54 protein-coding genes, 1 tRNA gene, 1 pseudogene and 1 riboswitch are annotated in these 56,101 nt (G+C 65.1%); of the genes and pseudogenes, 22 read left to right on the forward strand and 34 right to left on the reverse strand.

Annotation, left to right across the window (positions count from 1 at the left end):
• The 4 genes and pseudogenes from E4P29_RS24190 to E4P29_RS24205 all read right to left on the reverse strand — a co-directional run.
• Window positions 1-416, reverse strand: a pseudogene (locus E4P29_RS24190) (AIM24 family protein); the annotation flags it as partial.
• A 9-nt stretch (window positions 417-425) separates the two neighbouring features.
• Complete coding sequence (locus E4P29_RS24195) at window positions 426-1,103, reverse strand: AIM24 family protein (RefSeq protein ID WP_135047575.1); 678 nt, start codon at window positions 1,101-1,103, stop codon at window positions 426-428.
• A gap of 1 nt (window position 1,104) precedes the next feature.
• On the reverse strand, window positions 1,105-1,713 hold the full coding sequence (locus E4P29_RS24200) for an AIM24 family protein (protein WP_027495163.1): 609 nt from the start codon (window positions 1,711-1,713) through the stop codon (window positions 1,105-1,107).
• 65 nt (window positions 1,714-1,778) lie between these two features.
• On the reverse strand, window positions 1,779-2,756 hold the full coding sequence (locus E4P29_RS24205; RefSeq protein ID WP_209205503.1) for an LLM class F420-dependent oxidoreductase: 978 nt from the start codon (window positions 2,754-2,756) through the stop codon (window positions 1,779-1,781).
• 59 nt (window positions 2,757-2,815) lie between these two features.
• Here E4P29_RS24205 and E4P29_RS24210 point away from each other — a divergent pair, with 59 nt between their 5' ends.
• Window positions 2,816-3,193, forward strand: coding sequence for a VOC family protein (locus E4P29_RS24210; protein ID WP_135047576.1), 378 nt, complete (start codon window positions 2,816-2,818; stop codon window positions 3,191-3,193).
• A 10-nt stretch (window positions 3,194-3,203) separates the two neighbouring features.
• On the opposite strand, the gene E4P29_RS24215 is transcribed toward E4P29_RS24210, so the two are convergent.
• Both E4P29_RS24215 and E4P29_RS24220 read right to left on the reverse strand, forming a co-directional pair.
• Entirely contained in the window at window positions 3,204-4,313 is a 1,110-nt protein-coding gene (locus tag E4P29_RS24215; RefSeq protein WP_135047578.1) for a trypsin-like peptidase domain-containing protein, read from the reverse strand.
• A 38-nt stretch (window positions 4,314-4,351) separates the two neighbouring features.
• On the reverse strand, window positions 4,352-5,896 hold the full coding sequence (locus E4P29_RS24220; RefSeq protein WP_135047580.1) for a metallophosphoesterase: 1,545 nt from the start codon (window positions 5,894-5,896) through the stop codon (window positions 4,352-4,354).
• A 69-nt stretch (window positions 5,897-5,965) separates the two neighbouring features.
• Between E4P29_RS24220 and E4P29_RS24225 the strand changes: the two genes are divergently transcribed.
• Window positions 5,966-6,799, forward strand: a complete 834-nt coding sequence (locus tag E4P29_RS24225) for a DUF72 domain-containing protein (RefSeq protein WP_135047581.1) — start codon at window positions 5,966-5,968, stop codon at window positions 6,797-6,799.
• Between the two features lie 48 nt (window positions 6,800-6,847).
• On the opposite strand, the gene E4P29_RS24230 is transcribed toward E4P29_RS24225, so the two are convergent.
• A complete protein-coding gene (locus E4P29_RS24230) occupies window positions 6,848-7,648 on the reverse strand; it encodes an IclR family transcriptional regulator (protein WP_135047583.1) in 801 nt (266 codons plus the stop codon).
• Window positions 7,649-7,797: 149 nt separating this feature from the next.
• Here E4P29_RS24230 and E4P29_RS24235 point away from each other — a divergent pair, with 149 nt between their 5' ends.
• The 4 genes from E4P29_RS24235 to E4P29_RS24250 are packed head-to-tail and all read left to right on the forward strand — an operon-like array spanning window position 7,798 to window position 11,784.
• Window positions 7,798-8,658: an isocitrate lyase/PEP mutase family protein gene (locus tag E4P29_RS24235; RefSeq protein ID WP_027495170.1), complete on the forward strand. Its 861-nt coding sequence runs from the start codon at window positions 7,798-7,800 to the stop codon at window positions 8,656-8,658.
• Window positions 8,659-8,675: 17 nt separating this feature from the next.
• Window positions 8,676-9,920 (forward strand): aconitase family protein, encoded by a 1,245-nt coding sequence (locus E4P29_RS24240; RefSeq protein ID WP_135047690.1) that lies wholly within the window; start codon window positions 8,676-8,678, stop codon window positions 9,918-9,920.
• Complete coding sequence (locus E4P29_RS24245) at window positions 9,917-10,468, forward strand: 3-isopropylmalate dehydratase (protein ID WP_135047585.1); 552 nt, start codon at window positions 9,917-9,919, stop codon at window positions 10,466-10,468. Before E4P29_RS24240 ends, E4P29_RS24245 begins: the two co-directional genes overlap by 4 nt.
• Entirely contained in the window at window positions 10,465-11,784 is a 1,320-nt protein-coding gene (locus tag E4P29_RS24250) for an MFS transporter (RefSeq protein ID WP_135047587.1), read from the forward strand. The genes E4P29_RS24245 and E4P29_RS24250 overlap by 4 nt, the downstream gene beginning before the upstream one ends.
• 262 nt (window positions 11,785-12,046) lie before the next feature.
• Here the strand turns inward: E4P29_RS24250 and E4P29_RS24255 are convergent, their stop codons facing one another.
• On the reverse strand, window positions 12,047-12,613 hold the full coding sequence (locus E4P29_RS24255) for a TetR family transcriptional regulator (RefSeq protein ID WP_167735600.1): 567 nt from the start codon (window positions 12,611-12,613) through the stop codon (window positions 12,047-12,049).
• Between the two features lie 117 nt (window positions 12,614-12,730).
• On the opposite strand from E4P29_RS24255, the gene E4P29_RS24260 reads away from it, so the two are divergent.
• A complete protein-coding gene (locus E4P29_RS24260; RefSeq protein ID WP_135047691.1) occupies window positions 12,731-14,314 on the forward strand; it encodes an MFS transporter in 1,584 nt (527 codons plus the stop codon).
• A 70-nt stretch (window positions 14,315-14,384) separates the two neighbouring features.
• On the opposite strand, the gene E4P29_RS24265 is transcribed toward E4P29_RS24260, so the two are convergent.
• The 4 genes from E4P29_RS24265 to E4P29_RS24275 form a co-directional block, all read right to left on the reverse strand.
• Window positions 14,385-15,131 (reverse strand): GTP pyrophosphokinase family protein, encoded by a 747-nt coding sequence (locus E4P29_RS24265; RefSeq protein ID WP_135047591.1) that lies wholly within the window; start codon window positions 15,129-15,131, stop codon window positions 14,385-14,387.
• Window positions 15,118-15,423, reverse strand: a complete 306-nt coding sequence (locus E4P29_RS24270; RefSeq protein ID WP_135047593.1) for a hypothetical protein — start codon at window positions 15,421-15,423, stop codon at window positions 15,118-15,120. Before E4P29_RS24270 ends, E4P29_RS24265 begins: the two co-directional genes overlap by 14 nt.
• Window positions 15,424-15,553: 130 nt before the next feature.
• Window positions 15,554-15,709: a DUF6131 family protein gene (locus E4P29_RS26160; RefSeq protein ID WP_094611554.1), complete on the reverse strand. Its 156-nt coding sequence runs from the start codon at window positions 15,707-15,709 to the stop codon at window positions 15,554-15,556.
• Window positions 15,710-15,800: 91 nt separating this feature from the next.
• The gene (locus tag E4P29_RS24275) at window positions 15,801-17,750 is read right to left on the reverse strand and encodes a DEAD/DEAH box helicase (protein WP_245154466.1); all 1,950 of its coding nucleotides are present in this window, start codon (window positions 17,748-17,750) and stop codon (window positions 15,801-15,803) included.
• A gap of 48 nt (window positions 17,751-17,798) precedes the next feature.
• On the opposite strand from E4P29_RS24275, the gene E4P29_RS24280 reads away from it, so the two are divergent.
• From E4P29_RS24280 to E4P29_RS24290, 3 genes are read left to right on the forward strand one after another with little or no spacing between them, the layout of a single operon-like run.
• Entirely contained in the window at window positions 17,799-18,512 is a 714-nt protein-coding gene (locus E4P29_RS24280) for a type 1 glutamine amidotransferase (protein ID WP_135047594.1), read from the forward strand.
• A gap of 9 nt (window positions 18,513-18,521) precedes the next feature.
• Window positions 18,522-19,700 (forward strand): alpha-hydroxy-acid oxidizing protein, encoded by a 1,179-nt coding sequence (locus tag E4P29_RS24285; RefSeq protein ID WP_135047596.1) that lies wholly within the window; start codon window positions 18,522-18,524, stop codon window positions 19,698-19,700.
• A complete protein-coding gene (locus E4P29_RS24290; protein ID WP_135047598.1) occupies window positions 19,700-20,995 on the forward strand; it encodes an alpha-amylase family glycosyl hydrolase in 1,296 nt (431 codons plus the stop codon). The genes E4P29_RS24285 and E4P29_RS24290 overlap by 1 nt, the downstream gene beginning before the upstream one ends.
• Here the strand turns inward: E4P29_RS24290 and E4P29_RS24295 are convergent.
• Window positions 20,988-21,299 carry a hypothetical protein gene (locus E4P29_RS24295; protein WP_135047600.1) on the reverse strand — a complete coding sequence of 104 codons (312 nt, stop codon included), beginning with the start codon at window positions 21,297-21,299 and terminating at the stop codon, window positions 20,988-20,990. The genes E4P29_RS24290 and E4P29_RS24295 overlap by 8 nt on opposite strands.
• Window positions 21,300-21,404: 105 nt before the next feature.
• A riboswitch (TPP riboswitch) is annotated at window positions 21,405-21,497 on the forward strand.
• Between the two features lie 48 nt (window positions 21,498-21,545).
• Between E4P29_RS24295 and E4P29_RS24300 the strand changes: the two genes are divergently transcribed.
• Window positions 21,546-22,307, forward strand: a complete 762-nt coding sequence (locus E4P29_RS24300; protein ID WP_135047602.1) for a 3-oxoacyl-ACP reductase — start codon at window positions 21,546-21,548, stop codon at window positions 22,305-22,307.
• A gap of 1 nt (window position 22,308) precedes the next feature.
• On the forward strand, window positions 22,309-23,577 hold the full coding sequence (locus E4P29_RS24305; protein ID WP_135047604.1) for an LLM class flavin-dependent oxidoreductase: 1,269 nt from the start codon (window positions 22,309-22,311) through the stop codon (window positions 23,575-23,577).
• On the opposite strand, the gene E4P29_RS24310 is transcribed toward E4P29_RS24305, so the two are convergent.
• On the reverse strand, window positions 23,571-24,158 hold the full coding sequence (locus E4P29_RS24310; RefSeq protein ID WP_135047605.1) for a TetR/AcrR family transcriptional regulator: 588 nt from the start codon (window positions 24,156-24,158) through the stop codon (window positions 23,571-23,573). The two genes, E4P29_RS24305 and E4P29_RS24310, sit on opposite strands and share 7 nt — an antisense overlap.
• Before the next feature lie 88 nt (window positions 24,159-24,246).
• On the opposite strand from E4P29_RS24310, the gene E4P29_RS24315 reads away from it, so the two are divergent.
• On the forward strand, window positions 24,247-25,182 hold the full coding sequence (locus E4P29_RS24315; protein ID WP_135047607.1) for a zinc-binding dehydrogenase: 936 nt from the start codon (window positions 24,247-24,249) through the stop codon (window positions 25,180-25,182).
• A 12-nt stretch (window positions 25,183-25,194) separates the two neighbouring features.
• On the opposite strand, the gene E4P29_RS24320 is transcribed toward E4P29_RS24315, so the two are convergent.
• The 3 genes from E4P29_RS24320 to E4P29_RS24330 all read right to left on the reverse strand — a co-directional run bounded on the left by E4P29_RS24320 (window position 25,195) and on the right by E4P29_RS24330 (window position 28,100).
• Entirely contained in the window at window positions 25,195-26,085 is an 891-nt protein-coding gene (locus E4P29_RS24320) for an alpha/beta fold hydrolase (protein ID WP_135047609.1), read from the reverse strand.
• A gap of 12 nt (window positions 26,086-26,097) precedes the next feature.
• Complete coding sequence (locus E4P29_RS24325) at window positions 26,098-27,117, reverse strand: PDR/VanB family oxidoreductase (RefSeq protein ID WP_245154472.1); 1,020 nt, start codon at window positions 27,115-27,117, stop codon at window positions 26,098-26,100.
• A gap of 83 nt (window positions 27,118-27,200) precedes the next feature.
• Complete coding sequence (locus tag E4P29_RS24330) at window positions 27,201-28,100, reverse strand: metal-dependent hydrolase (RefSeq protein WP_135047613.1); 900 nt, start codon at window positions 28,098-28,100, stop codon at window positions 27,201-27,203.
• 114 nt (window positions 28,101-28,214) lie between these two features.
• Between E4P29_RS24330 and E4P29_RS24335 the strand changes: the two genes are divergently transcribed.
• Window positions 28,215-28,730 carry a hypothetical protein gene (locus E4P29_RS24335; RefSeq protein WP_135047614.1) on the forward strand — a complete coding sequence of 172 codons (516 nt, stop codon included), beginning with the start codon at window positions 28,215-28,217 and terminating at the stop codon, window positions 28,728-28,730.
• Window positions 28,731-28,865: 135 nt separating this feature from the next.
• On the opposite strand, the gene E4P29_RS24340 is transcribed toward E4P29_RS24335, so the two are convergent.
• The gene (locus E4P29_RS24340; RefSeq protein ID WP_135047616.1) at window positions 28,866-29,333 is read right to left on the reverse strand and encodes a 2-isopropylmalate synthase; all 468 of its coding nucleotides are present in this window, start codon (window positions 29,331-29,333) and stop codon (window positions 28,866-28,868) included.
• A 229-nt stretch (window positions 29,334-29,562) separates the two neighbouring features.
• Between E4P29_RS24340 and E4P29_RS24345 the strand changes: the two genes are divergently transcribed.
• A complete protein-coding gene (locus E4P29_RS24345; RefSeq protein WP_135047618.1) occupies window positions 29,563-30,765 on the forward strand; it encodes an ATP-binding protein in 1,203 nt (400 codons plus the stop codon).
• Window positions 30,766-30,775: 10 nt separating this feature from the next.
• Here the strand turns inward: E4P29_RS24345 and E4P29_RS24350 are convergent, their stop codons facing one another.
• Window positions 30,776-31,957 carry an alkane 1-monooxygenase gene (locus tag E4P29_RS24350; RefSeq protein WP_135047620.1) on the reverse strand — a complete coding sequence of 394 codons (1,182 nt, stop codon included), beginning with the start codon at window positions 31,955-31,957 and terminating at the stop codon, window positions 30,776-30,778.
• Window positions 31,958-32,124: 167 nt separating this feature from the next.
• Between E4P29_RS24350 and E4P29_RS24355 the strand changes: the two genes are divergently transcribed.
• Both E4P29_RS24355 and E4P29_RS24360 read left to right on the forward strand, forming a co-directional pair.
• A complete protein-coding gene (locus E4P29_RS24355; protein WP_135047622.1) occupies window positions 32,125-32,991 on the forward strand; it encodes an alpha/beta hydrolase in 867 nt (288 codons plus the stop codon).
• 30 nt (window positions 32,992-33,021) lie between these two features.
• The gene (locus E4P29_RS24360; protein ID WP_135047624.1) at window positions 33,022-33,870 is read left to right on the forward strand and encodes a patatin-like phospholipase family protein; all 849 of its coding nucleotides are present in this window, start codon (window positions 33,022-33,024) and stop codon (window positions 33,868-33,870) included.
• A gap of 14 nt (window positions 33,871-33,884) precedes the next feature.
• On the opposite strand, the gene E4P29_RS24365 is transcribed toward E4P29_RS24360, so the two are convergent.
• Both E4P29_RS24365 and E4P29_RS24370 read right to left on the reverse strand, forming a co-directional pair.
• The gene (locus E4P29_RS24365) at window positions 33,885-34,793 is read right to left on the reverse strand and encodes an amidohydrolase family protein (RefSeq protein WP_135047626.1); all 909 of its coding nucleotides are present in this window, start codon (window positions 34,791-34,793) and stop codon (window positions 33,885-33,887) included.
• Window positions 34,780-35,466 carry a dienelactone hydrolase family protein gene (locus tag E4P29_RS24370; protein WP_245154467.1) on the reverse strand — a complete coding sequence of 229 codons (687 nt, stop codon included), beginning with the start codon at window positions 35,464-35,466 and terminating at the stop codon, window positions 34,780-34,782. The genes E4P29_RS24365 and E4P29_RS24370 overlap by 14 nt, the downstream gene beginning before the upstream one ends.
• Window positions 35,467-35,571: 105 nt before the next feature.
• Here E4P29_RS24370 and E4P29_RS24375 point away from each other — a divergent pair, with 105 nt between their 5' ends.
• Window positions 35,572-36,549: an NADPH:quinone oxidoreductase family protein gene (locus E4P29_RS24375; protein ID WP_027495194.1), complete on the forward strand. Its 978-nt coding sequence runs from the start codon at window positions 35,572-35,574 to the stop codon at window positions 36,547-36,549.
• A 21-nt stretch (window positions 36,550-36,570) separates the two neighbouring features.
• Here E4P29_RS24375 and E4P29_RS24380 read toward each other — a convergent pair whose 3' ends face one another.
• On the reverse strand, window positions 36,571-37,926 hold the full coding sequence (locus E4P29_RS24380) for an AarF/UbiB family protein (RefSeq protein ID WP_135047630.1): 1,356 nt from the start codon (window positions 37,924-37,926) through the stop codon (window positions 36,571-36,573).
• On the reverse strand, window positions 37,923-38,486 hold the full coding sequence (locus E4P29_RS24385) for a TetR/AcrR family transcriptional regulator (RefSeq protein ID WP_209205504.1): 564 nt from the start codon (window positions 38,484-38,486) through the stop codon (window positions 37,923-37,925). The genes E4P29_RS24380 and E4P29_RS24385 overlap by 4 nt, the downstream gene beginning before the upstream one ends.
• 161 nt (window positions 38,487-38,647) lie before the next feature.
• Between E4P29_RS24385 and E4P29_RS24390 the strand changes: the two genes are divergently transcribed.
• Window positions 38,648-39,310: a DUF998 domain-containing protein gene (locus E4P29_RS24390; RefSeq protein ID WP_135047632.1), complete on the forward strand. Its 663-nt coding sequence runs from the start codon at window positions 38,648-38,650 to the stop codon at window positions 39,308-39,310.
• Here E4P29_RS24390 and E4P29_RS24395 read toward each other — a convergent pair.
• Window positions 39,293-40,072 carry an enoyl-CoA hydratase-related protein gene (locus E4P29_RS24395; protein WP_135047634.1) on the reverse strand — a complete coding sequence of 260 codons (780 nt, stop codon included), beginning with the start codon at window positions 40,070-40,072 and terminating at the stop codon, window positions 39,293-39,295. The two genes, E4P29_RS24390 and E4P29_RS24395, sit on opposite strands and share 18 nt — an antisense overlap.
• Window positions 40,073-40,144: 72 nt before the next feature.
• Here E4P29_RS24395 and E4P29_RS24400 point away from each other — a divergent pair.
• A tRNA-Met gene (locus tag E4P29_RS24400) sits at window positions 40,145-40,218 on the forward strand.
• A gap of 73 nt (window positions 40,219-40,291) precedes the next feature.
• On the opposite strand, the gene E4P29_RS24405 is transcribed toward E4P29_RS24400, so the two are convergent.
• The 5 genes from E4P29_RS24405 to E4P29_RS24425 form a co-directional block, all read right to left on the reverse strand.
• Window positions 40,292-40,930, reverse strand: coding sequence for an LON peptidase substrate-binding domain-containing protein (locus E4P29_RS24405; protein ID WP_135047636.1), 639 nt, complete (start codon window positions 40,928-40,930; stop codon window positions 40,292-40,294).
• The gene (locus tag E4P29_RS24410) at window positions 40,927-41,856 is read right to left on the reverse strand and encodes an alpha/beta fold hydrolase (RefSeq protein ID WP_135047638.1); all 930 of its coding nucleotides are present in this window, start codon (window positions 41,854-41,856) and stop codon (window positions 40,927-40,929) included. Before E4P29_RS24410 ends, E4P29_RS24405 begins: the two co-directional genes overlap by 4 nt.
• A gap of 111 nt (window positions 41,857-41,967) precedes the next feature.
• Window positions 41,968-44,538 (reverse strand): alpha/beta fold hydrolase, encoded by a 2,571-nt coding sequence (locus E4P29_RS24415; RefSeq protein WP_135047640.1) that lies wholly within the window; start codon window positions 44,536-44,538, stop codon window positions 41,968-41,970.
• 182 nt (window positions 44,539-44,720) lie between these two features.
• On the reverse strand, window positions 44,721-47,243 hold the full coding sequence (locus tag E4P29_RS24420) for an FtsX-like permease family protein (RefSeq protein WP_135047696.1): 2,523 nt from the start codon (window positions 47,241-47,243) through the stop codon (window positions 44,721-44,723).
• Between the two features lie 68 nt (window positions 47,244-47,311).
• The gene (locus E4P29_RS24425; protein WP_135047642.1) at window positions 47,312-48,046 is read right to left on the reverse strand and encodes an ABC transporter ATP-binding protein; all 735 of its coding nucleotides are present in this window, start codon (window positions 48,044-48,046) and stop codon (window positions 47,312-47,314) included.
• Between the two features lie 75 nt (window positions 48,047-48,121).
• Between E4P29_RS24425 and E4P29_RS24430 the strand changes: the two genes are divergently transcribed.
• Window positions 48,122-48,886, forward strand: a complete 765-nt coding sequence (locus E4P29_RS24430; protein ID WP_135047644.1) for a deoxyribonuclease IV — start codon at window positions 48,122-48,124, stop codon at window positions 48,884-48,886.
• Window positions 48,887-48,898: 12 nt separating this feature from the next.
• On the opposite strand, the gene E4P29_RS24435 is transcribed toward E4P29_RS24430, so the two are convergent.
• From E4P29_RS24435 to E4P29_RS24455, 5 genes are all read right to left on the reverse strand, one after another.
• Entirely contained in the window at window positions 48,899-49,585 is a 687-nt protein-coding gene (locus E4P29_RS24435; RefSeq protein WP_135047646.1) for a hypothetical protein, read from the reverse strand.
• Window positions 49,586-49,641: 56 nt separating this feature from the next.
• Window positions 49,642-50,166, reverse strand: a complete 525-nt coding sequence (locus E4P29_RS24440; protein WP_135047648.1) for a DUF309 domain-containing protein — start codon at window positions 50,164-50,166, stop codon at window positions 49,642-49,644.
• Window positions 50,167-50,220: 54 nt separating this feature from the next.
• Entirely contained in the window at window positions 50,221-51,384 is a 1,164-nt protein-coding gene (locus E4P29_RS24445; RefSeq protein WP_245154468.1) for a multidrug effflux MFS transporter, read from the reverse strand.
• Between the two features lie 168 nt (window positions 51,385-51,552).
• The gene (locus E4P29_RS24450; protein WP_094651276.1) at window positions 51,553-52,497 is read right to left on the reverse strand and encodes an aldo/keto reductase; all 945 of its coding nucleotides are present in this window, start codon (window positions 52,495-52,497) and stop codon (window positions 51,553-51,555) included.
• A gap of 50 nt (window positions 52,498-52,547) precedes the next feature.
• A complete protein-coding gene (locus E4P29_RS24455; protein WP_245154469.1) occupies window positions 52,548-53,492 on the reverse strand; it encodes a DNA-3-methyladenine glycosylase 2 family protein in 945 nt (314 codons plus the stop codon).
• 107 nt (window positions 53,493-53,599) lie between these two features.
• On the opposite strand from E4P29_RS24455, the gene E4P29_RS24460 reads away from it, so the two are divergent.
• Window positions 53,600-56,071: a LuxR C-terminal-related transcriptional regulator gene (locus E4P29_RS24460; protein WP_135047652.1), complete on the forward strand. Its 2,472-nt coding sequence runs from the start codon at window positions 53,600-53,602 to the stop codon at window positions 56,069-56,071.
• Window positions 56,072-56,101 lie beyond the last annotated feature (30 nt).

The raw sequence follows: 56,101 nt of genomic DNA on the forward strand, positions 1-56,101 counted from the left end.
GACGAGGCCAAGAACTTTCCGGTACCGAGCAGGGTCAGGAAGCCGGGCACGATCGACTGCTTGAGATCCAGAGTCGGCTCGAAGGCGAGCAGGTTGGCCGCTCGGATGGTGAGGTTGCCGTCGTCGAGGTCGTAGCTGTTGATGTTGAAGCCGCGGTCGCCGAGGATCAACTTGCCCTGTCCCTGCGCCAGCACCCAGTCGTTGGAGTACAGGGGAGACGAGAATCGCGCCGCCACGATGGCAGGCATCGACGTCTGGCCGAGCGGCTCGAATCGAATGTTGCCGTAGTACGCGATCATCGCGCCCTTCGACGTGAACCACGGCTGGCCTGCGAGTTCGACGCAGAACGCGTAGTCGTTGCCGGGCACGTTGTCGTTGACCGGCAGGGTGTACGGGGTGTGAATCTCCAAACTCATTGCCGCTCCCTAGAACTTCTGCTCGGACGCCTGTACCCACACGGTGCCCATGCCGGTCATCTTCAGTTGGATCGCCTCGCCGCTGCCTTTGCCGACGGCGTCGCGCCACCCGACGTTCGCCGAGATGTCGACATTGATGTTGCCGATGTGGCAGACGTACGCCTGCGGATCGACCACGACCATAGGGTTGTTGCGCCCGACCTGCAGCGGTGTCGCGCCGCCGTGCGACAGGACCGCGACGCTGCCCTGCCCGGTGAGTTGCGTCGTGAACAGACCTTGCCCGGTCATCGCGCCGCGCACTGCTCCGCGGACGCCGCCCTGCGAGGTGAGCGCAACGATGGAACTCTGCAGGTAGCCGTCGTGCACCAGCAGGCGATCGGCTTCGACGGTGAGCATGGACGAGCCGTCGAGATGAATCACTTCGATGTACAGCCCGGCGTGGCCGTAGAAGACTTCGCCCTGACCCTCGGCGGCCATCATCGCCACGTGCTCGCCTGCCATCATGCGGCCGGCCATCCCTGCGACACCGCTCATACCGGGCATGGCACCTGCGCCGCCGCCCATGGAATGCGGGACGAACCGGACGTCGCCGGTGTAGTAGAGCATCGATCCGCGCCGAGCCAGCACACTCTGATTCGGTGCCAGAACGGATTTGACGACTTTGCTGTTGACCAGTTCGAGTGGCACGTCAGCGCTCCTCGGGTTGAATGTAGACGACGCCCTGGCCGTCGAAGCGGAGTGAGAACGCCTCGCCGCTGCCGCCACCGATGGCGGAGCGCCACGTGACGTCGGTGACGAAGCTCTGGTTGAGCTGTCCTCGATGCGCGACGAACGCGTCGGGGTCGACGACGAGCGGGTACTGCGGATCGACGGCGAGCGCGATGATCGGCCCACCCTTCGACAACAGTGCCACCGTCCCCGAGCCGCTGACGACGGTGGTGAAAAGCCCCTGCCCCGACGTCGCACCACGAAGGCCGGAGAACTTCACGTCCGTCTTCAATTGACCTGTGAGAGCCAGCAATTGAGACGATTCGACGTGCAGGTTGTCGCCTTGCACCTCGACGAGAGTGATGTCCTGGGCGTCGACCGCGAAGTACACGGTGCCTTTACCGGACACGTCCATCAGCGACAACGACTCGCCGGTCACCTTCTGTTTGAGCGCGGCGCGGAAACCGCCGCCACCGCCCATGCCTGCGCTCTTGAAGGCGACATCGCCTTCGTAGGCAACCATCGAACCCGACATCGCGCGCAGAGAGTCACCGGTCAGGTCTGCGACCAAGACACGGTGCCCGTTCATCCTCAGCTGAGCCACGGGGGAACTATGCCACCGCTCGCACCCCCGCGGCTACTGCTGGAGAAAATCTAGACGAGCGGCTTCAGAGCCTTGCCCGCCAATTCGACGGCACCGGGCTGGTGTCCGTTGGTGATCAGGTTGATGATGACGCCGTCGATGCCCTGATCGAGTACGCGCTTCTGCACCTGCTCGGCGACATCGTCGGGCGTTCCGCAGAAGTGGCGATCTGTGGCCTTCGCTGCGTCCTCCTCCGACAGGTTCGTCAGATCGAGGCCCTGCTTCAGCACGAACTCCCGCTGCAACTCCTTGGCCTTGTCGCCGTCCTCGTCGATGATGACGAAGGCGAGGAAGCTCGTCTCGAGATCCTTCGGATCGCGGTCGACTTCCTCGCAACGGGCCTGAACGGCCGCCATCTTGCGGGGCAGTTCGTTTGCGTCGCAGATGATGTTGAGGTGATCGGCGAACTGTGCGGCCAAGCCGAAGGTCTTCTTCTCGCCGCCACCGCCCAACATGATCGGCAGATCGTCGCGGATGCGCGGCTCGTTCATCGCGTTCTCGACCTGATACCACAGGCCGTCGAAGGTGGGACGCTGACCGCGCAGCATCGGCTCGATGATCTGCAGGGCCTCGTCGAGGCGCTCGAATCGGTCGGTGAACGTACCGAATTCCAGTCCGAAGCTCTGGTGCTCGAGTTCGAACCAGCCGGCACCGATACCGAGAATGGCGCGACCGCCGCTGACGACGTCGAGCGTGGTGACGGTCTTGGCCAGGATCGCCGGGTTGCGATACGTATTGCCGGTGACCAAGGCGGAGAGCTGGATGGTGTCGGTGGCCGTCGCGAGCGCCGACAGGGCGGAGTAGGCCTCGAGCATCGGCTCGTCGGGCTTTCCGATTCCGGGAAGTTGGTAGAAGTGATCCATCACGAACGCAGTGTCGAACCCGGCCGCTTCGGCCTCGCGCGCCTGCGCGATGACCTGGGGAAAGAGTTCCGCGACCGAACCGTCGTAGCTGAAGTTGGGCATCTGGTAACCGAGGCGAATAGTCACGGGAGCCACGCTACTCGGATATCGGCCCACGGCACGTGGGACAGCGCAATAATTCGTCCATGACCACCATCGATCTGGCCCGAGCGCCGTTCTCCGGATTTGCCGTCGACGACCTGCCGGCAGCTCGCACGTTCTACACGGACACCCTCGGTCTCGAGGTGACCGACAACGAGATGGGGATGCTCGAACTTCACCTGGGTACGGCGACGGTACTGATCTATCCTCGTCCCGGTCACGTGCCGGCGCAGTACACCATCCTCAACTTCCCGGTGGTCGACATCGAGGCCGCAGTCGATGCATTGATCGCCAAAGGGGTGGTGTTCCAACAGTATCCGGACATGGGCACCGACGAGAAGGGGATCTTCCGGCACGGCGGACCGCTCATCGCCTGGTTCACCGATCCGGCGGGCAACGTGTTGTCGGTGCTGCAGGACTGAACTCGACCGCTCAGGCAGCCGGGGTTCCTTCCGCCAAAGCCGTTGTAGCGGAACGGCGTACGCCCTGAGGATCGACCCACTCGACGACGGCGACATCACCGGGGTGACGTCCGATGAGTGCCTGGGCCAGATCCGACGACGAACCGACATCGGCACCGTCGAAGGCGACGATCACATCGTCGCCGGACAGTCCGATTGCCGAGGCCGGAGAATCGGTTGCGACCGTCACCACCTCGGCACCCATCGCCGGCTTGTTGTCGAATACGGACACATCTCGCACCGACACCCCGAAATACGGAGTGCGGCCCACATGAACCGTCCCGCCGGACTGCCCCGCGACGACCTGATCGAGTACGGCAGCAGCCTCCGCGATCGGAACCGCATACGCCTCGGGTGCCTGCGGGGGCCTGTCTTCGGAGCCGGTGCGCGCCTCGTCCGAGAGCCCCGCTGTATTGACGCCCACCACGCGACCCCAGGCATCGAACAGTGGGCCACCCGAATCACCCGCTCGCACATCGGCATCGACTCGAATCATCCGATCCAGAGTGTTCCGGGAACCGTCCACCGAACTACGGGTACGCACCTGCTGATCCAGAGCCGTCACCGCACCCGGCGCAGGCACCAGAACACCTGCGCCAGCAGCATTCCCGACGGCAGTGACCGCGTCCCCCACCTCGGGTGGCGAGTCCGGAGCAAACTCGACCACCGGCAGGTCGGCCGCGGAAATCAACCGCATGACCGCCACGTCACGAGATTTGTCGTAACCGAGCACGGTGGCGTCGTAGATCAGTCCGTTGCCCATGTGCACCGCGCTGATCTCGGTCGCGTTTTCGACGACGTGGAAGTTGGTGAGCACCAGGCCGTCCGGGGCAACGACGAAGCCGGTACCTGCGACGCCGGAGTAGCCGGCGGTGGCGGAGATCGTGACGACGGTGGGGTTCACTCGCGCCGAGAGGTCCTCGAGAGTGAGCGGGGGCGGCTCGACGACGGGGACAGGCGTGACCTCGGGGGCCTGCAGCTGGACGTCGGTGCCGACAATTCCGGGACTCAGCGGCGTGGCGAGGAACCAGCCACCGGCGGCGACCAGCGTCAGTACCCACGCTCGCCCACCCGACTGCATGAAAATCGATTATGGTCCGATGCCGAGCACCGTGCCAGTCAGTCTGCGATCACCGCTCGGGGAACGTCGGCGCGCAACGTGAAGTCGGTGACGAATTCGCCGTCTTCGGGGCCGTATCGATTCTTGATGTCGTAGCTCTCGACGTCGAACGCGTCGAGGGACGGCGAATGGGTGGTGACGGCCATCGAGCCGCCGTCGATATCGAACTGGAGCAGACGTTGGAAGCCGGTACTGCGTTCGCCCTCGACCTCGAAGTACTGATAGTCGGCCAGCAGTTGCACAACGGTGCGGTCGGTCTCTCCCACGTGCTCGTCGACGACCGCGAACTGGCCGTCGACGTGCCCGGACAGGACGAGGAAGACGGTCTCGTGTGGGACGACCAGTCGATTCCAGATCTGCTGGCCGGAACTGGACCCGATGTCGCCGAACCCCATCAGTTTCTTCTCGCCGAGTTCGTCGAGGTAATAGTGCGTGCCGATGACGACATTGCGATCGGGGTTCTCGTCGAGAACTCGTTCGGCCCACTGCATGACCTTCTCCGGCGGGTTGTAGCCGATGAACAGCATCAAGAATTTGGCACCCGCGATATCGACCAGGTCGTAGTGCGCAGAATTGTCTTCGTCGGTGAACGAACCGCCCCAATAGGGTTGATCCCGATAACGCTGAGGGCCGAAGTACTCGTTGTAGAGCGCGTGGTTCTTCTCGTGCTCCCCGGGAACCAATTTGCCCGCGACGTTCCAGATGTTGTCGTGATTGCCGGGCAGAACGCCGTGGGCGAGGCCGGCATCCTCGAGGATCTGCATCGATTCGCTGGCGGCCTCGAACTCCTTGCGCGCCTGGGTATCCGGACGTCCCGGGCTGATCCAGCTCTGAATCAGGTCGCCGGTGTGCATGCTGTAGTCGATCTTCAGCTCGTCGGCGTTGTCGGCGGTCCACTGCGTCATCTCCGAATACACACCGGGATCGTCACGGGCTATGTACTGCGTGTCGGTGATGTGCTGAAGAGCGAAATCGTAGGTGCTCGGATCGGCGAAGCTGCTGTCGGGTCGCGCATTGGTTTCGGCGAAAGAACGATCTGCACGCGGGTTGTCGATGACCAATACTTCGACAGTGCCTCTCTCCGTGGAGATCTCCGCACTCAATTTCACCTGACCACCGGTCGCAACCGGGTCGGCCGTGGCAATGGCCGAACCCCACGTGTTGCCCGACTCGTCCCATACATGCAACGCCAGATCGTTGGTGTTCACCGATCTGCCGGACCATGTCAGCGTCGCCGTGTCCGTACCAGGCGCGAACGTAGCGGTGTAGCGGAGATAGGGGTATTCGTCCCACCCCGAGGTTCGCATCTCCGTCGTCGACGACTCGACACCGACTTCGTGAGTCGGCGGATTCGGCGCGTCTGCGACACCCGCGACCATGGACGTGGTGATCGCTGCGGGAACTGTCTCCAAACCGATCCCCGGTACTGCAGCCGCCTGGCGAGGCGTCGGCTGGTCGCGGCGCTCTGCAGCCGTATCGGCACCGGTGAGGGCGAGCAGCACACAGGTCAGCGCCAGGGAGCCGAATGCCGATGGGCGCTTCATGCCATCGAGGCTACCGATACCAGCGCCAGAGCCACGGAAACCGCTGGGCTGCCCGGCTAGAGTCGGCTCATGTCCGCGCAGCATCGACCTCGGGTTCTGATCGGTATCTCCGGCTGGACGTACGCGCCGTGGCGAGGGGATTTCTACCCGAGCGGTCTCGCGCATCGAAAGGAGCTCGAGTACGCGTCCGAGCACCTGACGTCGATCGAGATCAACGGCACCTTTTATGCGATGCAGAAGCCGTCGAGTTTCACCAAGTGGCATGACGAAACCCCCGACGATTTCGTGTTCTCCATCAAGGGTGGGCGGTACGTCACGCACATCAAACGGCTCGTGGGCGTCGAAAGTGCACTCGCGAACTTCTTCGCGACCGGTGTGTTGACTCTGGGGGACAAACTGGGTCCGTTCCTGTGGCAGTTGCCGCCCAACCTCGAATTCGACGCGCAGAAGGTGACGGACTTCTGTGCCCTGTTGCCTCGAACAGTTTCAGCTGCAGTGACTTTGGCGGAATCGCGGGACGACAAACTGGCCGAGGATCGAGTGCTGTTGCCTGCTCCGTCTTCTCGGCCGCTTCGGCACTGCGTGGAGGCGAGGCATCAGAGCTTCGCCTCCGACGAAGCGGTCGAGTTGTTGCGGCGCAACGATATTGCCTTCGTCGTCGCCGACACTGCCGGCAAGTATCCGTACGTCGATACTCCGACAGCGGATTTCATGTATGCCCGACTCCACGGCGACGAGGAGTTGTACGCCAGCGGCTACACCGATGAGGCCCTCGATCGATGGGCCCAGAAGATTTCCGATTGGACGTCGACGGGACGGGACGTCTACGTGTACTTCGACAACGACATCAAGGGCTACGCACCTTTCGACGCCATGAAACTCATCGAGCGCGTCGGTAGGTGAGTATTCAGGTCTCTACCGCCGAGGCTAGAGATGCGAATACTCGCGTAGCTATTGACTCGATGCAGGTAGAGCCTCGGCGACCCGAGAGAGGCTTCGCGCCGCCGCGAGTATCGTCTCGACCTTGTCCTTCAAAGCCTCGCCCTCGAAGGTTTCCCCGCGGCCACCGACGCTGATCGACGCCACGACCACCCCGTCGCGTCCGAGAATCGGTGCGCCCACTGCCGCCACGCCCGCCAGGTAGTCGGAATTGCTCAGCGCATATCCCTGCGTTCGGATTCGATCGAGATGATCCATCAACTTCTCGGGTGACGTCAGGGTTCGGCTGGTGTACGCAGCAAGCTCTCCGCCGAGCCAGCGGTCGCGAATGCGAGCGGAGAACGCGAGCATCGCCATCGGCCCCGCCGTGGCGTGATACGGAAGCACCGATCCGATCGAAATGCCTGCTACCACAAGCGGGTTGCTTCCCTCATGCCGGTCGATGCACACCGCCCCTTCGTCAGCGGGAACCATCAGATAGGCGGTGTCGCCGAACTGTGCGGCGATGTCGGACAAGTACGGCTGGGCGGCACCGCGGATGTCGAGCTGCGTCAGCGCGGACGAGCCGATCTCGAACACCGGCATGCCGATTCGGTACGAACCCTCCGCTGTTCTGTCCACCCAGCCGGCATGGATCAACGTCGTCATCAGACGATGCACGGTCGTCTTGTTCATTCGACTCGCTGTCGTCAGATCGTTGAGCGTCCACACAGGATGCGTCGTGTCGAAATGGTCGAGCAGAGCGCATGCCTTCACGACGGCACCGACGATGTCGCGGCCGGCCTGGGCGTCGGACTCGGTGGGAACTGCCACGAGTTGTTCCTTCCGGTCGGGTGGAGCGTCGTCGCCATCCTACGAACCGACGTGCGATGCGCTATCGATCCACGGGTATTGACTTGTGATCCGAGCCACTCTAAATTCGGAAGGCGTTCCGCAATACGAAACGGAGAGTGCTCGTGACGATGACTTTGAGAGGCCTGACCGAACAAGGCCTGGTGTATGCGCCCGGCGTGTGGGACGGGTTGACGGCCAAGCTGGCCGAGCAGGCGGGCTTCTCGGCGCTGTGCGCGTCCGGCTTCGCCGTATCGGCTGCGCTCGGACTGCCCGACGCCGAGCTCTACACGATGACCGAGAACCTGCAGGCCGTCCGGACCATTCGCGAGGCATCGTCTCTGCCCCTCGTCGCGGACATCGACACGGGCTACGGAAACGCCGTCAACGCCGCGCGCACCGCGACGCGGTTCGCCGAGGCCGGCGTCCAGGGTGTGTTCATGGAGGACCAGCTGTCGCCGAAGAAATGCCCGATCTGCGTCGGCGAGCCGGTGGACTTGATCTCCGTCGAGGAGGCGTCGGGCAAGGTTCGGGCGGTGCGTGATTCCATGCCGGACGACGTTCTGCTCATCGCACGCACCGACGCACGTGGCGACGAGGCGATCATGCGCGCACAGGCCTACGTCGACGCCGGAGCCGACATGATCATGCCGGTGACGAAGACGTTCGAGACCGTCGAGCAGTGGGAGAACTGTCACCGAGCGGTCGGGGTTCCGCTGATGGCCACGCTCACCGCGTCGACCTGGACCGAGCGGGAGTTCACTCCGGAGGTTCTGGCACAGATCGGAGTGCGGCTGGCCCTGCTGCCCACTCAGGTGCTGATGGCCGCAACCGGTGCCGCACGCGAGACTCTGCGTCGCCTGGCCGCAGGCGAAGCTCCCGCCGACGTCAGTGCCGACGCGCTGCAGCACCACGAGTTCGTGGACCTCATCGGTTTTCCCGAAGTCGAAGCGCAGCAGCGTAAGTACCTTCCTGCGGAGGCGAACCGATGACATCGGCCGCGTTCACGATGGTCGAGAAGATCCTCGGTAGGACCTGTGGCGGCGACCCAGTGCGTGCCGGTGAGAACCATGCGGTACGACCGGCGCGGATGATCGCGTACGACTTTCCCGGGTACACCGATGTGATGTTCCGGCAGATGCGCGACGACTTCGGTATCACCTCACTCGAGGACCCGTCTCGGTACGTCGTCTTCATCGATCACATGTTGACCAAGCGCAACGACCGGGAACAAGAAGTACACCAGGTCACCCGAGACTGGTGCGAGTACTACGGAATCGAGTTGCACGAGGGCCGCGGCATCGGACACCAACTCACCGCCGAACTCGGCCTGGCCATCCCCGGTGACTTCCTCGTCCACTTCGACGGCCACATCAGCGGAATCGGGGCGTTCGGTGCGCTGGGCTGGGGTATCCGCCGCGATCTGATCGAGGCATGGGTGACCGGCCAACTCTACGTGGACATTCCAGCGACCACGCGGTTCGACCTGTACGGAGAATTCGCGTCGGGAGTGGACAGCCGCGATCTGGTGCACACCATCATCGACCTCGTCGGGGCAGACGGGTGCGCACACCAGGTGATGGAATTCGGTGGCCCCGGTGCCCGGTCGATGAAGATCGATCACCGGCAAGGATTGTGCGGCATGGCGATGTTCACCGGAGCCGTGTCCGCGATATTCGAACCGGACGAGACCTCACTCGACTACGCCAACGATGTTGCGCGACAGTCGTTCACACCGGTCTACCCAGACTCCGATGCGACCTACGCAGCTCGGCACACCATCGACCTCGCCCAGATCGTGCCGCAGGTCGTGCAGCCCGGCTCGGCGCGTGCAGCCAACACCCACACAGCAGCCGAACTCGCCGGCACTCCGATCACCAAGGCGTTCATCGGATCCTGTGCCAGTGGACGAATCGAGGATCTGCGGGCCGCGGCACTCGTGCTCGACGGACGCACCGTGGCTCCCGGTGTGGAGCTCAATGTCGTGCCCACGTCGCAGAAGGTGCACGATCAGGCCGAGCGAGAGGGGCTGCTCGACGTATTGCGCGCGGCGGGTGCGCACATTGCAGTGTCGAGCTGCGACTTCTGTTTCGGCTATCAGAAGCCGTTGGCGGCGGGCGAGAATTGCATATCGACCGGCGTGCTCAACATCTCCGGCCGGATGGGTAGCTCCGACGCCAACATCTACATGGGTTCTCCGTATACCGTCGCCGCCAGCGCGTTGGCCGGTACGATCCAGCAGGTGGGCTCGTGAGCGCCTACCCACCCCCGCCCGACATCATCTCCGGCCGAGTTGCCTGGGTCTTCGGCGACGACTTCGACATCGATCTCGTTGTCGGCGTTGCGAATATCAAGTCGTACGATCCCGAGCACCTGAGGTCGGTCTGCATGACCGCATACGATCCGGGTTTCGTCGATCGCGTTCGGCCGGGCGACATCATCGTCGGCGGCCGGAACTTCGGCTACGGCCACCCGCACTATCCGCCGATGGTGGCTCTGCGCAACGCCGGTATCCAGGCCATCGTGGCCGAGTCGTTCTCGCCGGGATTCTGGCGCGGAGAGACATTCAACGGAGTACCCCTCATCACCATTCCGGATGTCTCCGGCGCGGTCGTCACCGGTGATGCCGTCGAACTCGATTGGCGACGAGCAGCATTGACCACTGCCGACGGTCGATCCCTGGTGGGTAGTGCGCCCAGCCCTCGTACTGTCGCAGTCATCGAGGCCGGCGGATCGTACGACCTACTTCTGGCCGAACACCGAAGCAAGCAACCACTCACAGGACAGGGAACAGCGCGATGACGAACGTCGACCAGCCTTCTGCGGTCACCAGCGCACCGAAAGCCGACACCACCACCGCGCGCCGTGCCGCGCTCGCCGGTGGCGTCGGCACGCTCATCGAGTATTACGACTTCGCCGTCTACGGATTTCTCGCCGTAGTCATTGCGCCACTGTTCTTTCCGTCCACGAGCCCCGGCGTGTCCATCCTCGCGACCCTCGCGGTATTCGGAGTCGCATACGTCGCACGTCCGCTGGGAGGAATCTTCTTCGGACGCCTCGGCGACAGAAAGGGTCGTCGACAGGCTCTGGTCGTGACGGTGGTCTGCATGGGCATCGCGTGCGGAGTCCTGGGAATGCTGCCCACACATTCGAGTGTGGGCGTGCTGGCACCGATTCTGCTCGTCGTCATCCGACTCGCCCAAGGATTCTCTGCAGGAGGTGAAATCGGCGGTGCAGCAACCTATATCGCGGAGTCTGCACCGCCGAACCGTCGCGGCTTCTTCGGGTCGTTCACGCCGATCGGTTCCACCCTCGGGTTCGCGGTCGCCGCAGCCGTTGTCGGAGTGGTCGCCCTCATCACGACCGACGACCAGATGTCGTCGTGGGGCTGGCGCATCCCGTTCCTGCTTGCTCTCCCGCTGGCATTCGTCTGTCTGCGAGTGCGGCTGAAGCTCGAAGACAGCCCCGAGTTCGAGGAAATGGCAGCCAAGAACGAGGTTGCGAAAAGCCCGCTCAGCGATGTCGTGAAGAAGCAGCCGTGGTCGGTGCTACGTGTCGTCGGAATTGCGATCGCTATGAACGGATCCGGTTACATCGGTCTGACGTACTTCAGCGTGTACCTGATCAACGACCTCGGATTCTCCAAGGACTCGGTCTACTGGACATCCGCGATCGCAATTGCGTTGGCCTGTGCGACCTTCCCGCTCAGCGGCATGCTCACCGACAGATTCGGGCGCAAACCGGTACTGCTCAGCGGCTACGTTGCGTATGTCGTCATTGCGTTGCCGGTGTTCATGATCCTCGGCGCGACGTCGTCGATCATCGTGGTGGGCTGTGTGTACTTCGTCTACATGGTTCTCAACGGAGTCGTGCAGGTACCCGCGTTCCCACTGTTCACCGAGCTTTTTCCGCGGGCGGTTCGATACACCGGAGTGTCGTTGGGCTTCAACATCGGGACCATCGCCGCAGGCGGAACTGCACCGTACGTCGCCGCTCAACTGGTGGAGTCGACCGGCAACGCCATGTCACCCGCATACTGGGTCATGGGTGTCTGCGTGATCGGCGTACTCACGGTGCTGACCATCAAGGAAACCGGACGCGAGAAACTCCCGGTGTAGTGCGTCGTAGATGCCGGCCGTAGTTCGAGACTCGTCCCACCACGTGCACTCGGCGTGGTGGGGCGTCCCGCGTGTGTGCGGTCGAGGACGCAGCCGACCGGGGTGACAAACGCGAGCGCACTTGCCAGATGCGCGCAGAATAGCGACGTGATCGGTGTCGAATTCGCTCGCGTCTGGCAAACGCGCGCGCGTTTGCGGAAATGGGGGCCGCTACCCCAGTATTCCGCACTCTTGCGTCAAAGCTAGATATCGATAGACAGCGCTACGGAGCGCAGAGTCGACGCACGGCGGCTTCGATTTTCGACGCCCGCCGCTGAATTTCGGCGTTGTCGGCAGGCTCGCAGTGCGGGCTCGGCGCGGTCATCCACGCCGAGGTGATGCCGAACATCATGGTGATCAGATCCTCGACGGTGAAGGCGTCGGAGATCAGTCCGTCTCGCTGGGCGTCGGCCATGGCCCTGTGTCGCTCGGCGATGACCGAGTGGATGTCGTCGGTGCCCGTGGTCGCCATACCGCCCTGAAGCTGAGTCCACAGCAGGAGGCGGTGCTCCTCGGGATGCGCAGCGAGGTGCAGGTATTCGCGCGCTGCGTATCCGCCGAGGTCGTCGACGGCGAAGGGTACTTCGTCGATGAACCGCGCGAACCCGTCCTCGACGACGGCCCGGAACAGGGCTTCCTTGTCCCCGAAGTACGCGTACAGACGTTCCTTGCTGGCCTTGGCTGCGGCCGCGATCCGATCGACGCGGGCCCCGGCCAGCCCGTGTACCGAGAACTCGTCCCGGGCGGCGACGACGATGCGGGCGCGGGTCGCACTGGCGTCAGGTTTCATGGCGGTCACCATACCCCCAACCAACTAGTTCGTTTGACTATTGGTTCTGGGTCGCCTACCTTTTTGCTCGGGACATTTTTCGTGCCCAGAATCAACGAGTACGAGTGGGGTAGAAACATGTCGCAGCTCTCCGAGCGCGAAGCGCCGGATCTGAATCCGAACTACGAGCGCCGATGGCTGGTGCTGTGCATCGTCGCCATCACGCAGCTCACGATCGTGCTCGACGGCACGATCGTCAACATTGCGCTGCCGCAGGCTCAGCTGGACCTGGGCATCAGCGACAGCAGCCGCGCCTGGGTCATCACCGCCTACGCGTTGTCGTTCGGCGCACTGCTGCTGCTCGGCGGACGCATCGCCGACTACTGGGGACGCAAGCGCTCGTTCATCGTCGGCATGGCAGGCTTCGCCGTTGCCTCCGCTATCGGCGGACTCGCCCAAGAAGGCTGGCAGCTGTTCATCGCGCGCGCCGGCCAGGGTGTGTTCGCTGCACTGCTCGCCCCGGCAGCACTGGCCATCCTGACGGTGACGTTCACCGACACCAAGGAACGCGCCAAAGCGTTCGGCGTCTTCGGCGCCATTGCCGGTGGCGGCGCAGCGGTCGGCCTACTCCTCGGCGGAGTGCTCACCGAATACGCGAACTGGCGCTGGTGCCTGCTGGTCAACATCCCGGTCGCAGTGTTCGCCATCGCCGCAGCGGTGCCGCTGGTGAAGGAGAGCAAGGCTCACGGAGACACCCGCTACGACCTGCCCGGCGCGATCCTCGTCGCTCTCGGTCTGGCATCGCTGGTCTACGGCTTCACCGAGGCCGAAGACGGCTGGGCGACGGTACCCACCATCTCGTTCATCGCGCTCGGCCTCGCTCTGCTGGCCGCGTTCGTCGTCGTCGAATCCAAGTCCGCCAACCCGCTGCTGCCGTTGAGTGTGTTGCTCGACCGTGACCGCGGTGCCGCGTACATCGGCTCGGCCGTCATCGGCGCTGCCCTGCTCGGTGGCACGTTGTACCTCACGTTCTACTTCCAGATCGTGCTGGAGATGAGCCCGGTGATCGCCGGCGTCGCGTCACTGCCGATGACCGGCGGCATCCTGATCACGGCCGCGCTCGCTTCTGCACTCGTGCCGAAGATCGGACCCAAGCCGCTGATGGCCGTCGGTCCGGTCGTCTCTGCAGTCGGCTTGCTGCTGCTGACCCAGATCGGCGTCGACACCTCGTACTTCACGCACGTCCTGCCGGGCGTCGTGCTTCTCGGTCTCGGCCTCGGTCTGCTGATGGTCCCGATGCAGAACGTCGCACTGATCGGCGTTCCCGATCACGACGCAGGTGCCGCATCGGCGCTGATCAACGCCACCCTGCAGGTCGGCGGCGCACTCGGTGCTGCGGTGTTCACCACCGTCTACACCTCGTCCAAGACCTCGTACCTGGCCGAGAATCCGGCACCGACTCCGCCCGCCGGAGTTCCCGCGGAAGCTCTCGCCGGCCGGGAAGTGCCCAGCGACGAGATGTTGGCCGCGCTGCCGGAGCCGATCCGCAACTTCGTGCTCGCGACCATCGACCACGCGTTCTCGGCCGAGGTCTCCGGCTACGCCTGGGCATTCGGTACCGCCGCGATTCTCGTCGCGCTGGTGAGCCCGGTCGTGCTGCTGCTCGTCCGTGCGAAGAAAGACGACCTGCCCGTCGGCGACACCCCGGTACACATCGGATAACGCAGGTACGAACCGAGAACCCCGCTGCTCAGCCGTCGAGCAGCGGGGTTTCTGTTCTTCGAACGCACCGTCAGTCCGGGTCGATCGCTTCGGCCTGCGCGGTGAGCAGCATGTGCAACAGCTCCGGCGGCAGGGCCATCGGGGGCATCGCACCGAGGGTGATGGAGTTCTCGGAATCTCCGTTCAGTTCCTCGACCTCGTCGTGCAAACTCTCCATCTTCTCGTCCAGTGTGTTGGCCGTCTCGGCGGCCTCGGTCAGTTCCGCCAACAGGGTGGGCGGAATCTGGCCGCGGTACTTGTAGAAGATCTTGTGCTCGAGGCTCGCCCAGAAATCCATGGCAATCGTGCGGATCTGGAGTTCGACCAAGACTGGTTGGACGCGATCGGACATGAACACCGGGATTTCGACGATGAGGTGCAAACTCTTGTAGCCGTTGGCTTTCGGGTTCGCGATGTAATCTTTGACCTCGACGACTCGAACGTCGGTCTGACTACTGAGCATGTCCGCGATGCGGTAGGTGTCGGAGATGAAGCTGCACGTGATGCGGACACCGGCAACGTCGAAGATGTTCTCGCGAATGGCGTCGAGAGTCAGTGCGCACTTCTTGCGCTGAGCTTTGTCGACGATGCTCTCGGGCGTCTTGAGTCGCGACGAGACATGCTCGATCGGGCTGTAGCGGTGGATGTGGGTGAATTCCTGCTTCAGGATGTTGATCTTGGTGATCAGTTCGTCGATTCCGAACTTGTAACTCATCATGAAGCGGGTGAAATCGTGCCTCAGCTGCACCAGGTCGACGACGGCTTCACTGTTGCTCATGCCCTCGATTGTCCACGATCGCCGGACGTGACCGCGCCGCGCGAGAATCGAAGCTGGCGTCGCTGCACGTGGCACCGAGTTCTGGGGTGAACCGCACGAGATTGCAACTCTGGCACTGATGGGTACGGTGATGCCCCCGCTCACACGAGCAAGCACGTGAACCCACCAATACCGAACCGGCGACGAGTGGATGGCCGTTGGTGCAGTGCATCGGTGCTCGTTCTGCCCACCGATCGCCGACGCGGTAGAGCGACCCGGCAACCGGGTTGGTGTCGCGCTCGTCGGATGCCATCGCGCGCAACCGCCTTCGACACTGTCTATCGCCCGATATGGACCGCCCGAAGTGGCTCCGCTGGCCGCATCGCCAACTCCGGGGGCCCGCTCAGGTTAGCAGAAATCGAACGTATGTTCTAACGTGGATGTCAAAACCACGTCTTGCGGCCACCGACTGCGCGCCCCATCGAACCGAGCAACGTCAGAACCGCGCCGACGACCACCAGAATGATGCCGATAGTCGTCAAAATTGAAATGCCGGCGAAATAGCCGATGAGAGCGAGGATGATTCCGAGAACGATCATGACTACTCCTGGTGCCACTGTGAGCCCGCTACCGACGAATGCCGATGGACCGAACCTACTCGGGCGCGTGGAGGATTGCTCACAATTGTCGCTATTTTCCGGCATCCACTTTCGCCGCGAGGAATGCCTCCGGATCGATCAGATCCGCCTGCCCCACGATCGATCCCAGATCCGCGATGCGCTCGATGCCCGTGAGCACCATCTCCTCCTCGACGGTGCCCTCGGCGTAGCCGTAGTAGCAGGTCGACGTGGTGTGGTTGTGGTCCTTGTCGATGCGGTTGGCGCGGCCCTCGATCTGCCTGATGTCGATGGGTGTCCACCGAGGATCGTGAATCAGCGTCACGCGCGGGGCGAGTGTGGAGACCGTCCCCTCCGGGAGCAGTAACTCGTTGGTGTGCAGGTTGATCGCGCTCGTGGTGGTCGAGACGATGACCGACGCGTCGCCGGTCTGAAAACGGCGGATCGACGCCTCCTGCTCGGGACTGCTCATGCTCCCGTCGACCACGGCGACGTCGAGCCCCTCGTCTCGCAGTGTCTGGGCCAATGCTGCGACCGACTCGCGGTAGAACATCGAGACGAACACCTGGTTGCCTGCCTTGACCCACGTCCGAACCTGGTCCGCGGACGCGGGAATGCGCAGATACGAGCACTTTTGGCGAAACCGCAGCGTCGCCGCACGAGTACTCGGATTCTTCTGCAGCACTCGCTTTCCACCGACGGCCTTCCAGATCGGCAGGCCGACTTCCTTGCGGTAGTCCACCCACGCCGAGTTGTAGAGACGCTTCTGCGCGGCCGTGAGTTCCTGGCCGAGGGGTTCCCGCGGCGTCGGCGGCGACGGTCGTGAAATCGACCACGGCACAGCACCTCCCGAGAGCCAGCCGTGCACCGACGCGATATCGCCGGCTCGTGTCGCCGCGTCTTCGGGCTCCCACCGCCACGTGGTGAGCCCCGTCGTCGCCTTGCCTGCCTTGACGGCGAAGCCGGACTCGATGAGGAACTCCGCCCACTTCATCGTCACGGCATAGCCGAGATACTCGTCGTCGCCGAGGATCTCGACACCGCGGCTACGTTCGACGGCGCGGGCCATGTACGCGAAATGCAGCGGCTGATAGCCGGGAGTGGCAGACATCCACACGACGGATCGGGCCGCCTCCTGATATCGCCACAGAATTTGCGACTGCTGCGATTCGATGTTCATCAACGCATGCGATTCGTCGGCGATCACGACGTCGAAGTCGAACCGCAGCTCACCCAGTGAGATGGTTCGTTTGTTCTGTGTCCGTTTGCGTTTGCCGAGATCGGTTTCGGGCGGAACCGACAGAAGTTTCTTGGTGGACTGATAGGTGATCAGCAACCAACGCTTGCGGTCGGACGGCTCGATGTCGGCCTCGCTGTCCGCAATGGTGCGACGCCACCCCGGCAGCGCACCCTTGGGTGCCACCACCAGAACCGTCCCGATCTCGGCGGCCGACATCTGCCGCACGGCCTCGCACACGGCCAACGTCTTACCCAGACCCGTCGAATCCATCTGCGCGAAGTACGGGAAGCCGGCGTCGAGCGCGGCCAGATGGCGTCGGACCGATTCGAGTTGGGTGTCACGAGGCTGCATCGCCCGTTCGCGCACCTCTTCGTCGCGCCAACTGTCGTTCGCGTCGTCCTCGAGCCACCGCTGCAGGCTGTACGGCATCGACTCGTACGGCTGTAGGTACTCGGGCAGTTCGGTTCCGTAATACGCGAACACGCGCGGTCCGGGGTACCAGCGCGCTCCCGCTGCGCCCGCCGCGGATCGATCCTCGAACGGCACGTCCAACACCCAGACGCGCTCGCCGGGATCGGGAACGCGAAGATCGGGGGCGGCGGACTTGCGGGGCGAGGTCTTGCGCGGGGCAGCTCTCTTGCGAGGTGCGGCCTTCTTCGGGGTAGCTTTCTTCGCCGCAGGCTCACCGTTCTTCGCAGCCGCGAACTTTCGCGCAGCGCTGCTCTGCCCGGCCTTGACGGTGCGGGCAGTGGTGGATCGGGCAGTGCGTTTACGAGGTGGCATCGGATCCAGTCTGTCGTACGGTGTGCACGAACACCGTAAAGGAGCCCTGTGACATACCCGAACGACCCGCGCGCCGTAGTTCTCGTCCACGACCGGGACCCGTCCCTGGCGCGTCGCGATATCGGCACCCTCGCCGCCGAATTGCGCACCAGGGGTTTCCGGTTGGACGTGCACTCCTTCGACCACAGTCCCGATGTCGCACCACCGGCGCTGTCCGACGCGCAGTTGGTCGTGGTCATGGGCTCACCCGACGCCGCGTACGACGACACGCTGACATGGCTCGCGCCGGAGATCGCGTACGTGCAACAGGCGATCGATGCGCAGGTCCCGGTTCTGGGCGTGTGCTTCGGCGGCCAGTTGCTCGCCCGGGTGCTCGGTGGATCGGTACGCAAGTCCGAGCATCCCGAATACGGATTCGTCGAGGTCGAGACGTCCGATCCCGAGCTCATCGCCTCGGGCCCGTGGATGGAATTCCACGGTGACACGTTCGTCGCACCGCCGGAGGCGACGGTGATCGCCCGCAACGAGGCAGCGCAACAGGCCTTCGTTCTCGGTCCGCACCTCGGGTTGCAGTTCCACCCCGAGATCGACCTCGACACCTACGACGCGTGGGCGGCCGCATGGGACCGCGACGGCGTCGAACACGAGGTGGACGTGCACGAGATCAGGAGGGATATCGCCGACGCGGAACTTGCAGCTCGGGCGCGGTGCTCGGCTCTGCTGGACGCCTTTCTCGCCCGATCCTCGGCGGTGCCCCGGTAGGGTCGAACGATGACCGAGGCCAGGCCCAGCAACTTCAGCGATCACCAACTCGGCATCTACGCCGCCGGAATGTTCGCTCAGCAGACACCGTCGATCACCACCAACCTGGCGCGGCTGGAGGACCAGGCTGCCGAGAAGCTGTCGCCCGAGGCGTTGGGCTACATCGTCGCCAGCGCGGGAAGTGGCTCGACAGCGCGTGCGAACCGGGCCGCATTCGACAGGTGGGCCATCACGCCGCGGATGCTGCGCAGCTCGGCCTCGCGTGATCATGCGTGCACCGTGCTCGGCACCGAGATGCCCGTTCCGCTGTTGATCGCACCGGTGGGTATTCAGACTCTCGCCCATCCCGACGGTGAACTCGCGACGGTTCGCGCGGCTGCGGAACTCGGTGTGCCGTACATACATTCGACGCAGGCGTCGCATTCGTTCGAGCAGATCGCCGAGGCAGGCGGGGATGCGCCGCGCTGGTATCAGTTGTACTGGCCGACGGACGAATCGGTACTGCTGAGCTTCCTGCAGCGTGCGAAGAACACTGGATTCACCACGTTGGTGCTGACGCTCGACACGACGTTGCTGGGCTGGCGGCCCGCCGATCTGGACCGCGGATACCTTCCCTTCCTGGCCAACCTTGGCATTGAGAACTACCTGAGCGATCCGGCGTTCCAAGCCGGACTGGCGCAGCCCGTCGAGGAGAATCCCGTTGCGGCCGCGATGCATTGGGCGCAGATGTTCCCCAACCCGGGGCTGTCGTGGAAGAACCTGGCGTTCCTGCGCGAGCACTGGGACGGTCCCATTGTGCTCAAGGGCGTCTGCACCGTCGGCGACGCCCGGGAAGCCGCAGCCCATGGAGTCGACGGCATCGTGGTCTCCAACCACGGTGGGCGTCAGATCGACGGTGCCAGGCCGTCTCTCGACGCACTCCCGTCCATCGTCGATGCGGTCGGTGACGACCTGACGATCCTGTTCGATTCGGGTGTACGGACCGGCGCGGACATGGCGAAGGCTCTTGCCCTCGGTGCCGATGCGGTTCTACTCGGCCGCCCGTTCCTCTACGGTCTCGCCCTCGGTGGGCAGGAGGGGGTTGCACACGTATTACGTTGCCTGCTGGCCGAATTCGACTTGGTGACCAGCCTGTCCGGCCATACCGGCGCGGACGAGCTCGGTCGCGACTCGATCGAGGCGTCCTGATGGAGTGGACGAAGCACGCCATCTGGTGGCACTTGTACCCGCTCGGCTTCACCGGTGCGCCGGTGCACGGATGGGACGGTGAATCGCAGTCGGATCTGCACCGGCTGAACAGAATCGAGAAGTGGCTCGACTACGCCCTCGAGCTCGGTGCGTCGGGCATCGCCCTCGGTCCGATCTTCGAGTCCGAGAAGCACGGCTACGACACCGTCGACTACTACCATGTCGACGGTCGGCTCGGCACCGACGAGGATATCGACTCGCTGATCGCGGCGGCGCACTCCCGCGGCCTGAAGGTGATGTTCGACGGCGTCTTCAACCATGTCGCGCAAAGCTTCCCGAAGTTCCGTGAGGCCCTGGCCGAGGGCCCGGATTCCGAGGCCGCCGGGTGGTTCCATCTGGACTGGTCCGGGAACGAGCCGACGCATCGCAACTTCGAGGGCCACGACGAACTGGTCGCACTCAACCACGAGAGCCCGCATGTGCAGCAGTACGTCGTGGATGTGCTCTCGCACTGGCTCGAACGCGGCGTCGACGCCTGGCGGCTCGACGCGGCCTACGCTGTACCGCCACGCTTTTGGGCCGCGGTGCTCCCGAAGGTTCGTGAGAAGCACTCGGATGCATACTTTCTGGGCGAGGTCATCCACGGTGACTACGACCGGATCGTCTCGGCCTCCACGTTGGATTCGGTTACCCAGTACGAACTGTGGAAGGCGATCTGGAGTGGCCTGAGCGAGAAGAATTTCTTCGAGCTCTCGCATGCGTTGGAGCGCCATAACGGCTGGCTCGACGCCTTCGTGCCCGCCACCTTCGTCGGAAATCATGACGTCAACCGCATCGCCAGCGTCATCGAGGACGAGCGACATCTGCTGCACGCGTTGGTGGTTCTGTTCACCGTGGGCGGTATGCCGATGATCTACTACGGCGACGAGCAGGCGTTCCGCGGTATCAAGGAAGATCGCGTCGGCGGTGATGACGAGGTGCGTCCCGAATACCCGGAGACATCCGAGGATCTGGCCCCGTACGGTTGGCCGGTCTACCGCGTGCATCAGGAGCTGATCGCAGTTCGGCGTCGCAATCCGTGGTTGTACTCCGCGCGCACCGAGACTCTCGAGCTCACCAACACCGCACTGCTCTACCGCGTGTACGCGGACGACAATTCGATGACGGTGGCGCTCAACCTCGGCGACGACGCGATCGACTACGCGGTCGAAGGTGCTGAGGTGATCGCGGGCGAGGCACACCTGGACGGCGGCAGGGTCACGGTGCCCGCGCACGGCTGGGCGATCGTCAGCTGAGTGCTCTGGCCGCCTTTGCGCGGTCGAAGAACGCCAGCAGATGCGGCAGCTGTTCGTCGGTCACGGTGAACTTCATACGGTCGCCCGAATAGCCGATGCTGCCGTCGGATGCTCGCAGACCGAGGACGATCTTGGTGCCGTCCCGCGTCGGCTTCGCGTCCACACCGAGCTGATCGACGTGCCACCGACAGCGCCCACCGGCCGCGATCCTCACGGCGGCGTCGAACGCTTCGACCGTGCGGTGGTCGAGTACAAAAATCACGTTCTCGTCGAGGCGATACTCCAGGTAGACGCGTTCGGCCATGGCGGCACAGTAACTTGTCATCGTCCTATTCGGGTATCTATCAACTGAGCTAGAGACCCGTATCGACGGCAATGCAGCGACCTGCCGAGCCCGGTGGGTACAGTCGAGCGCGACACGGGGTGCCCCCAGGGGCTGAGAACACACCCGTCGAACCTGATCTGGTTAGGACCAGCGAAGGGAATGTCGTGACGTTTCGGTATTCCTGTCTCTCGTGACGGTCCCGACCTCGAACGAGAGGCGAGGCGCATGAAAATCGACGAGCAGACGGTGTTGGTCACCGGCGGTGGGCGCGGACTCGGGGCAGCGATCGCTGCGGCGTTCGCCGGTCAAGGCGCACGTGTGGTGATCGACTATCGCACCAGCAAAGAAGCCGCCGAAGCGCTGGCCGACCGCCTGGGCGGAAATGCTTTCGCGGTTCAGGGTGATGTGACCGACGAGAGCGCGGTGGCCACGGTGTTCGACTCGGCCCGTGCGCATTTCGGCACTCCGATCACCACCGTCGTCAACAACGCATTGGCCGACTTCTCGTTCGACGGTGATGCCCGCCCCAAGGCCGACACCATCACCTGGGAGCGCTTCGACGCCCAGTTGCGTGGCAGCGTCCGCGCCGCGTTGCTCACCACTCAGGCTGCGCTGCCGGGAATGCGTGAGGCGGGCTTCGGCCGAATCATCAACGTGGGCACCAACTTGTTTCAGAATCCGGTGGTGCCGTACCACGACTACACGGCGTCCAAGGCCGCACTGCTCTCGCTGACCCGCACTCTGTCCGCGGACCTGGGCGTTGACAACATCACCGTCAACATGGTCTCGGGTGGACTGCTGCGCACCACCGATGCCAGCGCCGCGACCCCGGCCGAGGTGTTCGACTTCATCGCTGCCTCGACCCCGCTGCAACGCGTCACCACGCCGGAGGAATTCGCCGATGCTCTGCTGTTCTTCGCCTCCCCGTGGGCGCGGTCGGTGACCGGTCAGAACCTCGTTGTCGACGGCGGTCTGGTCAAGAACTGATATGCACCTCAACGCGTTTCTGTACGGCTGCGGACATCACAGTGCAGCGTGGCGGCATCCCGATTCGCGAGTGGAGGACCTGGGCAACATCGCGTACTACGAGGAACTTGCGCAGCTGGCCGAACGGGGAAAGTTCGACGCGGTGTTCTTCGCCGACGGGCATTCCGTTCGCGATCCGGCCGGCGCAGGAACCTGGTTTCTCGAACCGATCACGGCGCTGTCGGCCATGGCCAGAGCCACCACCCACATCGGTCTGGTCACGACTGTGTCGTCGACGTTCTACACCCCGTTCCATGCCGCGCGCATGCTGGCGTCGCTCGATCACATCAGCGGCGGCCGAGCCGGCTGGAACGTCGTCACCTCCATGTTCGACGCCGAGGCACGCAACCACGGGATGGATGTCATCCCGGCTCGTGAGGAGCGTTATGCTCGCGCCGAAGAGTTCGTCGATACTGCACTGGCGCTGTGGGATTCGTGGGACGCCGACGCGTTGACGCTCGATCGCGCCGGAGCGTATGCGGACCCGGCCAAGGTGCATGCCATCGATCACGACGGCAAACATTTTCGGGTCGACGGTCCGTTGACGGTGCCGCGTTCACCGCAGGGCAGGCCGGTGCTGTTCCAGGCCGGGGCGTCGGGGCCGGGTCGTGATCTCGCTGCGAAGTACGCCGAGGCCATCTATGCCGTCGCCTACGATCTCGTTGCAGCGCAGAGCTATTACGACGACGTGAAGGCGCGCATCGCCCACGCGGGCCGAGACAGTGCGGCAGTGGGAATCATGCCGGGTTTGGTGACGTACATCGGATCGACGATGGACGAGGCCCGACGCAAGAAGGCCGAACTGGATCAGCTGCTACCGACCGAGCAGTCACTGGCAATGTTGTCGACCTTCACCGGACAGGACTGTGCTGCTTGGGAACTCGATGAACCGGTGCCCCCGCTACCGCCGGCAGCAGAGTTCACCGGACCGCAGGGCCGCTACGAGACGATTCTGCGCATCGTCGAGAAAGACGCCCCCACCGTGCGTGAGTTGCTCGGCACGCTGGCTGCCGGCGGCGGGCACGCAACGATGATCGGCACACCGGAGTCCATCGCCGACGAGATGGAAACCTGGATTGGTCGCGGTGCCGACGGATTCAACCTGATGTGCCCGCGCTACCCGGATTCGCTCACGGAATTCGTCGATCAGGTGGTCCCTATCTTGCAGCAGCGCAGTCTCTTTCGTGCGGACTACACCACCTCGACGCTTCGCGGGCACCTGGCTCACTGAGCGGCCGGCCCGAAGACTCCTCGATCGACGAACGTCACCAGAGCGTCGAGACCGTCCTCGGGCGAGCCCTGCCACAGCCGCGCGAAATTCTCCGTCGCACCGCCGATCAGCATCGCGGTGGTGGCAGGAGGTGCCGGAAGCTCGACTCGTGCCTTCTCGAATGCGCTGAGGCGTTCGACCCAGGGCTCGAATTGAACCTGCGTGAATCTCTGCATCCGTTCGGCGAATTCTGGACTCACCAGTGCGGCGTCCCGAAGCGCATCGATCACAACCCGGTGCCGTGTCAGCAACTGCCAGAAGACCTCCAGATGTGGACGCATGGTGGGGTGCTCGCGAGCGGAAGGATCCTGCGCCGCGACGATGACGTCGGCGTCCTCACCGATCTGTTCGGCGAGGGCCAACAGCAACTCGTCCTTGCCCGAGTAGTGGTTGTAGAACGACCCTGCGGCCCGGCCTGCTTCCCGGGTGATGTCGACGATCTTGGTGTTGAGGTATCCGGACCGGGCGAAGACGGCGCGGGCGGCATTTTCCAGCTCGATGCGAGTCTGCTCGGCCTGGTGAGCGCGACCAGTGGTTGCCACCGCTGTTCCCCTTCCTGTTGACACCTCAACAGTCAGGCTACACACTGAATCAGGATTCAGTGAATGACCATTCGTCGAAAGGCCGGACATGAAGGCAGCAGTTCTGACCGAGTTCGGGGTGCCGACGTACACGGACCACGGCAACCCAGCACCTGCGGAGGGTTCGGAGGTGATCGACGTGGCGGCTGCAACGCTCAATGCCGTCGACATCGTCATTGCCGCCGGTACCCACTACCTCAGTCCGCGGTCGCTGCCGACGGTCATCGGCATCGAAGGCGCGGGTACCACGCAGGACGGACGCCGCGTCTACTTCTCACCGGCGCTCTCGCCCCACGGTTCGATGGCTGAGCAGACTTTGGTGCCGACGGCCTCGCTCATCGAACTACCCGACGGGCTGGATTTCTCGACCGCCGCGACACTGGGTAACGCAGGTCTGGCCGCCCTGATGCCGCTGACCCATGGGGCTCGAATGACGCCGGGGGAGAACGTCGTGATCCTCGGTGGCACCGGGGTGGTCGGGCGCCTCGCCGTACAGGCGGCGCGATTGCTCGGCGCAGGCTCGATCACGGTCGTCGGACGTGACGAGCACGCCCTCGAATCCACCCGTGAACTCGGGGCCACGGCCACGGTTGCCATCGGCGACAACAGTGTCGACGAGCTGAGCTCTGCTATTCGGCGGGCATCCTCCGGCGCTGATGTCGTTGTCGACTATGTCTGGGGCACAGTCGCTCTCGCGGCACTGCAAGCCGGCAACCGCCTCGTTCGTCTGGTGCAGATCGGTGACCGAGCCGGGGCCGACATCACCGTGCCGGCACAACTCATGCGCTCGCTCGGAGCAAGCATCGTCGGATTCATGCCGCTGCACTACGGACGGAGTGTCACCTCGCAGGCGTATCGCACCCTGGCCGACTGGGCTGTCGCAGGACAGATCGCGGTGGAGTACGAGAACATGCCACTGGCCGAGGTGGCGAGTGCATGGGAGCGCGCCCCACGCACCCGTCACAAGCTGGTACTGGTCCCCTGACCCATCAGCCCATCAGCCCAGCGAGTCGATGAATTCCGTTGTCAATCGCGCGATGTCGTCCGCATGGGAGATCGGCGACCAGTGTCCCGCCGGGATGTCGTTGCGCGTGAGGTTCTTGACCCACTTGCCGGTGTCGTCGTAGTGGTACGGCCGCACCGCGACGTCCTCGGTGTTGACGATGAGGTGCACCGGGATGTCGATGTACCGATCGCGCGGATTGGTCAGGATGGGAATGATGTTGGCGCGGTACAGGTTGGTGCCGTTGGTTGCGTCCGACCACAGCGTGGGGTTCTGCGTGACGAGCGTCGGATCGACGCCGGAAAATTCCTGGAGAAATGCCGGCCAGCCCTTGGCGAACTGACGCTTGATGCGCAGCGTCGACAGGCCGGGGATGTGGAAGGTGACGGTGTACCAGGACGCTCGCGTCTGGGCAAGGACCTGCTTGATGCCGGTGAGCGTGGGACGACGCAGGCGCGACTGCGACCACTTACCGAGGTGATCGAGGTTGGGTCCCGAAATCGATGTGTACGAACGGATTCGATCCTTCGCCTGCGGTTGAGCCGCGGCCTCCCATACTTCGACGGCACCCCAGTCGTGTGCGAGCACGTGAACGGGAGCGTCGGGACTGACCGCATCTGCCACGGCATAGAAGTCCGCCGCCAACCGGGCCAACTTGTACGCCGACTGCTCGGCGGGCACAGTGCTCTCGCCGGCGCCGCGCGAGTCGTAGCTGATCACCCGAAAACGGTCTTCGAGTTGCGGCACGATGTGGCTCCACAGTTCGTGAGTATCGGGCCACCCGTGAACGAGGACAATGGGTTCGCCGTCGGGGTTTCCGCTCTCGAACACCGCCAACCGAATGCCTTCGTTGACGACCGTCGTGCGAACTGCGTTGCTACTCACTGTCTTTCCGTTCTATAGATCGAGTACGAGACGGGCGCTTCGAGCACGCGAGACGCAGATGAGCATGTGATCGCGCTGCTCCTCTGGGGTCAATCGCGACTCCAGGTGTTCGGGCTCGCCGGAGAGCACACGCACCTTGCAGGTACCGCAGAAGCCCTGCTGGCACGAGTACGCGATATTGGGCTTCTGTTCCTTGACTGCGGTCAACACGGAGGCATCGGCAGCCACGTCGAGCACAGCGCCTGTGCTGATCAGCTGCACCTCGAACGGTGTGCCATCGAGGATCGGCGGCGGACCGAAGCGCTCGAAATGCAATGCGGTGGCAGGGCACTGGCGGAAGTCGCGGCGGACGGCGTCGAGCATGGGGGTAGGGCCGCAGCAGTAGACGGCACCGCCTGCGGGCGCGCGCTCGAGCAGTTCACCCTCGGTGGGGTACCCGTGCACGTCGTCGGTCCGGACGAACACGCGATCCGATTCCCAGCTCTCGATCTCGTCGAGAAAGGGCATCGTGTCCCGAGAGCGACCACAGTAGACGAATTGCCAGTCCATCCCGAGAATCCGTGCGGCACGCACCATCGCGATGATGGGCGTGATGCCGATCCCGCCCGCCACGAACAGCGCACTGCCCTCGGCGACGAAGGGAAAACCGTTCCGTGGGCCGCGGACGGTGACCTCGGTGCCGGGCTCGAGTGCATGCATCTCGATGGATCCACCTGCGCCGGTGGGGATTCGGCGCACGGCGATGCGGTAGCAACTACGGTCGGACGGATCGCCACACAGCGAATACTGCCGACGGCGACCCGACGGCAGATGTAGATCGAGGTGGCAGCCGGGATGCCAGGTCGGCAGTTGCTCCCCTGTCGGCGAGGCGAGGGTGAGAGCGGCGACGTTCTCGTCCTCGGCGATGATCTCGCGGTGGACGACCACCAACCGCAGCGCGGAATCGGGATTGTGGCCGGCTACCGCGTCGTCGTACTCCTTGCGGGCAGTCGCGTGCATGTAACCGTTGAGGAACGTTCCGAGCATCTGCATAGAGCGGTCGGCTCGAGGGCGTCCGCGCAGATCCGGTGGCGCGTCCTTGGGTAACAGCCGCGGAACGCGACGCGTCGAGAGCTTCACCGCGCCGCAGCCTGTGCGGCCGGGGACGATGCCAGGTAGCGCACGGCCTGAGCCGTCGAGCCTTCTTGACTCGGGTGATACGACTTCTTCAGGTAGCGAGACATACTGCGGCCGACGTGCGTCAGCGCCGGCAGCGTGCCGCGGCGAACAGACTTGCGCCACAGGGACGATCGGGGCTTGCGAACCGACTTCGGGGCGCTCTGCAGCTCGGGGTCGTTCTTCATCAGGAAGATGATGCCGCGCATCCAGATGTAGCCCATCAAAGGAACGACCACGACGAACGTGCGCAGTCGACGTACCTCCCGCTTGTCGAAGTAACGAAGGGTGTCGTACGCGACCGAGCGGTGTTCCACTTCCTCGGCACCGTGCCACCTCAGCAGATCGAGCATCGTCGGATGAATGCCGGCCCGGTCCAGACCGTCGGCGTTGAGTACCCAGTCACCGAGGAACGCCGTCACGTGCTCGATGGCGGCGATGAGGGCCAGACGCTCGACGAGGTTGTTCTTCGATCGCAGACTCGTCACCGAATCCGATCCGAGGACCTTGCCGAAGGCCCATTCCATCTGATCGGTGAACGGAGTGGGGTCGAGTCCGTTGTTCTGCAGATGCACGAGGACGCCGGTATGAGCCTCGGCGTGCACGGCTTCCTGCCCGATGAAGCCGATGACGTCGTCGCGCAGCTTCTCGTCGTCGATGTAGGGCAGGGCCTCTTTGAACGTGTCGACGAACCAGTGTTCGCCGGCCGGGAGTAGTAGATGCAGCACGTTGAGGACGTGCGTGGTGTACGGATCGCCGGGCACCCAGTGCATCGGCAGATCGCTCCAGTCGAACTTGACGTTCCTGGCCTGAAGCATCACTTCGCCCGGGTCCGATGCGACGGCGTTGCGCTCGTTCATCGAGTCGACCTCCTCCACGTCCACGATGTGGCCGATGCCACAGTGCGCAACTTAGTATAAACACCGGTTACATGTAAAAGGAACCATGTCGGTATCGAGTGAGAGACTTCTGTGATGACCGACCCCTCCCCAGCGGCTGTTCCCCCGAGCAGCGTGCCCGTGGCCTGGCCCACCGAGTGGCCCGTCGATGTGCGTCGAATCGCGGACGCCACGGTCGATGCCCTTGCTGCTGTCGTGGCGCAGGATCCGATCGCGTTCGACGAGGCCGTCGAACTGTTGGACCGCTCGGACGCGGCCAAGGCCGGGAACGTGCATGCGGAGATGGTACGGAGTTTGCTCGAAGAGGTATACAGCGATGGTTTGACCGGGGAGAACGTTCAGGAAGTTCTCGGCCGAACCGTCCGCGGAGCCGACTGGCTCCCGAGCGTGGACATCGCCGGGTTCGTCGAGGTACTCACCGGCGCGCTGGGTGTGACGGACGTCGACGAGCAGTCACGTTCGCGGCCGCGGCCTGCCCATGCCCTGTTGGTGGTGGCGGATCTGCTCGCGATTCGTCGAAGCCGCGCCGAGACGTATGTGCGCCGCGCACTCGCCGAGATTCACCGCGCGCAGACAATCGAGATGCCCTAGTGAGATCTTCGCCTGTATTGCTTGGACGCTAGAGAGGCGAAGAAAGCGCTACCGACGCCGACGACGAACTCGAAGTTATGGACACATTCCGTCGGATTTTCGTCCTCAACTTCGAGTTCGCGGCCGCGGTGGCAGCTACCGATGCAGGATGTTTGCCCCGGCGACCACGGCTCTGATGGACGACAGGGTTGCGTCGGGCTCGATGGACATCGACCATTCGCGGCGACCGTCGTGCTCGGCCAGGACGAAGGTGGCGGTCTCTTCGCCGATTGGCTGCTGGTGGAACGACAGGATCTCGATACGGAATCCGGCGTCGTGGAGCATCGATGTCAACGCCTCGATCGGTCCGTATGTTGTTGTGGCACAAGCGAAGATGGTTTCACCGATGCCGAAGGTGGCGTCGAACGACGTCTTGCCTCCGGTGGCCCCAGTTCCGGACCAGGAGCCCAGCCGGAGAGGCCCGGTGGTGGGCGAGAAGCGGTCGACGAAGGCCGTCCACGACATGTGTTGCCCGGAGATCTCGTCGCGCATCGTGCGCGGCAGGGCGCAGCCGAAACGGGCATGGAACGGATCTGTGGCGAAAGTCGAAGCAAGTGAATTCATGAGGGTGGTCCTGGCGAATGTGAAGGGAGGACCGAGAGAGCACGACGACCCGCAGCGAGGGGTCGGTCCGAATCAGACCCCGCTACGGCGGCGTACTACGAGAATGCGCTTCACGGAGCCGACAGTAGCCCCGGCCTCGGCCGTCCCGCAAGTATCGAATGAATACGGATCTCTAGGACACGAGCTAGATGTCCGCATATATTGCACGATTCGTTGTAACTTTGGCCCCATGGACCCCGTGCGTAACCCTTACGCTCCCGGCGCAGGCCAGCGCCCACCCGAGCTCGCCGGTCGAAAGAAGCAGCTCGACGCCTTCGATGTCGTGCTCGAACGCATCACCCGCGGCAGGCCGGAACGCAGTGTCGTTCTCACCGGGCTGCGCGGCGTCGGGAAGACGGTGTTGCTCAATCAGCTCCGATCCGCGGCCATCGCGCGCGGATGGGGAACCGGGAAGATCGAAGCTCGTCCCGACCAGGAACTGCGCCGGCCCCTGTCGTCGGCGCTGCACATGGCGGTACGCGGCATTGCGGCCTCGCATCGTGACCCCGAACGCGTCGACGAGTTTCTCGGCGTCCTCAAGGCCTTCGCGCTGCGCGCCACCGCCGACAAGGGGATGCGCGAGCGGTGGCAACCGGGCATCGACGTCCCGGCGAAGACCGGCCGCGCCGACTCCGGCGACATCGAGATCGATCTCGTCGAACTGCTGCTCGACGCCTCCGCGCTGGCCGGCGACGTGGGTGTGGGTATCGCCATCTTCATCGACGAGATGCAGGACCTCGGTCCCGCAGACATCTCCGCACTGTGCGCGGCCTGCCACGAACTGAGCCAGGACACCGCGCCGCTGATCATCGTCGGGGCCGGACTACCGCACCTACCGGCTGTGTTGTCGGCATCCAAGAGTTACTCCGAGCGCCTGTTCAGCTACCACCGAATCGGCAGGCTCGAGCGTGCCGCAGCAGATCTCGCATTGATCGCGCCGGCCGACCGCGAGGATGTCGAATTCACCGCCGAGGCACTCGACGCGCTGTACGCAGCCGCCGATGGCTACCCCTACTTCGTGCAGGCCTACGGCAAAGCGACCTGGGATCTCGCCGCCGACAGCCCGATTTCCGCCGAGGACGTGCGTGTTGCCGCTCCGACAGCGGAGGAGGAATTGGCCGTCGGATTCTTCGGTTCGCGCTACGAACGCGCGACGCCCGCCGAACGCGAATACATGCGCGCGATGGCCGAACTGTCTGTGGAGGACGGTTCGGTGCCGACCTCGGCCGTGGCCACCGAGCTCAAACGCAAGCCGGCATCGCTGTCGCCTGCCCGCGACGGCTTGATCAAGAAGGGCCTGATCTACTCGGCCGAGCGCGGCACGATCGCGTTCACCGTGCCGCATTTCGGGCGCTACCTGAGAGCGCAAACCGACGAGCCCGCCGCGGTCTGAGGCGTCGACGCTACGACTGCGCGCGCGCCCCGGTCAGCTTCTCGAGGCGACGGACCGCTGTGCGGTCGGTGCGGTCGACGTTGACGAGGCTCGGGTCGCCGTCGTAGAAGTCCATCAGGCGCTGATCCATCACCTTGCGCCACAAGGGCGGAACCATCGAGCAGAAGATCATCACCGCGTATCCGGCCGGGAGTTGCGGAGACTCGTCGACGGTTCGTAGTGCTTGGTAGCGGCGCACCGGATTGGCGTGATGGTCGCTGTGGCGTTGCAGGTGGTAGAGAAACAGGTTGCTCCACAGGTGATCGCTGTTCCAGCTGTCCCGGTGCGAGGGCTTGGCGTAGCGACCGTCCGGACGCCTGGTGCGCATCAGGCCGTAGTGCTCGAGGTAGTTCGCTGCCTCGTACAGGACGATGGCGATGGCGGCTTGAATCAGTAGGTACGGCAACACGATCCAACCGAACACTGCGATCAGTACCCCGAACAGAACGATGCTCATCGCGGCCGCGTTGAAAAGGTTGTTGCGCAACGTCCACGGTGACGAGCCCGACCGCGCGAGTCGACGGGTTTCGAGATCCCAGGCCGAATGCAGACCGTGGAACATCGTGCGTGGCAGAAACTTCCAGAACGTTTCACCGAACTTGGCCGACGCCGGATCCTCTGGGGTGGCGACGCGCAGATGGTGGCCGTGATTGTGCTCGACGTAGAAGTGGCCGTACAGCGTCTGCGCCAGAGTGACTTTGGAGAGCCACCGCTCGACGTTCTCGCGCTTGTGTCCCAGTTCGTGCGCGGCGTTGATGCCGACGCCGCCGACGACGCCCACGGTGACGGCCAGGCCGATTCTCTCCGGTGTGCCGAGTGGGCCGTGGGCCCACAGGTAACACGCGGCCACCAGGCCGGCGTATTGCAGCGGCAGGAAGAGGTAGACACACCACCGGTAGTACTTGTCCTTGTCGAGTGCTGCGAGAGCCTCGTCGGGTGGATTGCTGCGATCGACGCCCGCGAACTTGTCGACCAGGGGCAGCGCGATGCCCATGATCATCAGCCCGAGTGCCCAGAATGCGCCGGGTCCGAGGAGTGACACCAAGCCCCACGCCAGGAACGGGCTCAGCGGAATCGTCAGGCCGAGTGGCCAGAGATAACGCTTGGGATCGCGCCACTTCGGCGAGGCCCCTGCGGCGTCCTTGTCGGGCATGCGTGAACTCACTCCTGGTTTTCGAGGCTGCCCACGCGGTACGAGGGGGTGCGGTGGTGGTCTGTCACAAGTACATCGCCACGCGTCTGAGGATAGTTACCTAAACGAATCTATGGGGTTCGAGCGATGGGCCGTCGAAGGCGTGGCGGTCCTTGTACGGTGACCGAATGCAGCATGTCGAGTCGTCGTTCGCCGGGGTACACGGAACTCGCATCGTCTACGACGTCTGGACCCCGGACGTCGCCGCCGATAATCCGCCTACCGGCGTTCTGGTGCTGGCCCACGGCCTGGCCGAGCACGCAGGACGGTACCGACACGTGATCGAGCGGCTCGGCTCGCTCGGCCTCGTCGTTTACGCACCCGACCACCGCGGGCACGGACGTTCCGGTGGCAAGCGAGTCTCCTTGGCGAAATGGTCGGACTTCACCGACGACCTGCACACACTGTTCTCCATCGCGGCTGACGAGCACCCCGGCAGCCGCAGATTCCTTCTCGGACACAGCATGGGCGGTGCCATCGCGCTGTCCTACGCCCTCGACCATCAGGGCGATCTGGACGCCTTGATGCTCTCCGGGCCTGCGGTCAACCCGTCCGTGGGCCAGCCGAAAGCACTGGTCGCCGTGGGTGCCGTACTCGGCAGGTTCCTGCCGTCGCTGCCGGTTCTGAAACTCGACCCCAACGACGTCTCCCGCGACAGGGCCGTCGTCGACGCCTATGTCGCCGATCCGTTGGGCTATCACGGCAGCGTCACGGCCGGGCTTGCTGCAGCACTGTTGCAGGAGAGTCGTACTTATCCCGCCAGATTGCCGTCCCTGACGATTCCGGTGTTGTTGCAGCACGGAACCGCGGACCGGTTGGCCGACGTCTCGGGCAGCCAGCTGATCGCCGAGCTGGCGGGATCCGAGGACCTGACGTTGAAAACCTACGACGGGCTGTTCCACGAAGTCTTCAACGAGCCGGAGCAGGAACGCGTGCTCGACGACCTGATCACGTGGTTACGGCCGCGGGTCGGCGGCGGGGCTGTAAGTTCCTGACGGGTCCAGCGGAAGAACGGGGTTACGACCATGGCCAGACGAGCGCTCGTATTGGGCGGCGGCGGTGTAGCGGGCATTGCGTGGCAGACAGGCGTCCTTCTGGGACTGGCCGAGGCCGGGGCCGATGTCAGCGACGCCGAGATGCTGCTCGGAACGTCGGCCGGTTCTTCGGTGGCAGCTCAGATCTCGAGCGGTACCCCGGTATCGGAATTCTTCGAGCGTCAGGCGGACGAGTCGAAGCAGGACAACGAGCCGCACGCCGAGGCCACCATCGACGAGCTCGTCACCATGTTGGCCCGCGCTGCCCAGAACTCGGACGGCAGTGCCCTCGACACTCGCAGGCGTATCGGTGCCGAAGCTCTGGCGGCATCGACGATCACCGAACGGGAACGACGAGCGATCATCGCCCGCCGACTGACGAAGCACTCGTGGCCCGACCGCGATCTGCGGATCGTCACCGTTGATGCCATGACGGGACGCCATCGAGTACTGGACCGGGGATCGGGCGTCGAGCTGATCGACGCCGTGGCCGCGAGCTGCGCTATCCCGGGCATGTGGCCGCCGGTGACGATCGGCGATCACCGCTACGTCGACGGCGGTATCCGTGCGAGCGAAAACGCCGATCTGGCGGTGGGCTTCGAGAAGGTACTGGTGCTCAAGGTCGGCGCACTCGACCTGGAAGGCGACCCCTTCGAGGTCGAACGCGGGAAATTGGTCAAGGGTGGCTCGAAAGTGGAAGTGATCGTCCCCGACCAGGATTCGTCGGCTGCGATCGGACCCGACCCCACCGACATCGCCGTGCGGGCGGCGGCTGCGATAGCGGGCCGGGCGCAGGGCACCGCCATCGCCGAGCGTATCGCCGAATTCTGGGTGGGCTGAGACCCGAACGGGATTCAGCCGAACAGGGCCGCGCCGTTGCTCCAGCACACGGCGCGGACCCACTCGTCGCCGAGTCCGAGACGGCTGACCGCCTGTAGCGCGTCCAGGTAGGGGTACGGGATGTTCGGGAAGTCGCTCCCGAACAGAATGCGATCCTGCAGGTCCAGCAGCCGCGGCATCTCGTGCCGGGGAAACGGCGCAGCGGCTTCGGAGAAATCCGTGAAGGCCATGGTGGTGTCCAGGCGTACGTTCTCGTATCGATCGGCCAGATCGAGAAATTCGACGTACTCGGGCATGCCCATGTGCGCGACGATCAGCGGTAGCGTCGGAAACCGCTGCAGCAGAGCGGCGATCGGCTCGGGGCCGGTATACGAGCCGGGTGCCGGTCCGGAGCCGCAGTGGATGACCACCGGAATCTGCGCATCCGAAATGGTGCCCCAGACGTCGTCGAGCAGCGGGTCGTTGGGCGAGTAGTTCCCGACCTGGATGTGCGACTTGAAGATTCGGGTTCCGTTCGTCACCGCCTGCTCGACGTATTGCGTTGCTCCGTCCTCGGGATAGAACGTCGCAGTCTGCAGACAATCGGGGGTGCGGGCCGCGAAGTCGGCACCCCAGGAGTTCAGCCAGGCCGCCATCGCAGGTTTGTGCGGGTAGATCATCGACGTGAATCGCCGCACGCCGAACCCTCGAATCACCTGCAGCCGTCGGTCTTCGGCGAAGCGGTACGAGATGGGCCAGACGCTGCCCGTCAGCGGGCCTGCGCTGTCGAAGTAGCTCCACACCTTGTCCATCACGTTCTTCGGCATGAAATGCGTGTGGACGTCGAACAGTCCGGGCAGCGACAACTCGGTCCAGAACGCGACGATGCGTTCGGTCTCCTCCGCGAGTTCGGCGTCGGAGCGAGGGTGCTCAGCGTGCGACATGCGCGTCGAACCACTCGAGGGTCTTGGTCCACGCGTCGCCTGCGGCTGCGGCATCGAACACGGCAGGGCGGTCGTCGCAGTGAAAGCCGTGCTTGCCGTGAGGGTATCGGGTGATCTCGGTGTCGACCGGTGCCGTGGCGGTGATCTCCCGCAGTGTCTCGACGTCCTGGAACGGAATGCCCTCGTCCAGATCTCCGAAGAAGCCGTGCCACGGTGTCTGGAGAGCGTCGCCCACCGAGGCCATCGCGGGATAACCGAAGCGGCCCTTCGTGATTCCGCCACCGTAGAACGTGGCGGCCGCACCGAGTTGCCGTCGAACCGCGGTATGGAAGGCCACGGTCCCGCCCATGCAGAAGCCGACGATCGCGATGGACGAGGGCTCGAACCCCAGTTCGGACAGCGCACTCGCTGCTGCGTCCACGTCGGAGTCCACCTCGTCCGCCTCGAGTTTCCCGATGGCCGCCATGGCGGAATCCATGTCCGAGTAGTCGAACACGGTCACCCCCTCCTGCCGGTGGAACAGATGCGGAGCCACGGCTACCCAACCCGCCGCAGCCGCGCGGTTGCAGACGTCGACGATGTGGTCGGTGACCCCGAAGGCTTCTTGGATGACGATGACGCCGCCGCGGGCGGTGCCGTCGGGCGAGACGACGGTGAGGGGAGTGGTGTTCACCCCTCGATTGGAGCACATCACCAGGAGTGGATGCCGGTAGCGGCGGTGAGTACGGCAGTTTGTACCGTGGCAGGCAGGGAACGATCCCGACCGAGAGGACATTTCATGCGCGCGGTACAGATCTCCAGTCTCGACGGACCCGATTCGGTGACCGTTGCCGATATCGACGAACCCACCGCGCGTGACGGGTCGGTGGTCATCGAGGTCAGGGCCGCGGGCGTCGCGTTTCCCGACGCGTTGCTCACCCGTGGGCTGTACCAGTACAAGCCCGAGTTGCCGTTCGTTCCGGGCAGCGAGATCGCCGGCATCGTTCGGTCGGCTCCGGCGGATTCCGGCTTCTCGGCCGGAGACCGCGTGGCAGCGTTGACGGGGCTCAGCGACGGTATGGCGGAGGTCGCCGTCGTCTCGCCCGACACGGTGTTCGCATTGCCCGAGTCCGTGTCGCTCACTGCGGGCGCGGGCTTGCTGTTCAACGATCTGACGGTGCACTTCGCGTTGCGCGAGCGCGGCCGCTTGGCGCAGGGCGAGACGGTGCTGGTGCACGGCGCGGCCGGCGGGATCGGAACCTCCGCTCTGCGAATGGCTCCGGTACTCGGGGCAGCACGGGTGATCGCAGTGGTGAGCTCGGAAGCAAAGGCAGACATCGCGCGCGCCGCCGGAGCCACCGACGTCGTACTGGTCGACGGCTGGAAGGACGCGGTCAAGGAGCTGACCGGCGGCCGTGGCGTCGACGTGGTCGTCGATCCGGTGGGCGGTGACCGGTTCACCGACAGCATCCGTTCGCTCGCGCCCTCGGGCCGAATCCTGGTGCTGGGCTTCACCGGTGGCGAGATCCCGACCGTCAAGGTCAACCGTCTACTGCTCAACAACGTCGATGTCGTCGGCGTCGGCTGGGGTGCGTGGTGGATGACGCGCCCGGGCTACCTGGCCACCCAATGGGCCGAGATCGAGCCACTGCTCGCGGACGGTTCGCTCGTGGCTCCCGAGCCGTCCGTCTTCCCCGTCTCCGATGCGGCAGCAGCGATCGCCTCGCTCGAAAACCGAACGGCAGCAGGGAAAGTAGTACTCGACTTCAGTCTGTGATCGGGTGCACGGGCTGCCGGATCACTCCGGCAGCTCGATGCCCCGTGCCTCGGACAGCGCCGCGATCTCGGCGGGAAAGACGTTCTTGAACACGAACGGGTCGGTGCCCAAAGCCCAGTTCGGTGCGAGTTCGATGGCGTACCTCTCGAAGTAGCCGAGCTGCTTGGCTACCAGGATCAGTTCCTCGGGGCTGGACGTCTTGTACTGCTTGCCCATGCCGACCAAGGCTCGGATGAAGTCCGCCAGGCTGAAGTGGGCGAGGGTGGTCGAGAGCATCGGCGCGAACACCGACTGCAGAATCGCGCCGACCTCGGCGTCCGAACCCATCTGCGGGGCAACGATTCCCAGGCGTTTGACGGTACCGGCGAGGCGAGTGAAGTCGCCGTCGATGACCGTGGCGTGGAAGAGGTCGAGCAACAACGCGCGCCACTGCTCGTCCACCTCGCCCATGACGCCGAAGTCCAGAAAGGCGACTCTGCCGTCGTCGAGCACCCAGACGTTTCCCGCGTGCACGTCGCCGTGGAACAGGCCGTGCAGGACCAGGGCTTCCATCCAGACCTTGGCGGCACGGCGAACGATCAGCTCCGATTGCTGACCGGGCCGGTACCGATCCAGCGGCGAGCCGTGCATGCGTTCCATGCAGATCACGCGGCCACCGCAGTAGTCGAGAAACACCTCGGGTGCGGTGACGTACTTGTTGTCGCCGAATGCCCCGATTGCGCTGCGAAAGCTGTGCTGGCGCTTGGCTTCCACTGCGCTGTCGAGTTCTGCGAACGTCGCGGCGTGCAGGTCGACGATGATGGCCGACGCGTTGGCCGTGGCGAAGAACGGAATGAACTTCTCGAGACCGCGCGCGATGAGATACGCGATTCGCAGGTCGATCTTCATGCGGTGGTAGATGCCTCGCCGCTGCACCTTCATGACCACTTCGCGGCCGTCGTCGCGGCGCACACACAGGTGCACCTGGGCGACCGACGCCGACGAGAGAGGTACGTCGTCGAACGAGGAGAACAACTCGTCGACGCTCCGGCCCAGGTCTGCCTCGATCACCGCGCGGGCCTGCGACCCGGGAAACGGCGGCACCTCGTCCAGGCATCGCAGACAGGTGTCGGCGAGGACCTTGGGAAACAGTCCGGGCGACGAACCCATCAGTTGCCCCACCTTGACGAAGGTGGGGCCGAGCACGAAGAACGCGTCGACGACGGCCTTGGAGGCGTGAACCGGCCAGCCGCGCCGCGGCGCACGAACCCAGCGGCCGATGGCGATGAACTGAAAGTACGTCAGCACCGATCCGATCACGATGAGTCGCAACAACTCTCGTATCCCGAAGGTCTTCAGCTCGGGTGCCGGCTTCGGCGTCGTGTCGTCAGGTGTCATGCGTGCACTCCCGCCGACACGCGTGCGGCCGAGGCTTCGAGTCGAGCTAGCACCCGGTCGAATCGTGTGGCATCGTCGAAAGCCCTCGCCAGCACCAACGCCCCCTGGATTCCGGCCACGATCTCTTCGGCCAGCTCGGCCGCCGAGTCGCCGTGTCCGAGCCGCTGCAGCACCGGAGTGAGTGCCTCGATCCACTGGGTGAAATGCGCGGCGACGCGGCTGGAGAAAGTGGCACGCTCGAGCCCGAGCGTGAACGCGCCGAACAGGCATACCAGGCGATTGGACCGAAAATAGCGGGCGGTCTGCTCGAACATGTCGTGGGTGGTCGACGCCGCGTCGTCTCCGTGCCGCAGCGGCTCGAAGACGTTGTGGTGGAACCACAGCTCGACGTCGTCGAAGACTGCCTCGGCCATTTCCTGCTTTCCCCGCGGAAAGTAATGGTAGAGACTGCCTTTTCCGAGTCCGGTGCATCTGCTGATGACCGCGAGGGACGACCCGTCGAACCCATGGTCGCGGAACACTCCTGCGAGTATCGGCACCACGTCGTGGCGATCGCTCATGAGCCGGTACTGTACCAATCGGTACAAGCCCGGTGCATCGGGGTGGCCGGAGTGGAGCCTGCGGAATGACCCAGCTCTCCGGAGTGGAGCCTGCGGAATGACCCAGCTCTCCGGAGTGGAGCCTGCGGAATGACCCAGCTCTCCGGAGTGGAGCCTGCGGAATGACCCAGCTCTCCGGAGTGGAGCCTGCGGTGAATACTGCAGTGGTGAAGCGATCCACAGTTCTGGCCGCCGCGGCGTTTCTCGTCGGTGGGTGTACCTATCTCGCTGCCGAAGCGATTTCGGCGCGTGGCTGGACCGACCGACCGTACAGCTACGCGCGCAACAACATCAGTGACCTCGGCATCCCTGATCTGTCGCCGCTGCATACGGTGATGAATGCCGGCTTCGTGGTGGACGGGGCTCTGTTCGCCTTGGCGGGTCTGGGGCTGTCGGTGTTGTTCGAGGGGCGAGCTCGCCGGCTCGTGGCAGGTACGTCCCTCGTGCACGGGGTCGGCAGCATCGTCGTCGGGCTGGCGCACGCGTCGGTGAACGGGGCCTCGGCGTCGCATGCGGTCGGTGCCGGGATGGCGATCGTCGGCGGAAACCTCGTCCTGCTCACGGCCGCACGGTACGGCGGACGCGTCGGCGCACCTCGCTGGTACACGACGGCCAGTGCTGCGGCCGGTGTTGCGGGGCTGGCCGGTTTCGCACTGTTTCTCGCCGACACCGGCATCCTCGGCGGCGGAGCGTTCGAGCGGATTTCCGTCTACACCATCATCGGATGGGAGATCGTCACCGGCGCAGCACTTCTCGCGCGGGCCCGGCTATCGAAAGTTCGGTGACTCCTTGGCGAGGAAAGCCCGTACGCCTTCTCGGCCGTCGGCCGAATCGAAGGCTTCCTCGAACACCGGCAGTGCGCGTCGTGCCGGTTCGTGTGGTGACTGCCCGAACGTGAGCGCGAGAGCTCGTTTGTTCGCGTGCACGGCCGATCGGGACTTCGCGGCCAGCACGTGTGCCAGGTCCAGTGCCACCGACAAGGACCCACCGCGTGGAGCCACCCGGTTGATCAGACCCCATTCCAGAGCTGTCTCGGCAGAGATGGGCTCGCCGAGCAGTACGAGTTCGGCTGCGCGCGACTGACCCACGCGCCGCAACGCCCGCATGGTTCCGCCACTGCTGGGGACGAGCCCGAGATCGATCTCGGGCAAGCCGAGGCGGGCACCTGCGTCGGCGACGACGAGATCGCAGCACAGCGCCATCTCGAGCCCGCCGCCCAGGGCGAACCCGTCGATGGCTGCGACCGTCGGGAGCGGTAGGTCGGCCAGTAATTCGAGGGTCGCGTTCTCGACGTTGCTCTTACGTTCGAGGACGTCGCCTGCCGCCTGCATCGCGGGCATTTCGGAGATGTCCGAACCGGCACTGAACACCCGGTCGCCGGTCAGCACGACGGCCCGGACGGAGGAGTTCTCGGACAGCTCGCGAAGCATCGCCCGCAGACGGCGCGTCGCAGGCTGGGTCAGGGCGTTCACCGGGGGGTTGCTCAGCGTGATCTGTGCGACGGCCTGGTGTGGAAAGGACAGGACGGGTGACGACTCGGTGGGCATGAAAGAACCGTAGAGCGTTGACCTGGCGATTGGGAGTCTGCCACGACGGCATGTACCGTGGGTATCACCCGACGCGGGGTGGAGCAGCTCGGTAGCTCGCTGGGCTCATAACCCAGAGGTCGCAGGTTCAAATCCTGTCCCCGCTACTACGAAGATCAGGCCCGGCACCGATGGTGCTGGGCCTGATCTCTTTTCTGGGTTGGCCTGGTCCCGGTCTCGTCAGGGCTGAAGCCTGAATTGCACGACAGCGGTGACGTTTTCGATCGCATCGTCGAGCGCCTTCAATCGCGACGGGGCGTCCGGTGCCGACAGGATGTCGAGTCGGTCGGACTGGCCCATCGGGATCAACGAGGCCAGCGACCAGATCTTCTCGGCGGCCGAGATCGGCAGGCTCAAGAAGTCCGGCACACCCGGTGTCACGATGTTCTCCGAGGATTCGAGCCGACCGATCATCTCGTACAGATCCTCTACCTTGGCCCAGGTGGCGGCGAACTGTGTGTCGGCGATGACGGCATCGACGTCTGCGTCGGGCCAAGCGCGGACGTCGGCCAGTGGATAGGGGTCGTCCGGGAGCCATGCGTCGATGCGGATCCGTTCACCGCCGACGCATTCGAGCAGATACCTGCCGTCTCCGATGGCCTCGTGACCGATGATGTGGGCGATCGTCGCCACATCGTGTCGGACGTCGCCGCCGCCTGCCTCGTGCCCCCGGGCAATGAGAACGACGCCGAAACGGGGATCGTCCATCTTCAGACAGTCCTGTACCAGTGCCTGGTATCGAGGCTCGAAGATGTGCAACGGGAGACGTTCGCCCGGCAGCAACACGCTGCCGAGCGGGAACATCGGGATGACGCTCACGGGCGCTGCAACGGCATGACTGCCGGGGTGATCTCCGTCGGCGCGCCGGTGTCCGCGTCGCTCGAGTCGGTGAGATTGGCGGCCAAGAACTCGTCCAGCAGCCGGAAGAAGAAGTCCGGCTCGTCGAGCTGCGGGAAGTGGCCGGCGTCGGGAAAGATCTCGACGCGACTGTTGGGTACCTCGCGTCGGATGTTGTCCGCATGCTTGGCGGGAATCATGCGGTCCTTGCCGCCCCAGATCAGCAGCGAGGGAATGGACTCGAACTTCTCGAAATGCTGCTTGGCACTGACGGTTTGGCCGCGAGGACCCACGACGGCCCGCGTCGACGCCAGAAATGCCTCCCGCGTCGACCGGTCTGCGACCGATCGGAACGAGCGCCACGTCTCGGCCATGCTGGGGCCGGGCTCTACCGGAACCCCCCACTTGCCCAGTTGAGCCAGCACACCTTCGGTGTTCCTGCGGAACCAATCCGAGGCCAACATCGGAAGCACCAGTTCGCTGCCGGGTAGCGTCGCGGCCTTGAGTAGCAGGCTCACCTCCGGGCCGAGTCCACCGCTGCTGACCAGCACGAGGCGATCGACCCGTTCGGGAAAGAGGTACGTCATCTGCATGACGATGCCGCCGCCGAGCGAGTGGCCGACCAGTGGTGCCGAGTCGATGTTCAGGTACTCCATCAGGTCGCGGATGGTGGCCGCGTGCGAACTGAGCGAATAGTCTCCGGACGGTTTGTCGGAATCACCGTGCCCGAACAGGTCGGGTGCGATCACCCGATACTCGGCCGACAGCCGCTCGATCTGCGGGCCCCAGGACTTGTGCGATCCGAGCAGCCCGTGGACGAGAATCACGGGCGGCCCGTCGCCGACGTCGACGTACCGCAAGACGTCCTTGTGTAGTTCCACCGACTGCAGTTCGTACGATGCGCTCATGGTCGACCTCCCTGTCTCGGTTCGGGCCGGTGGCTCGGCTGATTAGCCGTCCGGCACAAACGTACAAGCTGTGCCGCCACCGCGACAGGCCATCGCGGTCGATATTCCAGGTCAGCGCGCGTTGTCGACGGTGTCGTCGATGATCTCGGCCAGTTCCTTCGCCATCGGCCCGCGCAACATGTTCGCGTGGTGGCCGGTGATATCGACGAATGTCAGCTCGCCGTGAGCGACTGCTCGCCACGACCGGAGGTCCATGACGTTCTCGGTGGTGCGAACCACAGTCATCGACCCCGACCACGGAGTCGGCACATGCTTGTTCAACGCCACGTACCCGATGCTCGCGAACACCAACCATTCCATGGTCGTCGGATACCGCAGCAGCCCAGCGAATTGCATACGCAGCCACAGCGCGGCCGTACCGACACGACCCAGATGGAAGCCGGCATCTTCTCTGGTCGGTGCAGGCGGCGCTGCCGGGACAGACGTCCCCCCGGGAAGCCGGTCGAGGAGATGACGGAACAGTCGGGTGTCCAGGAGTAGCAGATGCGGGGTACCGACGCCGGAATCCCTGATCCTCTCTGCCATCGCGATGGCGATCCAGCCGCCGAGCGAGTGGCCGACGAGATGGAACGGGCCGTCGGGGGCCACCGTGCGGATCGCGTCGACATACCGTGACGCGGTGGCTCTGATGGTCCGGTCCGGTCGCCCGCGTTTGCCTCGGCCGTGTGCCTGCAGGGCATACACGGGACGGTCGGCGTCGAGGTGCTTGACCAGATCGAGAAACGCCATCGCGCCCACGCCGGCACCACCGATCAGGAAGATCGGAGCTCCGGTACCCCCGGTGCGCAGCGGGACCAGAACGTCGTGGACACCGGACGAGCGCCGACGTGCGGCGGCGGCGTCGCGAAGCCGAGCGTCGACGGTGGTCGCCAGCGTTCGCACGGTGGTCGACGCGAACACGTCCTGCGGATCGAGTTCGATCTTCAGGTTCTCGCGCAATTGGGCGAGCATCGCCGTCATGGTCAGCGAGTTGCCACCGAGTTCGAGGAAATCCTCGTCCCGCCCGATGGCGTCCAGTCCGAGTGCAGTGCGAGCGGACTCCGCGACGATGTATTCGGTGGGGCCGACCGCGGTGCGTTCGACGCGTCGGTCGGACGGCTCGGGCAGTGCTCTGCGGTCGATCTTGCCGCGTTCGTTGCGGGGCATGGCGTCGAGCGCGACGATGTGGGTGGGCACCATCCATTCCGGCAGGGTTCGGCGCAGGGCGGCCCTGATGTCGGCCTGGCTCGCCCGGACGGTGCGGTCGGAGCAGATGTAGGCGACGAGGTCGGTATCGGCTCCGGATCTCCTACCGATCACCACGGCATCGTCGATGTTCGGGAGCGCGCGCAGTGCCGCCTCCACCTCGGCCGGTTCGACGAGGTAGCCGCGTACCTTGACTGCGTCGTCGATGCGCCCGGCGAGCTGCAATGTTCCGTCCTGATCGAACCGGCCCAAGTCGCCGGTGCGATAGCGGAACAGGCCGTCGCCGAGGGCAGCGAATTTCTCCGACTCCACGCCGACATCCTCGAGATAGCCGTCGGCCAAGCAGGCCGACGTGACCCGTACCTCGCCGATGACGTCGGGTTCGCACGGGGAGCCGTCGGCGGCGACGACCTCGACGAGTTTTCCCGCGACGGGAGTGCCCGCGGGCAGAAAGCCGGACGGTAGCGCACTGCCGACGGGGTACTCGCTGAACGCGACGGCCCCGGCCTCGGTGGTCGCGTACCAATTCACGAGTGTGGCTCGGTTGTCGGAAGCCAGGCGGAAGCGGCGCGCGTCGTCCGCGTGCAGAGATTCTCCGTACGTGGTGACGACGCGCAGCGTGGGTACGGTGACCTGGCCCGCGACGGCGCGTAGCAGCGACGACGAGCAGTGCAGCGTGGTCAGCGAATGCTCCGCTACCCACTCTGCGATGCTGCCGACCGTGCCCGATCGAGGGTCGCGGCAGTGGACGGTGGCACCGCTGAGCAGCCCGGCGAACAAAGTGTTCAGGCCCGCGCCGAAACTGACCGGAAGGGCATCGCCGACGCGATCGTGGGTGCCCAACCCCAGCGCGGTCGACACCTCGTACGCCTTGGTCAGGCACATGCGATGACTGAGTACGACGCCCTTGGGCGTACCCGTGGATCCGGACGTGTAGTTGATCACCGCGGTGTGGCCGCCCGAGACCGTCGGCAGTGGAACGCAGGAATCGACCGCCGCGTCGACGGCCGCCGCGTGCAGGATCGAGGCCCTCGCCTGTTCGACGATGCGGTCGCGGCGCTCGGGGGGTAGTTGCGGATCCAGCGGAACCAACGGATGGCCTGCGGCGATGACGGCCAGCATCAGGACGATCGAGTCGACCGACGTGTCCGCCTCGACGGCAAGGGGCCGATGATCCGACGGGCGCAGGGCAGCAATCTTGCGAGCCTGCGAGTACACGCGATGCAGCAGCTGGTCGAAAGTCAATGACGTCCCCGCCGCGTGCAACGCGGCCGCATCCGGCATGGCGTGGGCTACCTCGCGGTAGCGCGCCATCAGCGTGTCGCGGCCGTCGGGACGACACAGTGGGGCGAGCGCGGATCGCGTCGGCACAGCTCGACTCGACACAGATCCCGTCGGCACAGATCGGGTCGGCGCGTAGGCGTCCTGAATCGTCATGATTCTCCTTGCACGAGCCCGACCCGCGAGGCAAAGGTTCGTTTGCGGTACCCAAACCTACTTGAAGACTGTTTTACCACCCCTAAAGTAGACGCGGGTCGTCTTTCGGCGCAAGCCGAAAACCGGACATTTCGTAACGAACGGGTGTCGTTACGAAATGCCCGGTGTCGGGGCGACCCTGATCAGAGGTCGGCTATCGCCTCGAGCGGTTTGGTGCGCGCGGCCCGAACGGCAGGCCACAGAGCGGCCAGCACCCCGACCACCGCGGACCCGAGAAGCATCGCGACGACCTGCCCCCAGGGCACCGTCATGACACCCAGGCCCTCGTCGCGCAGGGTCTGGACGAAGCCCCAACCGAACGCGATGCCGAGGGCGACGCCGACGATGGCACCGAACAGTGCGATGAGCAGCGACTCGAGGTAGATGATGCGGCGCACCTGCGGTCGTTGCATTCCGATCGCCCTGAGCATGCCGATCTCGCGTCGGCGTTCGACGACCGACAGGGCGAGGGTGTTGACGATGCCCAGTACCGCAATGACCACGGCCAGGGCGAGCAGTCCGTACAGCACCGCGAGCAGAGTGTCGATCTGCTGACCTTGGCTGCCCTTGAACTCTTCGACGTCCTGAACCTGCACCACCACGGACGGTTTGGTCGCGGCCTCGAGGTCGGTGCGCAACGTACCGAGGTCGGTTCCGGGCGCGGCTTTGACGAGGACGAACAAATCCGATCGAGTGATGGACGGCGTCACCTTCTCGTAGATGTCGCCCGAGACGATCCAACTGCCGATCAGTGGGTTGTCGGTGAACACACCGGTGACGGTGACGGGAACCGAAGCTCCGTCGACGGAGTCGAACACGACCTGGGTGCCGATGTCCCAGCCCTTGGTGGACGCTTCGGTCTCGGACACCGAGAAGCCGTTGCTCTCGAGGTCTGCGGTGCCCCGAACCATGGACAGGTCGAGCAGTCCTTCCGGGGAGCCGTCGATGGCAGCGCCGAATTCCTCCTCGCCGGCGATCGTGACGAATACCGGGTGCAGCACAGCGGTTCGTTCCACTCCGTCGACCTGTTGTGCGGCTGCCGTGGCTCCGGCCGGGACACCGATCGACTGTGGACCGGACAGGATGTAGTCGGCTTCGACGCCGGTGTCGACGAGCGAATCGACACTTGCCTTCGCCGTGGACCCGAGTACCCCGATGACGGTGACGAGCATGAGGCCGAGCATCAACGCGAATGCGGTGGCTGCCGTGCGGCGCGGATTGCGCACCGAGTTGGTTCTGGCCAAGCGACCGATGGCACCGAACGGCCGGGTGAGGACGGCCCCGAGCGCTCCCACGACGGGCCGAGACAACGACGGTGCGGCCAGGGCCGTGGCCACGATCGCCGCCACTGCGCCGACGCCGACGGTCGCAGCGGCAGCGCCGCCGGTCGACTGAGCGCCGATGACTATTGCTGCCGCTCCGGCGATGCCCAGTCCGACGCCGACGAACGTGCGAGTTCGCAGGGTGTCGCCGGCGGACGCGAACTCCTCGCGCATTGCCGCCACCGGTGGAATCTTGGCTGCTCGCCGCGCCGGTGCGTAGGCGCTGAGGACGGTGACGACGATGCCCACCGCGAAGGCGACGACGACGGTGCGTGGTTCGAGGGCGAGGGGGCCCGACGGCAGCCCCAGGTCGAAGGCATTGAGCAGAGCGCGCAATCCGTACGCCAGTCCCACGCCGCCGGCGAAGCCCAGCACACTTCCGATGACGCCGACGACGATCGCTTCGAGTACGACCGACCGACTGACCTGCCCGCGGCTGGCTCCGATGGCGCGCAGCAGTGCCAGTTCGCGTACCCGCTGAGCGACGATCATCGAGAACGTGTTGTAGATGATGAACGTGCCGACGAGCAGTGCAATGGCGCCGAACGCGAGCAGGAAGTACGTGATGAACGACAGTGCCGACTCGACCTCGGCCTTGGTTTCGGCCTGGACGTCGGCAGCGGTCTGCACCTTCAGATCCGGAAACGCGGCGGCGATCTCGTCCCTGAGGTCGCTCTGCGTCTTACCCTGCGCGGCGAGATCGTTGCCCGCGACGTCGATGTACTGCACGTGCGCACCGTCGGTGAACAACTCGTTCGCCTGACTCTGCACAAACTGAATCCCGATGAATCCACCGGATTCCGTTGCAGTGGAATAGATTCCGGAGACAGTGATGTCGGTGATCCCCTTGGAGGGCACGAGTACCTGGGTCGCGTCGCCCACCTTCAGGCCCGCTCGATCGGCGCCACCTGCGTTGATCGCGACCTGGCCGGGCGCGGTGGGGGCGGAGCCGGAAACGAATGTCGCCGGATCACCGAGCCGCTGCTCGTCCGGCAGGTAGGACTCGCCGATCGTCGGTGCTCCGCCGGATTGCACTGCAGCACCGTCTTTACCCAGCAGAACGAGTTGTCCTCCCACATACGGGGAGACGGCACGCACGCCGGGAAGCGCGGAGATGGCGGCGATGTCCTCGCTGGGTACTCCGCTCGATCGCGAGTCCTCGGGGGCGACTCGAACATCGGCTCCCTGTGCGGTGTCGGCGAACAGTGACGAGAACGTGCGCTGCAGCGTGTCGGTGAAGACGAACGAGCCTGCGACGAAAGCAGTTCCGAGTACGACGGAGAGAACCGTCAGTGCCAGCCGAACCTTGTGGGCGGCAAGGTTTCGCAGCGACACCTTACGCATGGGGTTGCCCGACGCGGCCCGCGTCGGGGCCTTGTCGGGATTCGATTTCTTGGCGACCGAGTGCGACATCAGCGGACCGTTTCCAGCTTCTTCATGCGCTCGAGGACGGCGTCGGCGGTGGGCGACACCAGTTGATCGATGACGGCTCCGTCGGCCAGGAACACGACGCGGTCGGCGTAGCTGGCCGCTCGTGGGTCGTGGGTGACGATCACGACGGTCTGGTCGAATTCGTCTGCGGCCGTGCGCAGAATCGACAGCACCTCACCGGACGAACGAGAGTCCAGGTTGCCCGTCGGCTCGTCGCCGAACACGATGTCGGGTCGACCGGCCAGTGCGCGAGCGCACGCCACGCGCTGTTGCTGCCCACCCGAGAGTTCGCTCGGGCGATGGTCGAGGCGATCGCGCAGGCCCAGTCGGTCGACGACGGTGTCGAGCCACTGCTTGTCCGGAGTGCGTCCGGCGATGTCGAGTGGCAGAGTGATGTTCTCGAGTGCGGTCAGGGTGGGCACCAGATTGAAGGCCTGGAACACGAAACCGATTCGGTCCCTTCGTAACCCGGTCATCTCCTTGTCTGACAACGCCGTCAGCTCGGTGTCGCCGATCGTGACCGTGCCCGAGGACGCCGTGTCCAGCCCGGCCAGGCAATGCATCAGCGTGGATTTGCCCGAGCCGGACGGGCCCATGATGGCGGTGAATTCTCCGCGGGCGAACTCGACGGTCACCCCGGACAGTGCGTGCACCTGGGTGTCGCCGGAACCGTAGACCTTCGATACGTCGACCGCACGTGCGGCAATGTCGCTCATGGGTGCCAGTGTTTCAGTGTTCGGGCCCGGTCGCTATCAGGGGAGACCCTGAACTGGACCCCTATGATGGGCGTCATGCGCATCGGAGCACATGTCCGCGACAGCAGCGACCCTCTGGGCACGGCCGAGACGCTCGGCGTCGACCTGGTTCAGATGTTTCTGACGGATCCGCAGAAGTGGAACAAGCTCACCCCGCACCCCCAAGGTGAGGCTCTGTTGGCCGGCGACGTCGATGTGGTGGTGCACTCGTCCTATGTTCTGAACGTGGCGAGCCTGAACAATCGCATTCGAATCCCGTCCCGCAAGGCGGTCGTCGAACAGGCCGCAGCAGCTGCCGAGATCGGGGCCATCGGTTTGGTGGTGCACGGCGGTCACGTCCGAGAGGGCGAGGACACCGCGAAGGGAATCGACAACTGGCGCAAGCTGTTCGAGCGTCAGGCCGAGCAGGGTGGTTTCGGCGTACCGATCTTCGTCGAGAACACTGCCGGCGGTGACTCGGCGATGGCGAGGCGCTTCGACGACATCGCGCGGTTGTGGGACGCGATCGGGGAGTTCGGTGCCGGTTTCTGTCTCGACACCTGCCATGCGTGGGCCGGCGGCGAAGACCTGATCGACGTGGTCGATCGCATCAAGGCCATCACCGGACGCATCGACCTGGTGCATCTGAACAATTCACGCGACGAGTTCGACTCTGCCCGCGACCGGCACGCGAACCTGGGCACCGGAACCATCGACGCAGACATTCTGACGGCCGTCGCGCTCGCGGCCGATGCACCGGTGATCCTCGAAACTCCGGCCGAGGGAATCGACGACGACGTGCGGCTGCTCAAAAGCCTGTAGCGGATCCGGCGGTCAGGAGGAAGCGGTCGTCAGCTCGGTGGTCGCCGCGGCCCACAGTCGGACCAGTTCGTCCATGCCCTCGATGCCGGCGGACCAGGTGACTCGGGCCGACACCGGACCGGATCCGGTCACGTCGATCGCGATGTCGATGGCGTACTCGTCATGGTTGGCGTCGGCTTCGGGTGCGCCACGGCGGAACAGAATCTGCGCTCCCGGGCGGCAGGCCAGCGCCGGGTAGTTGCGGGTCAGCGGGTAGTCGCGGCCACCGTGAGGTGCCGAGTCCAGCCGTCTGCAGACGTCGTCGACGAGGTACGCGCCGCGAGCGGGTTCGGTGAGGGCGTCGACCGGAACGGCGGGGAGCCGGACGGGATGGACGAATCCGGTGTCGTCGACGTCGATATCGACCAGGACGCCCGACGACGAGCCGCGGCGGTTGTCTCGTTGCCACGTGGACACCGCAGATCCGAGGGCGGCGAGCAGTCGAGCGTCGAGCCGATGCGTGTTCGCGGGAACGGGCAGCGTGACCGTGGTGCGATCACGGAGCGGGGACGGCGTGACCTGCAGCGGACGCTCGGCCGGGGTCAGGACAGCGACCCAGTAAGGAACCTGTTCGGCGACCTCCGTGCAGAAGGTACGTCCGAGCTGAGCTGGGCTGATCGTCTCGCGATGGGCGAGTTTCAGCGGTGCGAACACGGTCACGCCGAGGAACCCCACTTCCGGTGAAGATTGTCCTAGCCTTACCTAATTCCCTCAGGCTAGCTCGAGCCCGACTCGGGTGCCAGGACGCCCCCGTCGGTTCCCGGCTGCACCGCCCGGCGCAACGTGGGAACCCCAGGTGAGGTCGGTAGCGTTCCCGTCTCCAGGTCCTCGAGCAGATCCTCGGACCAGCCGAGCAGACCCGTCACATCGATCCGGTGTGGGGACTCGACCTCGTAACCGATCAGGCGGTCGTGTCCTTGGCGGAGCAGCGAACCGGCACCTACGCGGTTTCCTCGCATCAGGTGCGTCAATCCGACGGCCAGTTGCGCGAGGCCCTGCCACAGCTCGCGTTCGTCCGGGACGCAGCTCTTCCACGTGCCCTCGAGTACCTCGTGGGCGTGAAACGGCATGCGTGCGTCCAGGAATCGTTGCGCTTCGGTGAGCGCCGCGTCAGGCGGAAGACGTAGGTCGTCGGGAACCCGGGGTGTTCCGGTACCGCCGCGTGCGAGGGGGCGACCGAGGCCGTCGCGCGGCCGGGCGTTGAGGGGCTTGCCCTGCGGGTCGCGTTCGCGTTCGGCCATGGCGGTCACCCTAGTGGGGTGACCGCCATGGCCCATACGATGACGCGGGTGGGGTCATCGACGTGCGGACAGGACGGTGACCGACCCGAGCGCGATCAGCGCTGCCGCCGAGGTGGCGACCATCGTCGTCGAGACGGCGATCGCGTCGTTGCCCAGTGCACCGACGATGGGTGCGACGATCGCCCCGAGTCCGAACTGCGCGGCACCGAGTAGTGCAGCTGCGCCGCCTGCCGCTTCACCGTGGCGGGACAGCGCCAGCGCGGGTGCGTTGGGCATGACGAACCCGACGGCCCCGAGTACGAACCACAGCGGGACGACGAAACCTGCCATCCCGCCGACCCCGGTGACCGCCAGGATCACCATGACTGCGCCGGCGACGACGCCGAAGGACAGCGCCGACAGGACGATCTGCACCGGCGCGAAGCGTCCCAGCAGCATGACGTTGAGCTGAGATGCACCGATCAGAGAGATCGCACCTGCCGCGAAGACGATGGCGAATTGCTGCTCGTCGAGGCCGAACTCCTCCTGGAGGACGAACGACGAGCCGGCGACGTACGCGAAGAGCGCCGACATGGCCAGGGCAGCGACCAAAACGAGGACGACGAACTGCGTGTCACGCAACAGTGATCGGTAGGTCCGCAGCACGGGCATGACACCACTGGCCCGACGACGCTCGGGCGGCAGGGACTCGCGTAGCGACACGATTGCCAGCGTCATCAACGCAACGCCGATGATAGCCAACGCGGCGAACACCAGCCGCCACGAGCCGACCAGAAGAACCGCACCGCCGAGCGACGGTGCCAGCACCGGAGCGACGCCCATGACGAGCATCAGGCGTGACAGGACGGTTGCAGCGGCGCGCCCGCTGAACAGATCTCGGACGATGGCCATGGCGACCACCGCAGCAGCAGCGGCACCGAGACCCTGAATCACGCGCAGGCCGCCGAGTACGGCGATGTTGGGTGCGACGATGCAGGCGAGCGAGGCCAGGATGTGCACTCCGGTGCCCACGATGAGAGGCAGACGTCGACCGACGATGTCGGACAGCGGTCCGATGACCAGCTGGCCCAGTGCGAGGCCGACCAACGTACCCGCGAGAGTGAGCTGCACTGCCGACGACGGGGTGTTCAGATCCTCGGCGATGGCAGGAAGCGCCGGCAGGTACATGTCGATGGTCAAGGGACCGAGGGCGATGAGCGCGCCGAGTACGAGGATCACCCGGAGGCGCTCGCGTGACGTCGGCTCGGTTGTGGGAGCCGACGTGCTGCTCTCGCGCGTGTCGGTTACCTGCGCGCTGGTTACGGACGTGTTCGATGCTGGGGCCACCCGAAAGTCAGCAGCGCAGGGGTTGATTCTGTTCCCGTTACCGATGACAACTTTCGTGTTCTATGCCACGGCGTCGGACAGTCCGGTGAGCGTGTCCACCTCGTGGCTGGTCAGACGCAGTGTCGGCGCGTCGAGCAGAGCCGGTACCTGAGCGAGCGAGCTCGCGCTCGCGATCGGTGCGGTGATGCCCGGTCGAGCGAGCAACCAGGCGAGAGCCACACTCGACAGCTCGGCCGAGCGGGAGTCGGCGATCTCCTGCAGACCCTGCACCACAGCCAGGCCCGCGTCGGAGAAGTAGCCCGTCGTCAGTCGCTCGCGCTGAGTACCGGCCAGATCCTCCCGGGTGCGGTACTTACCCGTCAGGAAGCCGGCGGCGAGGGAGAAGTACGGAAACACGCCGAGGCCGTTGTCGACGGCGAGGGCTTGCAGTTCACCCTCGTAGTCGCGACGGGCAACGAGGTTGTAGTGCGGTTGCAGTGCGATCGGTGCCGCGAAACCGTTGTCCTTCGCCAGGCCCAGCCACTCGCGGACCCGAGCGGGGGAGTAGTTCGAGATGGCGACGTGCCGAACTTTTCCTGCTCGGACCAGGTCGTCGAACGCGGCCAGGGACTCGACCAACGGGGTCTTGTCGTCGTCGTAGTGCGCGTAGTAGACGTCGATGTGATCGGTCTGCAGCCTGGCCAGGGATGCATCGGCTGCGGCCCGAATGTTGTCGGGTGCCAGACCGCGGAACTCGGGATGCTGGCTCACCTTGGTCGCGAGCACGACGTCGTCACGGTTGCCGCGGGCCGTCATCCACTTGCCGATGATCGTCTCGGATTCGCCGCCGGAGTTGCCGTCGGCGAACGCCGAGTACGAGTCGGCCGTGTCGACGAAGTTGCCACCTCCTGCGGTGAACGCGTCCAGGATGTCGAAGGACGTGTCCTCGTCGCTGGTCCAGCCGAAGGTGTTCCCGCCGAGGGCAAGCGGAAAGATGTCCAGATCGGACGTGCCGATAGCAACCACGAACTACTCCTTAGGTCGGCGAACAACTCGACTGTACGAGTAGGCGGGGATCAGTGCCAGGTGTGGTCCACGAGCGCGGTCCGTGGCCCGAACTTCGGCTTGGTCGCCTTACCGCTGAGATACAGCAACCGAATCGCGCGATGACGATGCGGTGCCAGGGGCTGCAGATACTCGACCATCTCCGCGTCGTCGATCGGTCTACCCAACAGCGACCACCCCACCACTGCCGCCAGGTGGTAATCGCCCACCGACAACGCGTCGGGATCCCCCAGGGCGCGTTGCGCGGTCTCGGCCGCGGTCCAGATGCCGACGCCCGGGATCGCGCGCAGCCTGCGTTGCGCATCCTCGGGTGTCATCGTCGACGCCTCCTCCAGGCGTCCGGCTGAACGCGCGGCGCGGACGATGGTCTTCGACCGGGCCGGGTCGACGTTGGCGCGGTGGTAGTCCCAGGACGGGATGCGCCGCCACACGTCGGCGGTGGGGAACACGAACATCGTCTTCGGGGTCGGGCCCGGTGCGGGGTCGCCGAACTTGCTCACCAGGTATCGCCACGAGCCGAACGCCGAAATGCCGTGTACGCGTTGCTCGATGATCGCCGGTATCAGGGCCTCGAGCACCAGCCCGGTACGGCCGAGGCGCAGGTGCGGAAGTTGTCTGTGTGCCTCGCGCAGAATCGGATGCTCGGGAGCGAAACTCGAGGCGTCGTCGTCCCGGCCGAGCAGAGCCGGGGCAGCGTCGAGCAGTTCGTCGGCACCGGGTCCCCAAGCTCGCACCATGACGCTGCTCGGTGAGGCCTGCACCGATCGGTACGTGACCGGGCCGGAGTTCATGCGCGACGTCCACCACACGGCACCGTCCGGCGTGGACTCGTAGGTGGGGTCGCCGCGGCCCCGACGCAGCGGTGACAGGGACATTCGGATGTCGACGCGCTGCTCGAAGTCGACGAGGCGGGTGACGCCGTGATCGGTAGGGCCGGAGGAGGCGTTCTCGGTCATCGTTCGGGTCACCTCCGTCGCAGTCGTGGCCGGCCGGTTCGAGTGTGTCCCTGCCAGGGCCATATTCAACACCCTTGCGCAGACACGGGTGAAAATATATTGGACGAATGGCCAAATCACCGGATCGCGACGCTGTGCTGCGTGAGGGCCGCAGGTGTTTGTCCGCATCGCCGGAGAATCGGCGGATCCTGGTGATCTCGGGTGCACGAGGCATCGGCAAGTCCACGGTTGCCAACACCATCGCGGACGAGGCCACAGCGCTGGGTTTCCGGGTGGTGGATCTGCCGTGCCTCCCGTACTCACCCGCGGCCGCGCTCGATCAGGGGCTGCTCGACGACGGGCTGCTGGGTGATCTGGTGGCGGGCGACGTAGATGTGACGCCGACACTGCTGGTGATCGACGACCTGCATCTGCTGCCCGCGTGCTCGCGTGACCGACTCGCTCGTGCGGTTAAGGCGGCGGTACGTACCCCGCATGTCCGGTGTATCGCCACGACCGTCGACACCGTCCCGCCGCCGTTGTGGCGGGAGTTCGCCTTCCACCGTGTGCGACCGCTGCCCGACGCCGCAGTGCGCGTTCTGTTGAGCGGCACCGAAACCACTGTGTCGCAACAGCAATCGATCATCGAGCTGTCGCAGGGAAACCCTCTCGTTGCGACCGAACTCGCTCGCGCTGCGCCGATCTGGAGCTGGGAACCATCGGTCGGCGGTGCGATGCTCGGGCGCGCCCACCTCACCGACACACTTGCCGACATCGGCGCGTTCGAGGTCGCCGGGCTCGACGAGGAGGCCAGGCGCGGAATTCTCGACGATGCAGTGCGACACAGCGTCTTTCGAGAGCACGGTGGCGACTCCGCGGCCGTCCACCCATATGGCGACACTGTCGCACAACTGTGGATTCTTGCCTCGTCGACCGCCGAGGAGCGCACCGCCGTTCACCTCGAATCCGCTGCCGACGGTCGGCTGACCCGCGACGAGCGTCTCGTGCATCGAGCACTCGCCGCCCGAGCGCCCGACGCGCACCTCGTCGCTGCGCTCGACGAGCGGGCGCACGACCTGGCGTCGATGCAGCGCTACCGCCGGGCGGTGGCGCTGCTCGGCCGTGCAGCAGCGCTCGAATCCGATCGTGGACGCGCGTGGGCCCTCGAGGTGCGGGCGGCGTCCACGGCGGCATTCGCCGGCTGCGTCGAACTCGCAGAATCGATCCTGGGCCGGATCCGGCCGGGACAGCCCGATACGGCCGCGCCCGAGACCGTTCCGGCCCGGGCCTTTGTCGCCGTGGCTCAGGGAGCTGACCCCCGTGCTGCGTTCGGCGTCGTCGTGCAGGCTCTGGATCGATTGCCCGATGCGGTCGCCCCGGACGTCGTCGACCAGCTGATCGGATCGGTTCTGGCGTACAGCGCGATGACCGGTGACAGCGAGCTCGTCGCGCAGGCCCTGCAATGGGCGGTCAAGCACGAACAGCACCTCGATCCGGTCAACGTTCTCCTCTCGCGGTCTCTCGGCGTCTCGGGCTCGAGAGTGCACGGACGGGCGCTCGACAGCCCGGCGCTGCTGGACGCGGCACGAGCCTCGCTGCGCACCGGAGACCCGTGGAAACCGGTACTGCTGCAGCTGGCGTTGCCCACCCTGCTGTGGGATCCGAACGACAGTTCTCGGCTGTCGGACGTGGTGGACCATGTCGCGGCTGGGTTTCCGGCCGCCGTGTCTCTGGCCCGGCTGCGGCACCTCGCCACACTCGCCGCTCGCGGACAGTTCGCTGCGTTCGCCGAGGCCGTCTCCTCGGGACTGCCGGAGGGCCTCTTCGCCGCGCAGGAGTGCCTGCTGAAATCCTCGGTGGCAGCTGTCACTGGCGACGAGAAAAGCTGTACCACAACCGAATCGGTGGCGCGGGGCCGTTTCGATGTCGCCTACCAGCGGATTCGCCGCGGCGATCTCTCGGCGGAGCGCTGTTCGATCGGTCCGTACGGACCACTCGAGATACTGGACTACGTCGAATCCTGTGTACGACTGCGACGGTCGGATGAGGCGCGCACGTATCTCGACCGACTGCACCGAACCCGGCCCGATTTCTGGGGAGCCCGCCACAGTGCGCTCCTGACTGCAGCCGAAGCGATGCTGGCGAAGGCCGGAGCCGAGGCGCTCTTCGAGGCGAGCCTGCATGAACTACGCACCGCTGGATGGTGTTTCGATGCGCCGCGGGTTGCGCTGGTCTACGGCGAGTGGCTGCGCCGCCACCACCGGGTGATCGAAAGCCGCGGTCGGTTGAGGTACGCCGCAGATCTGTTCGCAGAGTTGGGCGCGCACACGTGGTTGCGCCGAGCCGAGGACGAACTACGGGCTGCAGGAGCCGGCCCTCACCTGCGTGAGGGCGATACGGGCTCGGGGTTGACCGGGCAGGAACTGCGCATCGCGTCGCTCGCTGCCGCCGGTCTGACCAACAAGGAGATCGGCGAGCAGCTGTATCTTTCGGCTCGTACCGTCGGCGGTCATCTGTATCGAGAGTTTCCGAAGTTGCAGATCACCACGCGGTCCGCGCTGCGGGATGCCCTCCTTCGTTACGAGGGCGGGGGACGGTGAGTGCACATCCACTCCCCGTCTCTGGTTCGA

The organism is Rhodococcus sp. 1R11, from assembly GCF_004563845.1.
Taxonomy (GTDB): domain Bacteria; phylum Actinomycetota; class Actinomycetes; order Mycobacteriales; family Mycobacteriaceae; genus Rhodococcoides.

Excerpts from the sequence above, each read along its gene's own strand:
- E4P29_RS24200 (WP_027495163.1), bottom strand. The coding sequence starts at position 1,713 with ATGAACGGGCACCGTGTCTTGGTCGCAGACCTGACCGGTGACTCTCTG.
- E4P29_RS24210 (WP_135047576.1), top strand. The coding sequence starts at position 2,816 with ATGACCACCATCGATCTGGCCCGAGCGCCGTTCTCCGGATTTGCCGTC.
- E4P29_RS24215 (WP_135047578.1), bottom strand. The coding sequence starts at position 4,313 with ATGCAGTCGGGTGGGCGAGCGTGGGTACTGACGCTGGTCGCCGCCGGT.
- E4P29_RS24220 (WP_135047580.1), bottom strand. The coding sequence starts at position 5,896 with ATGAAGCGCCCATCGGCATTCGGCTCCCTGGCGCTGACCTGTGTGCTG.
- E4P29_RS24225 (WP_135047581.1), top strand. The coding sequence starts at position 5,966 with ATGTCCGCGCAGCATCGACCTCGGGTTCTGATCGGTATCTCCGGCTGG.
- E4P29_RS24235 (WP_027495170.1), top strand. The coding sequence starts at position 7,798 with ATGACTTTGAGAGGCCTGACCGAACAAGGCCTGGTGTATGCGCCCGGC.
- E4P29_RS24240 (WP_135047690.1), top strand. The coding sequence starts at position 8,676 with ATGGTCGAGAAGATCCTCGGTAGGACCTGTGGCGGCGACCCAGTGCGT.
- E4P29_RS24250 (WP_135047587.1), top strand. The coding sequence starts at position 10,465 with ATGACGAACGTCGACCAGCCTTCTGCGGTCACCAGCGCACCGAAAGCC.
- E4P29_RS24255 (WP_167735600.1), bottom strand. The coding sequence starts at position 12,613 with ATGAAACCTGACGCCAGTGCGACCCGCGCCCGCATCGTCGTCGCCGCC.
- E4P29_RS24260 (WP_135047691.1), top strand. The coding sequence starts at position 12,731 with ATGTCGCAGCTCTCCGAGCGCGAAGCGCCGGATCTGAATCCGAACTAC.
- E4P29_RS24265 (WP_135047591.1), bottom strand. The coding sequence starts at position 15,131 with ATGAGCAACAGTGAAGCCGTCGTCGACCTGGTGCAGCTGAGGCACGAT.
- E4P29_RS24270 (WP_135047593.1), bottom strand. The coding sequence starts at position 15,423 with ATGGCATCCGACGAGCGCGACACCAACCCGGTTGCCGGGTCGCTCTAC.
- E4P29_RS26160 (WP_094611554.1), bottom strand. The coding sequence starts at position 15,709 with ATGATCGTTCTCGGAATCATCCTCGCTCTCATCGGCTATTTCGCCGGC.
- E4P29_RS24275 (WP_245154466.1), bottom strand. The coding sequence starts at position 17,750 with ATGCCACCTCGTAAACGCACTGCCCGATCCACCACTGCCCGCACCGTC.
- E4P29_RS24285 (WP_135047596.1), top strand. The coding sequence starts at position 18,522 with ATGACCGAGGCCAGGCCCAGCAACTTCAGCGATCACCAACTCGGCATC.
- E4P29_RS24290 (WP_135047598.1), top strand. The coding sequence starts at position 19,700 with ATGGAGTGGACGAAGCACGCCATCTGGTGGCACTTGTACCCGCTCGGC.
- E4P29_RS24295 (WP_135047600.1), bottom strand. The coding sequence starts at position 21,299 with ATGGCCGAACGCGTCTACCTGGAGTATCGCCTCGACGAGAACGTGATT.
- E4P29_RS24300 (WP_135047602.1), top strand. The coding sequence starts at position 21,546 with ATGAAAATCGACGAGCAGACGGTGTTGGTCACCGGCGGTGGGCGCGGA.
- E4P29_RS24305 (WP_135047604.1), top strand. The coding sequence starts at position 22,309 with ATGCACCTCAACGCGTTTCTGTACGGCTGCGGACATCACAGTGCAGCG.
- E4P29_RS24315 (WP_135047607.1), top strand. The coding sequence starts at position 24,247 with ATGAAGGCAGCAGTTCTGACCGAGTTCGGGGTGCCGACGTACACGGAC.
- E4P29_RS24325 (WP_245154472.1), bottom strand. The coding sequence starts at position 27,117 with ATGCAGATGCTCGGAACGTTCCTCAACGGTTACATGCACGCGACTGCC.
- E4P29_RS24330 (WP_135047613.1), bottom strand. The coding sequence starts at position 28,100 with ATGAACGAGCGCAACGCCGTCGCATCGGACCCGGGCGAAGTGATGCTT.
- E4P29_RS24335 (WP_135047614.1), top strand. The coding sequence starts at position 28,215 with ATGACCGACCCCTCCCCAGCGGCTGTTCCCCCGAGCAGCGTGCCCGTG.
- E4P29_RS24340 (WP_135047616.1), bottom strand. The coding sequence starts at position 29,333 with ATGAATTCACTTGCTTCGACTTTCGCCACAGATCCGTTCCATGCCCGT.
- E4P29_RS24345 (WP_135047618.1), top strand. The coding sequence starts at position 29,563 with ATGGACCCCGTGCGTAACCCTTACGCTCCCGGCGCAGGCCAGCGCCCA.
- E4P29_RS24350 (WP_135047620.1), bottom strand. The coding sequence starts at position 31,957 with ATGCCCGACAAGGACGCCGCAGGGGCCTCGCCGAAGTGGCGCGATCCC.
- E4P29_RS24355 (WP_135047622.1), top strand. The coding sequence starts at position 32,125 with ATGCAGCATGTCGAGTCGTCGTTCGCCGGGGTACACGGAACTCGCATC.
- E4P29_RS24360 (WP_135047624.1), top strand. The coding sequence starts at position 33,022 with ATGGCCAGACGAGCGCTCGTATTGGGCGGCGGCGGTGTAGCGGGCATT.
- E4P29_RS24365 (WP_135047626.1), bottom strand. The coding sequence starts at position 34,793 with ATGTCGCACGCTGAGCACCCTCGCTCCGACGCCGAACTCGCGGAGGAG.
- E4P29_RS24375 (WP_027495194.1), top strand. The coding sequence starts at position 35,572 with ATGCGCGCGGTACAGATCTCCAGTCTCGACGGACCCGATTCGGTGACC.
- E4P29_RS24380 (WP_135047630.1), bottom strand. The coding sequence starts at position 37,926 with ATGACACCTGACGACACGACGCCGAAGCCGGCACCCGAGCTGAAGACC.
- E4P29_RS24385 (WP_209205504.1), bottom strand. The coding sequence starts at position 38,486 with ATGAGCGATCGCCACGACGTGGTGCCGATACTCGCAGGAGTGTTCCGC.
- E4P29_RS24390 (WP_135047632.1), top strand. The coding sequence starts at position 38,648 with ATGACCCAGCTCTCCGGAGTGGAGCCTGCGGTGAATACTGCAGTGGTG.
- E4P29_RS24395 (WP_135047634.1), bottom strand. The coding sequence starts at position 40,072 with ATGCCCACCGAGTCGTCACCCGTCCTGTCCTTTCCACACCAGGCCGTC.
- E4P29_RS24410 (WP_135047638.1), bottom strand. The coding sequence starts at position 41,856 with ATGAGCGCATCGTACGAACTGCAGTCGGTGGAACTACACAAGGACGTC.
- E4P29_RS24415 (WP_135047640.1), bottom strand. The coding sequence starts at position 44,538 with ATGACGATTCAGGACGCCTACGCGCCGACCCGATCTGTGCCGACGGGA.
- E4P29_RS24420 (WP_135047696.1), bottom strand. The coding sequence starts at position 47,243 with ATGCGTAAGGTGTCGCTGCGAAACCTTGCCGCCCACAAGGTTCGGCTG.
- E4P29_RS24425 (WP_135047642.1), bottom strand. The coding sequence starts at position 48,046 with ATGAGCGACATTGCCGCACGTGCGGTCGACGTATCGAAGGTCTACGGT.
- E4P29_RS24430 (WP_135047644.1), top strand. The coding sequence starts at position 48,122 with ATGCGCATCGGAGCACATGTCCGCGACAGCAGCGACCCTCTGGGCACG.
- E4P29_RS24440 (WP_135047648.1), bottom strand. The coding sequence starts at position 50,166 with ATGGCCGAACGCGAACGCGACCCGCAGGGCAAGCCCCTCAACGCCCGG.
- E4P29_RS24455 (WP_245154469.1), bottom strand. The coding sequence starts at position 53,492 with ATGACCGAGAACGCCTCCTCCGGCCCTACCGATCACGGCGTCACCCGC.
- E4P29_RS24460 (WP_135047652.1), top strand. The coding sequence starts at position 53,600 with ATGGCCAAATCACCGGATCGCGACGCTGTGCTGCGTGAGGGCCGCAGG.